This is a genomic window from Desulfovibrio desulfuricans (assembly GCF_024460775.1).
Taxonomy (GTDB): Bacteria; Desulfobacterota; Desulfovibrionia; order Desulfovibrionales; family Desulfovibrionaceae; genus Desulfovibrio; species Desulfovibrio desulfuricans_E.
In genome coordinates this window covers 115344-172038 of the sequence record NZ_JANFYZ010000005.1, presented here as the reverse complement: position 1 = coordinate 172038, position 56695 = coordinate 115344, and the positions used below count along the sequence as shown (strand labels likewise).

Genomic DNA, 56695 nt, shown 5'->3' with positions numbered 1-56695 from the left:
CGCCGCCAACGACGAGGAACGCGTGCGCGCCCAGATGGTGCTGGCCGATGTGCCCCTCAAACGCTTCCTGAACGAGGAGGTGGTGCCTTATGAACAGGACGAGATCACCCGCCTTATTTTTGACAGCCACGATGCTGCGGCCTTTGCGCCCATAAGTTCCTTTACCGTGGGGCAGTTCCGCGACTGGCTGCTGACCGATGCAGCCAATGCAGAAAGCCTTGCGGCGCTGACGGCGGGCATCACGCCGGAAATGGCCGCAGCCGCCAGCAAACTCATGCGGTTGCAGGATCTTATACTGGTGGCGTCCAAATGCAGCGTGGTAACGCGCTTTCGCAATACCATAGGATTACCGGGGCATTTTTCTGTCCGTTTGCAACCAAACCACCCCACGGACGATGCGCGGGGAATTCTGGCATCAACCATTGACGGGCTGTATTACGGCTCCGGCGATGCGGTTATCGGCATCAATCCGGCTTCCGACAGTCTGGAAAACATCGCAAGGCTCCTGTGCCTGCTGGACGAGCTCATTGCGCGCTATGAAATACCCACCCAAAGCTGCGTGCTGACCCACGTAACCAATGCCGTGGAGCTTATCCGCAGGGGGGTGCCGCTGGATCTGTGCTTTCAGTCCATAGCAGGAACAGAAAAGGCCAATGCCAGTTTTGGCATAGACCTTTCCCTGCTGGAAGAAGCGTGGCAGGCAACGCTTGAACTTGGGCGCGGCACCGTGGGTGATGATGTGATGTACTTTGAAACAGGGCAGGGCAGCGCCCTCTCTGCCAACGCCAATTTCGGGGTCGATCAGCAAACTCTGGAATGCCGCGCCTACGCCGTGGCCCGCAGGTTCCGTCCATTGCTGGTGAATACCGTGGTTGGATTTATCGGGCCGGAGTATCTGTTCAATGGCAAGCAGATTATCCGCGCCGGGCTGGAAGACCATTGCTGCGGCAAACTGCTGGGTCTGCCTATGGGGGTGGACATCTGTTACACCAACCATGCCGATGCCGATCAGGACGACATGGATGCACTGCTGACCTTGCTGGGCGCGGCTGGTTGCAATTTTATCATGGGTATTCCTGGTGCGGACGACATCATGCTCAATTATCAATCCACCTCGTTCCACGATGCGGCCTATCTGCGCAAGCTGCTGGGCAAGCGGCCTGCACCGGAGTTTGAGGCGTGGCTTGAAAGCATGGGCATTCACGATGATGCCGGTGCATTGCTGCCACCGGCCGGCGCGTTGCGCGGGCTTGAGCAGCGCGTCAGACAGGCCACATAGAGTATTTTGCGGTGCGGATTTCCCAAAAATCCGTGCAGAGCAGACTTGATCTCTCCTAAAGGATGTTGCCATGAACGTCATGAAGCAGGAGTATTTGCCAGCATCAGCGGCAACAGTTTTGGAAGACCCGTGGGCCGATCTGAAACGCTATACGGATGCCCGCATTGCCCTTGGGCGTTGTGGCGTCAGCCTGCCGCAGACGGAGTGGCTGCGGTTTCGGCTGGCGCATGCCAGAGCGCGCGATGCCGTGCTGACGCCTTTTGACAGGGCAGGCGTGCGTTCAGATATTGAAAGTGCAGGGTTGCGCTGCCTTGAGCTTGCAAGCGCTGCTGCAAGCAGGGAGGATTTTCTGGCAAGCCCCGACAAGGGGCGGCGGCTTTCGGAAGCCTCGCGCGAGCTGCTTGCAAGCCAGTACGCAGGAGCTGACAATCAGGGGGCGGACATTTGCCTTGTTATCAGCGATGGGCTTTCGGCCCGGGCTGTTCATGAAAACGCGGCCCCCTTTGCCCGGCTTTTTCTGGCCAGCGCGGCAGATGCCGGCTATAGCGCAACTCCCGTGGCTCTGGTGGCGTTTGGGCGGGTTGCCGTGGCGGACGAAGTTGCTTCGCTCATGAAGGCAAGGCTGGTGGTGATTCTTATTGGTGAACGGCCGGGGTTGAGTTCGCCCAATTCTCTGGGAGTTTACCTGACCTATGCGCCCTTTCCCGGTTGCACCGATGAAGCGCGGAACTGTATTTCAAATGTGCGGCCTGCGGGACTGAGCATTGAAGAAGGCGTGCGCAAACTGTGCTATCTGGTGCAGGGGGCCTTTGCACGGCAATTGACCGGGGTGAACCTCAAGGATGACATGCCCGCCACGTACTTGCCCTTTGGTAAGGATCCTGCTGCGATTGCATAGAATTTTTATGTTCAGTGGGTAAATTCTCCCCGTGCTCATAGCACAACAGCCGGGCTGCACAAGGCAGCCCGGCTGTTGTTATATGCCGGTATGCGAAAGCCTTCTTAGGCGTCGCGTTCTTTCTTGAAAACAATGAGAGGGCAGTTCTTGCACACGGCTGCGCCGGGGAAGGGTTCGCCAAGGCGGGTGATGGACGCGCCGCCCTTGTTGGTGACGCGGTCTTCAAGGCGCTGCACCAGAGCTTCCATGTGCTCGCCGGGGATGGATACGTTGATTTCGCCCCGTTCCGTCTTGCCGGAATTGTAGCTGCCGCTGCAAGCGAGGTACAGGTTCGCCTGCTTAGTGTTCAGCGTGTAGACGTTGCCGGAGCAGACGGCTGAGTTGACGCTCATAGAGGGATGGAAATTGTCGATGCGCTGGGTTGCCATCCAATCGCCAATGATGTGGTAGGCCTGCATGGTATCGCACACAAAGTGCACCACATCGGGCTGGGTGGTAGCTGCCGCAAGCGGGCTCACGGCTATGGCCAGCAGATTGGCCGGAACATGCGGCTTGGCTTCAAGCACCTTGCGGGCATGGTCGGCATCGGCGCAGTACTTGAGGTGGCTTTTGATTTCGGGTTCGTCCAGCTCTTTCCAGCCGAACACAAAGCTAGCATTGGTACAGCCCATCTTGTCGCGTTCCACAATGACTGTAATACCTTCCATGCGCGCGCCGACTTCGCTCTGGCAGAAGGTCAGCGGCTTCATGGGGGAGTAGTGGGGCTGAGTTTCCTTGAAGGAATCCAGCTCCTTCTGGTCGTAGAAATATTTGATTGCAACGGGTGCATGAATGAGGCGCAGCTCACGCATCAACGTTTCACTAAGCTTTTCAAATGTGTTCATATAATCCTCTGGTCTAGATGCTATTATACAAGAGTTAATTGTTGCGGCTTATTTTTTATTTCTTTATGTCGTTTATGTCAATATAATCCCACTAATTTCACAAGTGGTATAATTGCCCCTTGTTTTGTTTTATTCTTAAAATTAACCATTATAAAACAGCATGTTATCTGTGGTGCTTTTTTGAGCTACTAACTTTTTTTCATAATTAGATTGTGAAAGTTATTATTTTCATATGGTTACGTATTTATGATTTTTCTTGATTGGCGCGGGTTTTCTGTTCATTTGGGGAAGCTCGGCGGCGGCAATGTCTGCCTTGCTGTGCAAAAAATGGCGAGCAGTTTTATCATAATGGGCAGGGCTGGAATTACCGTGCAGTCGCCGCGCCATATAAAACACCAGCCCTGCTGTTTTGCGCAGCCGGGCTGGTGTTTGTGGGCATAATGTATGAGCGCCTCCCCTGTGGAGGAGTCGTTGTTTCTGGTGGGGGTCAGGCCACTGCTTCCACGCTCTGGGCAGCGGCGGTGGTCTGGCTCACGCTCTGGTAGGCGCTGTTGGCAATGGCTGACAGAAAACTGCGGGCCATGGCGGTTCGGTTTGTGCTGGTCTGGTCCGTTCCCATTGCTGCACGTTGCTTTTCAAGCGCGGTAGCAAGCTCGTCAGCAGAAACGGAGCCGTCCTGGTTCACATCCATAGAGTCGAACACTGACTGGCTGAGACCTGTCTCGTCAACGCTCAGGCCGTCACTGCCATCGCTGTCCAGGCTCGAGAAGAGTTTGGACGCCACGTGGGATGATCCGTTCTGACCAGACGAGGCAGACTGCCCCTGCGTGGGAGGCGGCGGGGGCACCTGGCCGTTCATGATGGAAGACAGCAGGGTTTTTGCGTCCATTTCGCCCGAGGAGTTCTGCTCGCTGGACTGGTTTTGCGGATTCTGGGAGTTGTTGTTCATGGCTTCGCGCTGCTTTTTCAGCGCTGCCGACAGTTCATCGGCAGAAACGGAGCCATCCTGATCGGTGTCCATGGAGTCAAACACGGACTGGCTGAGGCCCGTTTCCTTGGCGCTCAGGCCGCCGCTGCCGTCACTGTCCAGCGAGGAAAAGAGTTTGGACGCAAGGTCGTCACCCTTGCCGCCGCGCCCTGCGCCCTGCATGCCGCCAGGAACCTGCCCGCTCATAATGGCGGAAAGCAGATCCTTGGCAGTGGGCTGGGTTGACGCAGCCGTTTGCGCGGCCTGGCTCTGCCCCATCTGCATGCTGGTGAACATGGCGTTGCGTTGGGTTTCGATGGCTTTTTGCAGTTCAGTCTGCGAAACGGCTCCATCGCCATCGGTATCAAGTTTGTTGTAGAGTTCGCCGCTGAGCCCTGTTTCATCAAGACTCAGCAGGCCATTCCCGTCTGAATCCAGATCCCCGAAAAGCTTGCCTGACAGATTGTCCTGCGATTGTGCTTCGCTGGAGCCTTTCATCTGCGCAAGCATCTTCTCCCAATAGGAGGAAGAGGATGATGATAACGCACTGACGCTCATACTGTCTCCCAGTCCTTGCGGACATTGTCGGCATTGCCTGCAATCCCCTGCGGGCGATGCCGAATACTGTAAGCGCACCTCCCTGTGTCGCGTATCAGCCGGGGAAAATTTTTCCCAATCTGATTGTGCAAAAAACATTCCTTTTTGTTTGGGGGGAATTTTTGCCGCAATCCTGTTTTTTCCGCGTCAAAAGCCAGTATGCGGCGCTGGAAAAAATGAAAAACCGCCGCATCAAATGATACGGCGGTAGGGAATGCAGCGGGGGGTCGTGGGGGTCAGCGGGTTTTTACTGGTGAAGAAGCCTCAGCGGAAGTGGCCGCGGCGGGGCCGCTGTCCACATCGCTGTCCACCCGCAGGCGCAGCGGGGGAACTTCTTGCGGAACCAGGGGGGCATTACGCAGTGCTTTGTCAACCCGCTGTGAAAAGTTTTCAAGGCTGAAGCGGGCCTCCCCCACAACAGGCGGCGCTGTTACCAGAGCCGCAGTTGCCTTGTGGGTTCTGGCCGGATCGGTAAACTGGGGGATGGTCAGGCCGCTCACAGGCTGCGGCGGATCAGCAAAGGGTTCATGCAGGGCTTCCAGCGACTGGGCAAAAAAGCGCACGCGCACTTCTTTTTTACCGCCCATATCCCACAGCTCAAGCATAAGGACTGATCCTGGCGGGGTGGCGTTATCGGGGTAGCCGGGCAACTGCCAGTGTACGCCCAGCAATTCGCCCACATTGGCAAGGTTGGTGTCGTGCCCCACAAAAACAACCAGGGAAGCCGCGTTGCAGCGTTGATCCCTGTGGGTGCCGTCAAGGGCCGCAGCCATTTCTGAAAGCAGCGATGCCCCCTTGAAAAGAGCCACAACCGGAGAGCGGTTCACAGTGTTGAACACGCTTGTGTGCACGGGCAGCACTTCACGCAGAACGTGCGCGTCCACCTGGCCCCACCCGGCAGAAATTTCAGGCCACTGGGCGTATTCCAGCAAAAAAATTTCCGCCATGCTTGATGCGGTAGCCAGCGCGCCGGAAAGCCCTGCGCCCTTGCCGTCAGCATCAACGCTCACAGAATTGGGCAGGTCTGCAAGCCCGCAGGTGGGCGGCAGATTGTAGCGCGCGCACATCTCCGGGGCCACGGGAGCGCTCAGGTGCTGGATGTGGGTCAAGGCTCCTGCATTGTCCTCATGCAGCCGATCAAGATCGCCCCCGGCCGTGGCCATGATGCTTGCGGCGACCGAGGCAGGATCAAAACGCTGAAAACCCGCCTGCACGGGATGAAAAAGCGGATCGGGCGTCTGGCTTGAAACGGCATAGGTCTGCCCGCCCCCCGGACAGAGGCCATCAAGCAGGGCTTTGGCTGTTGCTCTGGTGCGTTGATCCACATCGGCGCGCACAAATACCTTGCCGGGCGGCGGACAGACGCTGTCGGGCAGCAGGCCAAGATTCAGCATTTGCCCGCGCATGTCTTCCCACATGGCGGTTACCAGCCGCGCACCGCGCGGCGTGAGGAAACCCCTCGGCACAGGCCACTGGGGCCAGTTGCGGGTGCTCCACTGCGAAAGCGTATCGGGAGCCTGCGTGGGCGAGCGCACCCCGTGGCGGGAAAGCGCTACAACTTTCATAAGGCGGGGTTGATCGTCCCCCTGCTGCGCCGCAATGCCAGATAGGGGCAAATGGCAGAGCAGTGCGCAGGCAAGGCAGACAATGATTAAGCGTGGTGCAGTGCGCATGCGTTCTCCTTGATGGGGGGTACCATAGCCAGAAAGGCCGGTGCGGGCAACGCCGATTTGCATGCGGGAGGGCTGCGGGCCCTGCGCCAGTGCAAATTTTACCCGCCTCACGGGCCGTAATTGCTTGCACAGTGTGGGCCTTGTTATTATGCTTATTCTTTGCGGCAGAGTTTGGCTCTGGCTGCTTTGTGCGTAACCTTTTTCGGCTCCTTTCCCTTCAGGGGCGGAGCGTATCCAGATATCGAGGCGTATAATGCCCATTGCCGTTCCACGCGTTGGCGTAGAAGACAAACCTCTTGTTCAGGATGTTCGCGTAGAAGACCTTTCAGCGCTGGTCATCCGTTCGGCCACGGTGCGCGACGTGCACGGCATGTCTGCGCTTATCAACCATTATGCGTCGTCCAACGTCATGCTGGCGCGCGGGCCGCAGTACCTCTATCAGCATATTCAGGACTACATGGTTGCCACGGCTCCCTCGGCCGACGACGGGCATGAGGTTGTGGTTGCCTGCGGCGCTGTGCATGTGCTGTGGGAAGACCTGGCGGAAATACGCTCGGTGGCGGTTCACCCCCTGTGCCAGGCGCAGGGCTTTGGCAAAAGGCTGGTGGCCGCGCTGGTTGACCGATGTCGCGATCTCGGCTTGCCGAGGGTTTTTGCCTTTACTCTGGCTGCGCCGTTCTTTTCCAAGTGCGGTTTCAGCGAGTTTAAACGCGATGATATGCCCGCCATTGTGTGGGTTGAATGCAGTAAATGTCCCAAGTTTTACTGCTGTGACGAAATTGGAATGATACTCGAATTATAGTTTTCAACCTGCGGCATAATCGCAGGGATTCACACTGTCTGCAAAGGGTGGGAATGCGTCATGAGCAACAGGCTGTATCACCGGGATTTTCTGAAAGAAATTGACTTCACGCCGGAAGACCTCACGTATCTGCTGGATCTGGCGGCCCAGCTCAAGCAGGCCAAAAAGGTCCGGCGCGAGCCGAAGTTTCTGCAAGACAGAAATATTGTCATCCTTTTTGAAAAGGATTCCACGCGTACCCGCTGTTCTTTTGAAGTGGCAGCCTATGATCAGGGCGCGCGCGTGACCTATCTTGGCCCCTCCGGCTCGCAGATGGGCAAAAAGGAATCCATGGCCGATACCGCCCGTGTGCTTTCCCGCTTTTATGATGGTATTGAGTATCGCGGCTATGAGCAGGCGAGGGTAGAGGCTCTGGCAGAACACGCTGGCGTGCCTGTATGGAACGGCCTCACCAACGAATGGCACCCCACGCAGTTTCTGGCCGACATGCTGACCATGCGCGAGTGCTGCGAAAAACCTTTGAATCAACAAACGCTGGCATATCTTGGGGATGCACGTTATAATATGGGCAATTCCCTGATGGTTGGTTCGGCCCTGCTTGGGCTGGATTTCCGCTCGGTTGCTCCCAGGGCTTTGTGGACATCGGACGAAGTTTTTGAACTGGCCCTCCTCATAGCCAAGAGCACTGGCGCGCATATTACGCGCACGGAAAGCGTGCCCGAGGGCGTTAAAGACTGCGATTTCCTCTCCACAGATGTCTGGGTGTCCATGGGCGAGCCTGATTCCGTATGGAAAGAGCGCATTGATCTGTTGACGCCGTATCGCGTGGACGCGGCAGCAATGGAACTGACGGGCAATCCCCAATGCAAGTTTTTGCATTGTCTGCCGAGCTTCCATAACCGTGATACCGCAGTTGGCGAAGACATTTATCAGCGCTTTGGCATTGAATGCATGGAAGTGAGCGATGAAGTCTTTGAATCGCCGCGCAACATGGCTTTTGAAGAGGCGGAAAACCGCCTGCACACCATCAAGGCCGTCATGGTCGCCACCATGGCTGAAGGCCCTCTGGTGTTCAACCCCTGATCCCATATTCCCTCCGGCACTGACCGGGGGAGAGTGTAGCTGTTTGAGTCAGCCGTTACGGCTGGCAGCAAGCGCCCTTGCAGCACAATGCCATGTTTTTCGCATGGCTGCGCCGCAGGGGCGCTTGCGTTTTTTCTGGGGGGCAGCCCACAGCTACCGCCGCTATCTATTATCCCCGCTAGTTGCTCTGAAAAGTAATCTGGTCAGGTTTTGCCTGCGTTTTCTAGAAACCGTCGTTGTGAGCAGAAAAACACAGGTGTTTTGGCGATTGGCAATTGGGCCGTAAATCAGAGCGTTAAAATATTAGTATTTTGCTATGAATTGTTCTTTGAACAATCAATGTAGGCAAATTAATCAAATATGTTGACGCAAAAAAGTACATAGATTAACTCTAATAAAAATAATATGTGCAAATAATGGAAGGAGGGGGACAGTTTTTTTATGTTGTGAGGAAGTTATCAAGAGTGAAGTTTTTCACAACTCGCAATGTAGTGGGGCAAAGAAGATGAGTACACTTGTTTTTTGTTGTGTAGCACTGCCGTTTATTATGGCGCTTGTGCTGTATTTCACGCAAAGCAGCAGCGCTCGCAAGTTGATAGTGCCTGCAGCGGTCACAGTCATGGCGGTGGCAGCCGTGATCCTGGGAGCGAACGGCGCTTTTCGGCTTGAGATAGACACCATATTGGGTCTGTCTGCCGATTCCGTGTTCAGCGTGCTGGACTTGCTGTTGCTGGTTTACATTCTTGGCATAGGTTGGAAGCTGGGCAGCCGCCTGATTATGGGCATGACCCTGCTGCAACTGATTGGTCTCTTATACCTTAAATTCGTTCTTCCCGGGCATGAAGTGCCCATCACTGCCTTTGTTGCAGACGGTCTGTCGCTTATCATGGTGATCATCATCAGCGTGGTTGGCGGGCTTATTACCATTTACGGCATGGGCTACATGGATCTGCACGAAGAGCATCTCCATCTGCGTGTTTCGCGCCAGCCCAGATTTTTTGCCATTATTTTCTGCTTCCTCGGCGCCATGAACGGCCTGGTGCTCTGCAACAACCTTTCATGGATGTTCCTGTTCTGGGAGATCACAACGCTGTGTTCCTTCATGCTCATAGGGCATGACCAGACAGACGAGGCCAAGGCCAATGCCCAGCGCGCCTTGTGGATGAACGTTCTGGGCGGGCTGGCCTTTGTTTCGGCCATGCTGTTTATTCAGAAAAGTCTTGGAACGCTTTCGACCGAGCTCGTGCTGCAAAAGATGACCTCAATGGACGTAAAGAACACGGCCATTCTTTTGCCCTTTGCTTTCTTCTGTCTGGCGGCCTTTACAAAGTCGGCGCAGGTTCCCTTCGAGAGTTGGCTGTGTGGCGCAATGGTTGCGCCAACGCCAGTTTCGGCCCTGTTGCACTCGGCTACCATGGTCAAGGCGGGCACTTACCTGCTGTTGCGCATGGCTCCAGCCTTTGCGGGAACCACCATGTCCACCATCGTGGCCCTGTTCGGCGCATTTACCTTTGTGGCCACATGTATCCTTGCGGTCAGCCAGAGTAATGCAAAAAAGGTTCTGGCGTATTCCACAATCGCCAACCTCGGGCTTATCATCGCCTGTGTGGGCATCAATACCGCCGCATCCATGATGGCGGCAACGACCATCATCATTTACCACTCAGTATCCAAGGGCCTGTTGTTCATGTGCGTCGGCGCCATTGAACAGCGCATCGGTTCGCGTGATATCGAAGACATGCGCGGCCTCTACGGCATAATGCCCCGTACGGCCATTATCACCGTGATCGGCATCTTCACCATGATGCTGCCGCCCTTTGGCATGCTCATCGGCAAGTGGATGGCCATAGAAGCCATTGCCCGCGCCACCCAGGCCATGACGCCCATCGTTTTCTTTGTGGCGCTTGGCTCGGCCTTTACCGTGCTCTTCTGGGCGCGCTGGGCCGGTGTGCTGGTGTCGTCCTCCAAGATGCACGAACATGCGGCTCACGGTAATCCCAAGCCCTCGGTCATGTTTGCGCTGCGTTCGCTGTGCGGCCTTGCCGTGGTGTTTTCGTTCATTTCGCCCCTGGTGCTGAAGACCTTTGTGGAGCCTTCGGTTTCGGGCGTTTACGCGCGCTTCAACCTGCAGATCGAAGGCTTTATCCCCGGCGCCAACCTGACCGGCGCAGAAGGCTATGTGTGGATTTACCTGCTGTTCCTTCTGCTTGGTCTGGGCGTGTGGTTTGCATGGCGTGAAGCCCGCAGAACACCAGAGTCTGCCCATGCGCAGCCGTATTTTTCGGGCCTGGCGGCTGAAAAGAACGGCGTGGTTGGCTTCAAGGGCCCCATGAATGCCTTTGAACCCGTGCGCGTGGCCAACTTCTATCTTTGCCAGTATTTCGGCGAGAGCAAGATCACGCGGGCCATCGACATGATTTCCATCGCATTCCTGGTCGTTCTGGTAGGAGGTCTGCTGTAATGCTCACCATCTTCAGCGCTATCGGCGGGTTGATCCTGTCGCCCCTGGTGGGCGGCCTGCTTACCGGTCTGGATCGCCGGATCACGGCGCGCCTTCAGTCGCGCCTTGGGCCGCCACTGCTCCAGCCCTTTTACGACATCTTGAAACTGCTGGGCAAACAGCCCCAGGTTACCAATGCATGGTTGGTGTTCAGCGCGTACATCACGCTGATTTCATCGGCGCTTGCTTTGCTGATTTTCTTCATGGGCGGGGATTTGCTGCTGCTGTTCTTCGTGCTCACAGTGGGTGCGGTGTTTCAGGTGGTTGGCGCGGTATGCGTGCCTTCGCCCTACAGCAACGTGGGCGCGCAGCGCGAGCTGTTGCTCATGCTTGCCTATGAGCCTATCCTCATCCTGGTGTTCGTTGGCTTTGCCATGTGCACGGGTTCGTTCTCCATTGCCGCAGTATTCCAGCTCGAGCAGCCCCTGCTGCTCAAGATGCCCCTGCTGTTTCTGGCGCTGGGTTACGCCCTGACAATCAAACTGCGCAAGTCGCCCTTTGATATCGCTGCCTGCCATCACGGCCACCAGGAACTGGTGCGCGGCGTACAGACCGAATACTCCGGCCCGTACCTTGCGCTGATTGAAATTGCCCACTGGTTTGACCTTGTGCTTATTCTTGGGCTGTGCGCCATGTTCTGGCACACCAGCTTTGTGGGAATGGCCGTTCTTGTGGGCGCCTCGCTGTTCACGGAAATTCTTATCGACAACATCACCGCCCGTCTGACGTGGCAGTGGATGGTGCAAAAGAAGTCTCTGCTGCTCGGCATGGGCCTGGCCCTGGTTAATCTTTTATGGCTGTACGTGGCGTAAGGAGGCCGGAATATGGGTTTCGTCGACAATATGATCAAGCGGAGCCGCCTGAAGTCTCCGTGGATAGTTCATTTTGACTGCGGTTCCTGCAACGGCTGCGACATCGAGGTGCTGGCCTGTCTGACGCCCATGTATGACGTAGAACGTTTCGGGGTGGTCAACGCGGGCAACCCCAAGCATGCCGACGTGCTGCTGGTTACAGGCACGGTGAACCACCGCAACCAGCATGTGCTCAAGCAGATATACGAACAGATGCCTTCGCCCAAGGCCGTGGTTTCCATCGGAGCCTGCAACCTTTCCGGGGGCGTGTTCAAGGATACCTATAATGTGCTGAACGGCGCGTACAATATCATCCCTGTTGATGTGTTCGTGCCCGGCTGCCCGCCCAAACCCGAGGCCATCATTGACGGCGTGGTGCAGGCCCTTGGCGTGCTCAAGGCCAAGATGGGCCTTGGCCCCGAGCCTGTGCCCACCTTTATGCCGGGCGATGAGGACGGCACTCCCGACATGACGCCGCAGGCGGAGTCCGCGCCGGAAGAAGCCCCCGACAAGCCACAGCAAAACGCGGGTTAACCCGGAAAGGATAGAGCCATGTTTTTTGAAGCCAAGGAAGTGACGCCGCAAACGCTGCTTTCAGAAGTGCAGCAGCTTGCCAACGCCAAATACCGTTTTGTGACCATGTCGCAGACCGTCATGGACGAAAACACGCTGCGGCTTTTTTATCACTTTGACGTAAACCTCACCATGTCCGATCTGCGCCACAACGCCGAGCTGTGCGTGTGGGAACCCACGGACGCCAAGGGCATGGTGCATCTGCGCATGGATGTGAACAAGAACGACGCCATCCCCAGCATTACGCCCGTGTATTTCTGCGCTGTCCTCGTCGAGAACGAAACGCAGGATCAGTTCGGGGTGCATTTTGCGGATCTGCCCCTGGATTACCAGGGGGCCATGTATCTGGAGGGCGAAGTCACCCACGCGCCGTACTTTACCATGACCACGGTCCGGCGGCCCGCCGCCAAGGCCGAGGCCGCCAAGGATGACACGGCCAAAGGAGAGAAGGCATGAGCAACCGCACAACCGTGATTCCTTTCGGGCCGCAGCATCCCGTACTGCCCGAGCCGCTGCACATCAAGTTTGTGGTGGAAGATGAAACCGTGGTCGGGGCCGTGCCCCAGCTTGGTTTTGTCCATCGCGGGCTTGAAAGCCTTGTGCGGCTCAAGGACTACAATCAGATGGTCTTTGTGGTCGAGCGCATCTGCGGCATCTGCTCGTGCATCCATGCCAACTGCTACTGCAACGCCATTGAAGACATGATGGGCATTACAGCGCCGCCGCGCGCGCAGTTTTTGCGGGTTATCTGGTCAGAACTGCACCGGATACACTCCCACATGCTGTGGCTCGGCCTGTTTGCCGACTCGTTTGGCTTTGAAAGCGTGTTCCAGCAGTTCTGGCGCATCCGCGAGCATGTCATGGACATCTGCGAAGCCACGGCGGGCAACCGCGTTATCCTTTCGGTCAACGTGGTTGGCGGTGTGCGCCGCGACCTCAGCCCCGATCAGATCCGCTGGATGCATGGCCGTCTGGATGAACTGGAAAAGGGCATGCGCGAGCTTACCCGCACCATGCTTGACGACTACACCGTGCAGGAACGCACGCGCGGCATCGGCATCCTGAGCAAGGACGATGCCCGCCTGCTGGGCGCCGCCGGTCCCACCCTTCGCGGCAGCGGCTGGGAAATCGACGAACGTATGCACGGCTACGCCGCCTACAAGGATCTCAACTTCATTCCCGTGGTTGAAAATGACGGAGACTGCTACGCCCGCTCCAAGGTACGCTTTTATGAAGTGCTGCACTCCATAGAGCTTATCCGCGAGGCCTTGAACCGCCTGCCCGAAAGCGAGCTGACCGTAAAGGTCACCGGCAACCCCGAGGGCGAATCGGTCTTTCGTGTGGAGCAGCCTCGCGGCGAGCTGTTCTATTACATCCGGGCCAACGGCACCAAGAATCTGGAGCGCATGCGCGTGCGTACGCCCACCTTTGCCAACGTGCCGCCCCTGCTGCACATGCTGCCGGGCTGCAAACTGCCCGATGTGCCGGTTATCGTGCTGAGTATCGACCCGTGCATCTCCTGCACAGAGAGGTAGCCCATGTATATGCTCCCAAACGTGCTGCGCAATCTTTCGGGCAAGCCAGCCACGCGGCTGTATCCTCTGGAAGAACGCGAACCCTTCCCCGCCTATCGCGGCGTGATCACCAACGAGGTTGAAAAGTGCATATTCTGCAATTCCTGCGCAAGAGTATGCCCAACCGATGCCATTACCGTGGATGCAAAAGCCGGAAAGTGGAATTATGATCCCTTCCTGTGCGTATACTGCTCCGCGTGTGTGGAAAAGTGCCCCACAAAATGTCTGCATCAGGAACCAGTGCACCGCAAACCTTCCATCAGCAAGTTTGTAGTGCACCGCACCGGAACCCCGCGCGTCAAGAAAGCCAAGGCCGAGGCCAAGGGCGGGGAAAATACGGAAAAATAACTGAAAAAACGAAGGGCCTGCAAAGGCCCTTCGCTTTCAACAAATCCTGGTTTCTTGTTTTTGCTCAAGTTGATCTTGCCAGCTCTCTCACCCCGTCTATTTGCCGGACGGGGCAGGCGGCGCGTTTTTCCGGTTATGGAGATCCGCGCCGCCTTTTGCGTCTGACTGATAATGAAGAACAGACTATGCTGGAACCGCTGGAAGGAGAGGCCTCTTCGGCAAGATATTCAGAAACCTGAAGTAACTTGGGAATTACGCGCCAGCCTGAGCGTCCATTTCTGCGCACCGGGGGCAGATGCCCGTCAGTTCCACGGTGTCACCCTGTAGCTGAAAGCCCTGCTGCTGCATGGTGGAAAAGATGGTCTGATAAAGAGCGGGATTGTTCACCTCGCGGCTCTTGCGGCAACCAGGGCATACCAGCATGAACACGGGTGCATGTTTTTTGTGGCAGGTCTCCGCGCAGGCTACAAAGGCATTGAGCGAGCCGACCTTGTGCACAAGACCCTGATTGAGCAGAAATTCAAGCGTCCTGTAGACGCTTGCAGGCGTGAGGGCCTTGGAGGATTTGCCGCGCAGGGCATCAAGAATGTCATAGGCCTTAACGGGTTCCTGTGCCTGTTGCAGATAGTCAAGCACCATGCGCCGCAAGGGGGTAAGCCGCAGGTTGTGCCCCATGCGCGGCTGGTCTGCCTGACAGCACGATGTTTCCGCCTGGCAACAGGCTGGTTTTGCCTGATCAGTTGTTTTCGTCTTCCACATAGGGTTCCACCGCCTCAGCCTTGATGCGGTATCCCGCATCGCCGATATCGCTTTCTGTTTTCTCGATTTCAAGCTTTCCATAAACCCATACGGTGTCCATCATCTGTATGCCGCGTGGTTTGTCCAGTGTGACGTATATGATCTGGTTGGCCGGGGGCGGCGGCACGTGGATGCACGCGCCGAAATAGGGAACCAGCAAGAATTCTGCCAGTTCATCGCCGCCCAGAAAATCAAGCGGAGCCACAAATCCGGCTATGCGCACCAGCTTGCCGCCCAGGGCCTTGTTGGCTGGCGCGTTGCTCCACAGGGCCTGAAATTCTTTCAGGGCCTTGTCGGCTCTGGGGTCGTCATCGCTGAACTTGTCAAAATTGAACTTGTCAAAAACTTTTGCGGGATTCCATGATGGCGGAATCAGCTTGTCCCATGTGATTTCGGTGTATTTCCCGCTCTTTTTTGCGGCTGCGGCAGTGTCCGCATCCTCGCGCGAGGGCTGCCAGTGTTCGATTTTTTGCCGCTCGTAATCGTCAGTCAGGGCAAGGGCGGTTGCGCTGTGCCAGCCGCACAGCAATGCTGCCAGCATGCAGAGGATGCGCCCTGTGGTCGAGGCTGTTTTCATGGCAGGTTCCTTTATTATACAGAGGCGTTGAGGCCGTCTGCCAGACTCATGCGGTAGGCCCGCCATGCCGGGATAAGCCCGGCGGCAAAACCCGCGGCCACAATCCCGCCAAGCAAGCGCCATTCGGCGGCTGTGGGCAGAGTGAGCGTAAGGTTCAGTCCATAGCCCGAAGCCAGCACAGGGCCAAACACGGCCAGCAGAGCGGCCAGGGCGGCAGTTCCAGCCAGAGCGCCTGCAACGACCAGCAGCGTGCTTTCAAACGCCAGAAGGGCCACAATATCCAGAGGGCTTGCCCCTGCCGCACGCAGCACGGCCAGCTCGCGGCGCCGTTCACCCAGCCCTGCCAGAATGGCGGCCACAAGACCAGCCAGCCCAGCCACGGTTACCAGCCAGGAGAGGACGCGCAAGGCATTTTCGCCCGAGCGCAGCAGGCTCCATAGCTGATCCAGCGCCACCCCGGGCATAACAGCCATGAGGGCTTCCTGCTGGTCGGCGTTGATTTCCCTTTGGGCGGCAAAAACACGGGCGCGGTTTTTCAGACCAACCAGCACCGCTGTAATACTCTTGGGCGCGAGGCTGAACTTGGTTACCTGATCTGGCCGCACATGAAAACCCGGCACAGGCGCGCCGCCCTGCCAGTCGATATGGATGGCCTCCATAGCGGCAAGGCTGATGTACAAAGCCCTGTCCACAGGGGTACCTGTGGGTGCAAGAATGCCGCACACAGTAAAGGGCTTGTCCGTATGCTGGGCAAGGTGGGCGCTGCCTGAGCCGTGGCTGAGCACCAGCCGGTCGCCCAGCCTGTAGTGTTCTTTGCTGGCAACCTCCGCCCCCAGCACAACATCAAAGATGCCGTCAAAAGGCGCGCCCTGCGCCAGTTGCAGATGCATGCGCCTGCTGTATTGGTACTGGGTAAAAAAATCGCCCGTAGTGCCCACTACGGCAAATCCTTTATGCGAATCGCCGAGCGACAGGGGGATCGTCCAGGCCACGTCCTTGCGCTGGGCAATGCGCTGGGCGCTGTCCCACCCCATGTTGTTGGTGGCCTTGCCCATGTGGAACACGGCATAGAGCAGCAGTTGCAATTCGCTGCCGCGCGCGCCCACCACCATATCCGTGCCGGAAACTGCCTGAACAAAATTATCGCGCACCTGAGTGCGCACACGTTCCATACCGAGCAGCAATGTGGTGGAGAGCGCGATGGAAAATACCACAAGGCTCAGGGTTCCCCGGCGGTTCCAGGCGCTCGACCAGGCAAGCCCCAACAAAAAACGCCAACGGCTCATGCGGTTTCCCCCTGCGGGATTGTCCCTTTGTCAGCCCTGCTGGCATCGGCCAAGTTAATCTCTGCCAGTCGGACCCGGCGTTCAAAAAAATCTGCCAGAGACAGGTCATGGCTGACAAACAACAGGCTTGATCCGGCCTCGGCGCTTTCGCGCAGCAACAGGGGCAGAAAATCTGCCCGGCGTTCCGCATCCAGCGCGGAGGTGGGTTCGTCAGCCATGACCAGCGGGGGTGAACCCACAAGGGCGCGGGCGGCGGCAACGCGTTGCTGTTGCCCAACGGAAAGGCGGGTTACGCTTTTGCGCCACAGTTCCGGCCCAAGGCCAAGACGCTCAAGCAGGCGTTGCGCGGATTGCTCCGGGCTTCCATCCTTTTCCGTTGCCCGTGTGGCGCGTTTGGGCGAAAAGCGGCAGGGCAGCAGCACATTATCCAGCATGGAGAGATGCAGAACAAGATTGAACTGCTGAAATATCAGGCCGATGGTGTCACCGCGAAAGGAATCTCTGGCGAATCTGGGCAGGGTGTCCACACGAATTCCGTTGACGCGCACACTGCCGGAAGCTGGTTGCAGTATCCCTGCAATGAGGCTGAGCAGGGTGCTTTTGCCCCCGCCGCTGGGGCCGGAAAGAAAGACCGTCTCCCCTTTGCCCACGCTGAACGTGGGGATGCGCAGGGTTTCTTCCTTTTGGCCGGGCCAGCAAAAGGTGCAGTTTTCAAGCAGGACTGCCTGCTCGCCCGCATTCATGCTGCAAGGCGCTTGCGGTGGTGTTGGCGTAACGGAATTCATGGGACTTACCACTTGAGGGTGTGGGCCTGTTCGTTCAGTTCGGCGGCATGCTGCCCAGTGGGGCTGACTATCTGCACGCGCAGTTCATGCAGGGCTGGCCATGCGGAGAAAAGACGCACGTCCATGCCGCGCAGGGCTTCAGGCTGGGCGCATTCAAAAGTAAAGGACGCGTCCAGATCCGCATGACCGCCGTGTTCATCGTGCCCGGCATGTTCGTCATGGTCTGCATGCGCCTTGGGTTCAACCGCAGGGGCGGCAGACGCGTTCTGCTTTGATGCTTGCGCCTGTTCCGGCTGCGCGGCTGTCTTTGCTGCCAGCAGGGCCTCGGGCAGGGCTTCGGATTCCAGTGTTACCTTTTTGATGCGGCACTGGGCCTCGGCAGGAAAAACAAAAATATTTTCCGCCTTATGCAAGGTTGCCGCCATGTTCTGCACGGCCTGCCGCTGGGCTGCATCCCGTGGGGCGTGTTCAAAGGGCAGGGCGTTGGCAAGGGGGCTTTCAAGGCTGATTTCTACAATATTGCCTTCCACAGCCACGTCCAGGCGGGCCGCGCCGTGTTCATGCGGGCCATGTGCAAGCGCGGGGGCGGCTGCGAGCAGAACCGTGCAGGCCGTCACAAGAATCAGGTTTTTCATTATTTCTCCCATGTTTCTGGTTCAGAATATTAACGTTTTTTGAACCAGAAACTGAAATGATATATTATTGCATTTTTGTCAAAAGCGGCACTTCCGTCCGCCATCGCATGGCTGCTGTTGACCGAACTCTTGCACCGGCTGTTGCAGCGTCTGGAGTTTAAGCTATGTGGCGGCCTTGCCGCCGCCAGTGGGCAACGCGCAGCTTGTCGGCCACCATGGAAAGGCCGCACAGGCCGATGGAAATAGCCGTGGCCACAAAAACACCCCGGTAGCCGAAGCCCTCGTACATGACCAGCCCGCCGATTATGGGGGCAAAGATGCCGCTGGAATCGAAGGTGGCCATCATCACATTGGAGTTGATGGAACGGGTGGTGGGTGTGGAGCGGTCATAGACCATGGCCGCCAGCAGGGGGTAGAGCAGCCCCAGGCCCAACCCGTACAGGAAGGTTAGGGGAATGAAGGCCCACAGCGGCCCCCAGGCCAGCCCCAGCATGCAGCAGACCAATAGAACGCTGCACAAAATGGTAATTCTGTGGCGCGGCAGCGTATCAAGCCTGTTGCTGCCCACCAGACGCACAAGAATGATGGTGAGCGTATAGGTGCTGAAAAACCACGCCGGGTGCGCGCCGGTGATGGAGCACAACCCTTTCATGAAAAAGATGGCCAGTACGGTCATGATGCTGAATGTCATGCAGGCCATATACACAAAGAACAGGCCGGAATGGCTCACCGCATGCCACAGTTCCCGACCAGACATGCCGCCTTCTGCTTCCTGGGCCATTTCTGGCTTGCGCAGGCGTGGCGCCAGCGGCACCAGCATGAGCAGGGAAGGAATACCCAGCAGGGCCGTGAAGGCAAAGAGGTGCGGTTCGCCCCCAAGCAGGGCAAGTATCTGTTCCCCCACTGCCGGAATGATGGAGTAGGGCAGCAGCAGGGTGAGCGAAAAAATGGCAAAGCCGCGCGCGCTTTGGCCCTTGGGTATGCAGCTCACCAGCACGGACACCGTGCAGCAGGAGAACACGGCAAGGGCAATGCCCTGCACCACGCGCAACAGCAGAATCAGCTCAATGATATGGGGGCCGCCCACATAAGGGTAGGCCAGCATGACGCCGCTTGAAATGATGATGGCAATGCCCATGGGCAGGAGTTTGCCACGGCGCAACAGAACCACGCTTGCCACCTGCCTGAAAATCAGAACCATGACAAACATGGAAGAGAGCAGCACTCCCCGCCAGTTGGGGCTGACAGAGAGGCCTTCGAGCCATTGCTCAAAGCAGTAAAAAACGGCCACAAAGCTGTTGCAGCACATGGTCATGCAGAACAGCAGAACAAAATCACGGCTTAATAACGTCTGCGGCGGGTCAGGGAAGGCAGCGCCTTCCGGAGTTTGCGCAGGCGATGCGGCTAGGGGCGGCATGGGGCCTCAATCGTGTTGCGCCGCGTTGGCCCAGGCCGCCGTGCGGGGCCGGGTCCACCCCCGCAAAGGGTGTGCGGCTAATGATATTCGCCATTCAGGAACTTGGTGGCGTAGGATTGCACTGCTGCATCGTCCACCATGAGCATGTCCATCTGGCGGGTCATTATCAGGAGTCGTCCCAGTTGATCCAGGCGCGCGCACAGCTCATGCCTGGGGTATTTCTGGTAACGTGCCCGCAGTCTATCACCCGTTATCTCAACGGTAAAGCCCAGCTCTTTGAGGATCAGGCCTATGCACTGCACACGCCTTACGCGCTGGGCGTTGGCGGCAGCGCCCCCGGCAAATTCAAAGCGGATGTAGTTCTTGCTCAGGGTTTCGCCGCACCAGCAGTCAAGAATGGCATAGTGGTAGCCCACGCGGGACGAAAAATTGAGATAGCGGTCGGAAACTATGGCATAGCTGCGCTGGCCAAAGCGTGAACAGCCCTCCTCATTGCAGCCAATGGCGGTTTGCCCCATGACCGAAAGAAAACCGCGCATGTTTACAGGCCGTGGCCCACGTGCCTGCACCGCCGGATTGAGCATGCCGTCCAGCACGCACTTGAAAGGCACGCTCAGCACATCGTTGGGCGTTGTCTGGCGGGATTCCGGGTTACGCAGCCCGCCGCCCAGATCAATCACATGCAGATCAAGCGGCACCGTGCAGACCAGCTTGCTGGCAACGCCTGCGCAGTGATCTGTAACCCTGTCGGATATCTGGAACATCTGGGAATAGCTCAATTCGTGCACATAGCGCATGATGTCGTGCAATGATGTGCAGTGGCGGGGCGTGAATGTATCCGCGCGCGGATCCACCAGATGCAGCGGCAGAATGTAGGGTGCGATGCGCCGTAACAGCACCAGAGCCGGGCTGCTGGGGCGGGCCTGGGGCTTCACCAGCCGCAGGGCCAGCAGCTCCTGCACTTCGCCGTCAAAAATTCTGCCGGTGAGCGCATCCACGGTGACGATCTGCTCCTCGGCCAGAATACTGTTGGCGCCCGGCAGGTTCATAATGGTCGGCACGCCAAATTCGCGGCAAATGGAAGCCATGTGGCCGGTAAGACTGCCTGTTTCTGCAATGATGGCCGAGGCGCGGCGCATGGCCGCCATGGCGTTGGGCGAGGAGTGGGCAAGCAGCATGACGGCCCCTTCGGGAAAGTGCGTCATGTCTTCCCCTTCGCCCACATGAATAACAGGGCCGCACCCCACGCCCCGCGCGGCGATATCGCCGCCCGAGAGCAGGGGGCGCAGGTGCCGCAGGGCCGGGGCCGAATGCTCCTCAGAGGCGCTGTCCAGCCCCATGGGGCGGGTTTGCAGCAAAATAATCTGGTCGTCTTCGTCCACGGCCCATTCCATATCCTGCGGATACTGGTAGTGCCGCTCCAGCTCCATGACCATTTCAGCCAGTTTGCGCACCTGATCATCGCTGAGGCAGGGAACATCGCGCAGGGGATCGGGAACGGATTCGAGCGTGCTTTCCACAAGGCCGGTTTTGGTGCGTACAAGGCGCAGCCGCACTGTTTTATGGGCAATGGTGGCCATGGTGATCTTTTTTGTGGCGCGGGAAACAAGCCACTGGTCGGGTGTTCCCGAGCCATCCACGACCATTTCGCCCAGACCCCACAGGCCGTTGATGACAGTGGCGTTGGAGCGCAGGTCTACCGGATGGCGCGAAAAAGCCACGCCAGCGGCCTTGGCCCGCACCATTTCAACGCAGCAAAGGCCCATGCCCGTAGCGTCCAGATCATAGCCGTGCTCGGCGCGGTAGGTCAGGGCGCGGGGCGAAAACAGGCTGGCAACCACCTTCTTGAAGGCGGACAGCAGATCCTGGCGGGTAACGCCGAGGATACTGCGGTACTGACCGGCAAAGGATTGCACGCCGTCCTCGGCAATGGCGCTTGAGCGCAGGGCCACAACCACATCCGCGTTCTTGCCGAAAGCCGTGTCCCATTCTGCAAACAGGGCTTGCTCAACCTCTGCCGGGATGGGGGCTTCCTGCACGAGCTGCTCAATATTCTGGGAAATTTCTGCAATCCGCGCGGGCTTTTCCGGGTCAACGGATTTCAGCAGCTGGAAGAGGTTTTTGAACAGGCCCGGCGTGCGCAGCAAGAAATAGCTGCAAGCGCGGATAGTGATGGAAAATCCGCGCGGCACCGGCATATCAAGCATGTTGCGCAATTCGCCGAGGTTGGCGTTTTTGCCGCCAACGCTGTAAGCCATGCTGGCGTCAACCTCAGAGAGGGGCAGGGTAAACTGCGGCACATCGCCGCGCGTGTGCTGATCCAGCTCGTGCTCAATGCGCGCCGCAATGGAATGTACGGCGCTGCCCAGTGATATGTCGCACTGGCCCGACATTTCGCTGAGGGTCGAGGCCATGCGCTCGCAGTGAAATATGGCCCGTCGGGCCTGCTTGCGCACTTCGCTGGTTTCCATGTGCTTGTCGCCGCGCAGGGTAGCGTCCAGCCCGGCCATTACCCCGGCCAGATCTGCATTGGCCTGGAGCAGTTCCTTGAACGAAACATAGCGCTTGTTGAAGGCGTCCATGGCCGCCTCGCGGCCAACCCGGGGGGCAATGCCAAACAGTTTTTTCAGCAGAGAGGCCATACGGATATCCTTGATCGCAGATTTTCGTCATGCCCTGAAACTGATGATGCTGAATGTCTGATGCGTAAATGTCGCTCGTTAGCGTCCCTGCCCGATTACAATATATCTCTGCGCAGGGCCGCGTCCGTCCTTGCGCACAAGCCCCAACTGCACAAGCAGTTGCAGATCGTACTGGGCCGTGCGCATGGAAATGTTTTTTCCGGCAAGCGCTTGATATTCCTGCCTGCTGATGCTGCCCGAGGCCGCGATGGTCGGCCAGACCTCCATGACGCGCCGGTTGAGCTTGTCCGCAGAGTCCTTGCCGCGCAGCAGGGTATCCAGTTGTGCGGGGGCCTCGCTTTGCGGCTGAGGGGCAGGCTCGCCCACAGGGGCCTGCACGGGAATATCCGCGGCCACAGGGCTGACAAGCCTGGCGGGCAAGCCTTCTGCCGGTGCAGGATCTTCGGCAGTGGGCGTTGCGCAGAATCCCTGATCGCAAGGATCCTCCTGCGGTTTGCGCGATTCCTGCGCCGGAGCTGCCGCAGTTTCGCTCTGGCCTGCCGGAATGGCGTCGCTTTGCGCCTGGGTAGCCGCGCCAAGCTGAATATCTTCTGCAAGTAGAATGCCACCTTCGCAGAATGTCAGGGCCCGCGTGAGGGTGTTTTTCAATTCGCGCACATTGCCGGGCCAGTCGTAGTCCATCAGTTTGGCCATGGCTCCTTTGCTGACCTGCGGCATGGCGGCGGTCATTGCAGCCAGCCCGCCAGCGGGCTGTGCTCCGCCCTCGGCTTTCAGCCTTGCCTTGGCCTTGAGAGCTTCCGAAAGAAAATAGACAGCCAGCGAGGGAATGTCCGTCTTGCGATCCCGCAGCGGCGGCGTGTTGATGGTGATGACGGCCAGCCGGTAGTACAGGTCCTCGCGGAAAGTGCCTTTTTGCGAATCATCTATAAGTGATGCATTGGTCGCCGCAATGATGCGCGTGTCAAAAGGCACATCTTCATCGCTGCCAAGCGGCCTGATCCGTCTTGTGGAGAGCGCCCGCAGCAGGGCCTGCTGCACCTTGGGGGCCGCATTGCCCACTTCGTCCAGCATGAGGGTGCCGCCCTGCGCCGTCAGAAAAGCCCCTTTACGTGGCGCGCGCGCCTCGGTGAAGGCGCCTTTCACATGCCCGAAAAGCGTATCCATAAGCAGGTTTTCATCCAGCGCCCCGCAATTGATGGTAATGAAAGGCCCCGCAGCCCGCGCACTGAGCCTGTGGATGGCCTCGGAAACCAGCTCCTTGCCTGTACCGGTTTCACCCACAACCAGCACATCTGCCATCACCTGCGAGGCCTTGCGGACATTGTCGCACAAGGCAAGCATGGTGGGTGATGTGCCAATAAGGCTGTTGACGGGCAGGTCTTCGGGATGCGGCAGATCTTCCACTGGCTCGCGCTGTTGCTGGGCATCATCCTCTGCAGCTCGCAGGCGGCGGGCCTCCGCGGCAAAGCGCAAGCGTTCAAGCAGGGTGTTTATGCCAGCCTTGAGCCGTTCCAGTTCGCGCGGCAGTTGGGGCATATCTATATTCTTGTCGTCCCCTTCGGCGTTGCAGCGCTCAAGTTCCGCCGTTACGGCATTGAGCGATCTGCCCGTCTGCCGGGCCAGCCACCAAAGGCTAAGACCCAAAAGCAGCATGCCGCCAACAAAGGCCCCCACATAGATGCCCATGAGCTGCACGCCCGTGCGTGTGGTGGTAAAACTGGTGTCCAGTACCGCCAGACCGCCCAGTACGATTGTTGCCTGCGAAACCGGGCTGAAGGTCACCGGCACGTAGCTTACCCTCTCCACCCGCATCTGGCTGCTGCTCCACAGGGAGCTGTTTTCAGAGAGGGGAAGCTGGCCTGACTTGCCCTCCTGCACATCTGATACCATGTTCCAGTAATTGATGTGCTCAGGGCCGGGCCGGAATGCGGTGTTAAATCCCGGCCTGCCAAAATCGCCGATAAAGCCAGCGCGCACGGCATCCGTGCCCAGGCTGCGCTGGGCCAGGCCAGCATCCGGCACCTCGGACTGAAAGAGCATCCAGCCATCGCGGTCAAAAAAAAGTGTACGCACGCGCCCCTCATCGCCTGATGCGGCAATGGGGGCATTGGGGCCGGAGTAGGTGGACAGGATGTCCCGCAGCTCCCGCAGATCCAGCGAAAGCATCAGGTAGCCGGCAAACGTGCCTTCCGCATCATGAACCGGGGTGGAAAAACGCAGCACGTGCAGGTTGATATTCTGGTTGCTGCCCTTAACCGGCACCATGGAATAGGTCACTTCCACGGGCTGGGCAACGCTGACGTGCCCGGTGCGGTGTTCAGAAGCAATGGAGTGGAAGGGGCCGGTGGGGCTGGCAAGGGCCTGCCGCATGGGAACATTGATGATATCTCCGCCCGTGTTGACAAGCAGATAGCGGTTGTCAGGGGCCAAACCCTCAAAAGCCAGTTCCCTGTAGCGCAAGCCGCCAGCCTTGGCGCGGAATTTGAGCCGGTTGGCCATGTCTTTTTGATCCATGGAGCCAGCAGCGAGAATAAGAAGCTGATTGCGCGTTTCTTCCAGGGCCTGTTCCAGCGCAAGGCTCATTGCCTGTGACTGAAGCTGTGCGTTGCGCGCAATTGCGCGATCAAGAATGGCCTCGATACTGCTGCCCGTGGCAGTAAAAATAATCAGCAGTACGAGCGCCAGCAGGGGCAAACCCAGCATCAGCATGCGGCTTGCAAGGCTGCGATTCATAAAGAATGCCGTGAACTCCAGCGAGCTGCCCTGGGGAAGTGTTCTGTGTAAGCGCATGGTGCTCCCCTATTTTGTGCAAAAAAGCGCAATCTTTGAGCTGAGTATAAAAAACATTGCCCTTCGTGACAAGATTTTTCGCGCAAAAATAGAAAAAAAGGCGCAATTACAGGCAATAATTATGCAATGGCACAGCCTTTGCTAATACTTTCACATTCGAGGCAACGAGGCGGTGCCTACCCCCGACGGGAGTCATCGCAAAATGGGTAAGTGGTTGAAGTGGAGATGTCACATTTTGATGTGGAGGAAGTTATGAAAAGAATGCAGAGGCTCTGGACATGGCTTACAGGTTGCGCGCTGCTGGTTGCGGCACTGCCCGGCGCGGCCCTGGCTGCTGGCGGCGGCAAGGTTGCCAACGTTGTGGTGGTCGCCGATACGCGCAAACTTGACGGTATATTGTACTGGTGGGCTGAAATGTATAATGAAAGCCACTTCTTTTTTGCCATTCTGACTATGGCCATCATCCCGGTTACAGGTTGCATCCTGGGTTGGCTGGCGGATGTCGTCATGACGCACATCGGCATTGACCTCAAGCACCGCGAATTGTCCGAAAAGTAGTCGGAAGGAGGCAAGTTATGGAATGGTTGTATATTTTGATGCCCATTTCCGGCGTGTACATTTTCTGGCCGGGCCTTGTCATTCTTGGTTTGGGCGTTGGTATTATCGGCGGCTTCTTCGGCATGGGCGGTGCCTGGATGGTTACCCCCGGTCTTAACATCCTTGGTTTCCCCATGGCCTTTGCCATTGGTACCGACGTGGCGCAGATGGCGGGTAAATCGCTCATCTCCACCATGCGGCACGGCAAGTTCGGCAACGTAGACTACGGCTTGGGCCTGACCATGCTGGTTGGTACCATCGTGGGCGTGGAAGTTGGCGCGCAGATGGTCATGTGGCTGGAACGCCTGGGTTCTGTCGACAAGGTTGTGCGCTGGTTGTACGTTGTCCTGCTTGTGCTGCTGGCATGGCTTGTATTTCACGATATCGCCGCCCGCCGCAAGAAGGAACGCGAAGCCAAGGCCCAGAACAAGGAACTTGATCACGCGGCCACCGGCGTTGACTGGGCCACCCGCCTGCACGCCATCAAGATTCCTCCGGTGTTCCACTTCAAGCAGGCCAACATCACCTGCTCCGCATGGCTGCCCATCTTCGTCAGCTTCTTCACCGGCTGGCTGGCTGGTATCCTCGGCATCGGCGGCGGTCTTATCCGCATGCCCGCCCTGGTGTATCTTGTCGGCTGCCCCACCCATCTGGCGGTGGGTACGGACCTCTTTGAAGTCGCCATCTCCGGTCTCTACGGCACGGCTTCGTACGCATACAAGGGCCGCGTGGAACTGCTTGCCGCTCTCATCATGCTGTGCGGTGCGGCCATCGGCGCGCAGATCGGCGTTGTCGCCACCAAGTATGTAAAGGGTTACGGCATCCGCTTCGTGTTCGGCCTGGCCGTTATCGGCTGCCTCATCTCGGTTGTGTGCAAGCTGGTTGAAGCTGAATTCCCGGCATGGGGCTGGCTGCTTGGCCCGGCTGCTACGATCGACGTGCTCGGCTTCGTGTCGGCTATCTCCCTTTACATAACCGTCAAGATGGTACAGGGCGCCAAGGCGGAAATTGCCGCCAAGAAGAACCAGCCCGCGGCCAACTAGAAGGAGACCCGCCATGAAAATTCGTAACCTGATGCTTATGCTGGCGATGGCCTTCTCTGTTGCACTGCTCACCGGCTGCAACTTCGACGGAGGCGTGGAACAGGGACGTTGCGTGGCCTTTGATGCCACAGCCAAAACCCTCACCATCGTGGTGGACGTGACACACGATCAGTTTAACCCGCACTACAGCGGCGGCACGCATACCTTCAAGCTGCCTGTGGAATCCAAGGACATGGGCCCGACCCCCAGCGTGGGCGGCCGCCTGATGATCGACCTGGCCAAGAACACCGTGCTTATCTATGACCAGAAGACCAACAGCGTGCGCGAACTGGCCGTGCAGTTCACCGATGTGGAAAAGAACGTCGGCTCCGACCATCCCAAGGTCAAGGGCAAGACCTTCCCCATTATCGACAAGGATCAGCAGACCGTCACCGTGTACTCTGGCCGTCAGAAGTCTTTGATTACCTTCAAGATTCCTGCTGAAGCCCAGGATTACCCGGCCTATGTGTGGACCGCAGGCGACGAAATGCGGATTGCCTACCGCAATGCCGACAAGGCCCAGGCCATGCGTATCATGAACGTGTCCAAGACCAACATCTTCAAGAAGTAAACCCCCAGGGTGCCTACCCCCACCCTGCGCGCCGGAGCGGTTCGCCCCGCTCCGGTGCACCTCCGGTGGACAAACACACTCAGGAGAGCATCAATGAACAGTTACCGTCAGACCCTCTATTCCAGCATAATCCGGGTTGCGGCCAACGCAGTCATGGTTGGCGCGATTTTTGTGGGCATGTATCAGTCGGCCCACAGTTCTGGGGCCTCGGAACTGGTTTTCTGCGCATGGTTTTTTGGCATCACGGTGCCTACGTGGGCAGGGGCCTTCTGGCTCACCAAAAAGGTGCGCCAGGTATATCCCGCCGAGTTTCAGAGCCTTGTGGAACTGCCGCGCCTCGGGCAGCGGCTCGTAAGCTGGCACGTGGCCGAAACGTCCATGTGTCCTGTCATTGATCGCCGATAAATGGGAGCAGCAGCATGTCGTGTGTCATGACCATACCACAGGCGGGCAGGAAGGAACCTATGGGGGAATTCATCAAGAGTCAGGGTTGGCAAAACTGCCTCCAGACCCGTGCCCGGCAGCGCTATTGGGGCGCCCTGTGCGCCCTGTTGCTGGGTTTTGCCCTGCTGGGGATGCTTGACGGCCTGCAAGGCCTTACAAGGTCTGGCGCGGATGTGATCGAATTGCTGCCCGGCGGCAGCGTGTCCATATCCGGGCCGCTGACCATCAAAAATCCCGTCAACAGCGACCTCAAGGCGCAATTTACCCCGGAAAATCCGGCCCTTTTTTATGATCTGGAAGGATTCTTTGCGGGCTACTGGTTTGGCAACGGCATGTGGCGAGGCAGTGTGCGCGCCGATGCCGTGGCGGAACCCGGCAGTTACGGCCTGAAGGTTTCCTTCAGGGGTGCGGCTGCCAGCACCACGCAGCACTATACTGTTGTCGTGCATGCCGATGAAACCGCCATGCGGGCTGCGTCCACCTCGTATTTGCGCCGCATTACCGGCTATAACCCCTTTGTGCTGGCTGCGGGATGCTGCGGTCTGGCCCTGCTGGGCGGGGTTGTGGTGTTCAGGCTTGGCAGCAAGTACATACGCCAGTTGACAACCCTTGGCTGCGGAGAAATCGTGCGCGTGGAACAGAATGCTGACACTGCCGCGCAAGCGCAATCCGGCCACATCTGGTGCCTGCTGTATGGTCTGCGCGCGCCCGCAAAGGGAACGCCCTGCGCCGTTTATGATGCGCAAGGCATGCCCCTTGGCACCGCCCGCGCCCAAGAAGCAAAGAACGGTACGCTTGAACTGAATTTCGACTCAATCACAAGCCCGGCGGCAGAAGCCGGCGCGCCCAATACCGCCGTTCGTCCTGGCTGTCTTGTCCAATTGCGGCCCCCAAGGCCGCTCTCTCCTCCGGTCACAGACAGATAAGGTCGTTCGGTCTCCTGCGGCATGCACTTGGCGCGTCACCTGTGCATGCCGCTTTTTTTTTGCCCGCCGCATTCATCCCGCCTTGCCGCTCTTGCCGCCTGCTTTGCCATAAGCTATGCTTATTGTGTTGCATATGCCCCCTGAGGGCTTAAACCAAGGCGGAATTTTCATGTCTCAACTTTGCCCCTGCGGCAGCGGCCAGTCTCTGGACCAATGCTGCGGCCCCCATATTGAAGGCGCGTCCTGGCCCCAGAACGCAGAAAGCCTCATGCGTTCGCGGTATTCGGCCTATGTGCTTGGCCGCCATCAGTGGCTTGTGGAAACCACGCATCCCGACTACCGGGAAAATGTGGACGCCGACAAGCTGGCCGAGCAGACCAGGGATATAACCTGGCTGCGTCTTGATATTGCCGCGACCGAAAATGATGTTCCCGCCGGAGAACACGGCGAACTTTTTGATGTTGTTGAATTTTATGCCTATTATGAACTGGAGGGCATCCCCCGCCAGTTGGGCGAGCGCAGCTTTTTTCAGCGCAAGGACGACAAGATTTATTATGTGGACGGCGTGGCCCTGCGGCCTGACGCCTACCGCAGGCAGGAACCCAAGGTGGGGCGTAATGATCCCTGCCCATGCGGCAGCGGCAAAAAATACAAGAAATGCTGCGGGGCTTCCAAATCCTGATGATCACGGACGCAGAACGCGCAAAAAATTCCGGCAGGGGCAAGAATGGTTCTCTGACAGCCATCCGGCAGTTTTGTCTGGAGTGCCAGGGTGCGTCTGCCAAGGCGGTTCGCGCCTGCGCGGATGAAGAGTGTCCCCTTTGGGCCTGGCGGCTTGCCACACTGGCGGGCGAGGAATGCCCCGCCCCGGCGGAAGAAGCCGCGCGTCAGGCCTTGCGGGCCATTCGCAGGCAGTGCATGGGCTGTGCTGGCGACAGGGTAGAGGTGCGCGCCTGTGCGGCGCGTGATGCCTGCGCCCTGTGGCACTGCCGGTTTGGTGTGCGTCCGCAGACATACAAGGCCGTGCGGCGGCGTTTTTTTGCTCCCAAACCCTTGCGACTTTTGTAATGCGCCGCCAGGAACGCGGCGCAACACCACAGGAGGTATCCATGCCTCATTTGCTCGAATGGTCGAGAGCGTATGCTCATCGCCTTGACGCTGATTCTGCTGCGGCCCTGAAGGCGCGCGCGCCGGAAGTGGCCCAGAGGCTTCAGCGCGAGCTGGCATCCGGCGAGCTGCCCTTTATTTCCATGCCCTTCCGCGCCAAGCTGGAAGTGGAAATGGCCCCGCTGATTCCCCGCATCAAGGCCTACAAGCATATGCTGGTGCTGGGCATCGGCGGCTCTGCCCTTGGGGCGCGGGCCATGCAGCAGGCCTTTGCGCCGGGGCAGGACGGCCCAGCTCACCGCGGCCCGTGGCTGTGGATTGCGGACAATGTCTGTGCGGAGCGCTTTGAAGCCCTGCTCGGCAAGCTCAATCCCACGGAAACCGTGGTGGTGTGCATCAGCAAGTCTGGCGGCACCATTGAGACCATCTCCCAGTATTTTCTTGTGCGCGACTGGCTTAAGGCCAGCGTGGGAGAGGGCTGGCAGGATCAGATGATCGTTGTCACCGACGAACGCAAGGGCTACCTGCGCGAAGAAGCCAACCGCTATGGGCTGACCGCCCTTGAAGTGCCGGATTATCTTGGCGGCCGCTATTCGGCCCTTTCTGCTGTGGGGCTTTTGCCCGCGGCCTTTCTGGGCATAGACTGGCAGGCCCTGCTGGACGGCGCAGCCGATGTTGCCCGCCCCCTGCTGCAAAATCCAGAGCAGGTGGCCGAACATCCTTCGTTCGCCCTGGCCTGTTGGGCCAAGGCTCTGGAAGACAAGGGCTACAGCCAGTTGATATTTTTCAGCTACATCCCGCAATGGGCCGCCTACGGCGACTGGTTTGCCCAGCTTTGGGCCGAAAGCCTAGGCAAGGACGGGCAGGGCAGCCAGCCTGTGCCAGCCACCGGGGTGACGGATCAGCATTCCATCAACCAGATGTTTTTGAGCGGCCCACGCAACAAGGGGTGCATTTTCCTGACCAGCCGCGATCAGGCGCAGGGGCCCAATTTCGGCATGGATGTGCCGGATCAGTGGGCCTGGCTGCGGGCCAAGCCCTTTGGCAGCCTGCTTGAAGCCGAGGCCCTTGGAACCCGCATGGCCCTGTGCCAGAGCGGCGTGCCCCTGCTGCATGTGGAAATGCACAACAACGGCCCCCGCGCCGCCGGTTCGCTCATGCTGCTGCTTGAGGCGGCCACCCTGTTTACGGGCTGGCTCATGGGCATCAATCCGCTGGATCAACCCGCAGTGGAGCTGGGCAAACGCCTTGCCAACGCGCGGCTTGGGGCTGGCGGCTATGCGCAGGAAGAAGCCGATCTGGCCGAATACCTTGCCGTACCCAGAATGGAACAGAAGTTTTAAGCAAGTGAACGGCGCGGGGCCGTTGCCAAAGGCAAAAAAACGGTATCCCGCGCTGGTTGCAACCCTTTGCCTGTGTGCCGAAATGTGCTTCAGGAATGGCGGTGGCCGTCAGGCGACGGCTTTCGGATATGCCTGGGGTTTTTATAACCTGTCGCGTAGCGGCGGCTTTGCGGCGGGGCGCAGCGGTCGTTTTCCCTGCGCCCCGGCGGTGGTGGCAGAAGTGCCGCGCCGCCCGGAGCCGCCGCGCGCGCAAAGGCATTGTCATGTTCAGAAAAAAGCAGCGTAACGAAGCCTGCATCCGCCAGTGCGAGGATGCCTGCGCCCAGGCTGTAGACACGGATAGCGCGCTGCCAAGTTACGCCCGCACATTATCCTGGCTCTCGCTGGTGGTCATTTTGCTGACCAGCCTGGGGCTTTCTTTCTTTATTTCCAACTCTGCGCGAGAGACTCTGCTTACGCGGCAGGAGAACTTTGCCCAGCAGCTTGTGGAAAACCTCAATAGCCAGATATTCCGCCGATTCGCCTTGCCCACCTTGCTGGGCTACGGGCGTATCGCCCTGCGTCAGCCAGAACAATATGACAGGCTGGATCAGGTGGTGAAGTCCGTCATCCACGGCTTGCCGGTCGAGCGGCTGCGCATTTATGATTTTTCGCGTCTGGTGGCGTATTCCACCAAGAAGGAAGATCTGGGCCGCGCCGGGTTATCCCCGCCATATCTGGACGACATTCTGGGAGGCGGAGCGCCGAGGTCGGAAATCATCTCGACCATGCCGGGCTGGCAGGCTCCTTTCCGAGTGCCGTTGCAGGAAGGCTCGTTTGTGCTGCGCATTCTCTACCCCCTGCGCGGCGAACCCCTGCACCCAGGGGAGGAAGCGCCCATCATGGGCGCGCTGGAGCTCACGCAGGACATTACGGGCGACTATGAGCAGGTGCTCACGTTTCAGGGCATCATTGTTGTCATGTGCCTGCTTTCGTCGGTGATCATGTTTGGCCTGCTGCTCATGCTGATCCACAGGTCGGAGCGGGTGCTGGCGGCGCGCATGTACAAGAACAGGCTTCTTGAAAACCAGTTGCACAGTAACGAACGGCTGGTGAGCATGGGCAGAGTGGTGGCCAGTATCGCGCACGAAATTCGCAATCCGCTGGGTATCATCCGTTCCAGCGCCGAGTTGCTGCAACGCCGTACAGACAAGGCCGACGCCAGCACCCGCCGCATTCTTGGGGCGATTTATGACGAGGCTGTTCGCCTTTCGCAGACAGTCAACGACTTTCTGGACTACGCCCGTCCCCGCCAGCCCAAGCAGGACGTTGTGGACGTGAATGTGGTGCTGGATCAGGTTCTGGCCTTTCTTGAAGGCGAGATGGGGCGCTGCGGCGTGGCGCTTGAGCGGCAGTGCGAGAGTGGGCTTTTTACACCCGGCGACAAGGATTTGCTGTACCGGGCTTTTTACAATATCCTTGTAAACGGCCAGCAGGCGATGGATGGGCCGGGCGTTGTGCGCATAAATGGGCGCATTGACGACAACGGCCACGTTTGCATTGAATTTCTTGATTCTGGCCCCGGTTTTGACCCCGCTACGCTACCCAACCTGCTGGATCCATTTTTTACTACCAAGGACGGCGGCACAGGGCTTGGTTTGCCCATTGTGCAGTCGATCATCTCAAGCCACGGCGGTGTCATCAAGCTTGAAAACGGCCCCGAGGGCGGGGCGCTGGTAAGGGTTCTGTTGCCCAGAGCCCAAACTGGCGCATAGGATACATAATGAGCGAAAAAGCGCATCTTCTCATCATCGACGACGAAAAAAACTATCTGCTGGTGTTGCAAACCCTGCTTGAAGACGAGGGCTATGCCGTCACGGCCATCAGCGACCCCGAAACCGCTCTGGCATTTCTGGACGAAAGCGAAGTGGACGTTATTGTGACCGACATGAAAATGCCCAAGGTCACAGGGCGAGAAGTGCTTGAGCGGGTTAAAAAAAACTGGCCGTACATTCCGGTGCTTATCATGACGGCCTTCGGCTCCATTGAAAGCGCTGTTGAGGTCATGCGCTACGGCGCATTTGACTACATCACCAAACCTTTTTCCAACGACGAACTGCTGCTTTCCATCCACAATGCCGTGGAACTTTCACGGGCGCACCGCCAGTACCGGTTGTTGCAGGAAGTTATGGAAGACCGCTACGGCGTCCACAAGATTGTGGGCCGCAGCAGGGCCATACGGGACGTTTTGCTGATGGTTGAGCGCGCTGCGCCCAGCCGCTCCACGGTGCTCATTACCGGTGAATCCGGTACGGGCAAGGAGCTGGTGGCCCGCGCCATCCACTATACCAGCCCCCGCAAAGACAAGCCCTTTGTGTCGGTGAACTGCATGGCCCTGAACCCCGGCGTGCTTGAGAGCGAACTTTTCGGGCATGAGAAGGGATCATTTACCGGTGCTGTCGCCATGCGGCGCGGGCGCTTTGAGCAGGCGGACAGCGGAACGCTGTTTCTGGATGAAATTGCGGAACTCACGCCTGACCTTCAGGTCAAACTGTTGCGCGTCCTGCAGGAGCGGCGTTTTGAACGCGTGGGCGGCGGCGAGGAAATTGAGGTGGATATTCGCGTGGTGGCGGCCACCAACAAGGATCTTGCCGCGCTGGTGGAGAAGGGGGCATTCCGCGATGACCTCTACTACCGCCTTAACGTTGTGCAGGTTCCCCTGCCGCCCCTGCGCGAGCGCAGGGAAGACATCCCCCTGCTTGTGGCGCACTTTGTGGAAAAGGTCTGCACAGACAATTCCATGCCGCCCAAGACCTTCAGCACGGAAGCGCTGAACTACCTCACGGGCTACGAGTGGCCGGGCAACATCCGCCAGCTTGAAAACGTGGTGGAAAGCTGCCTTGTGCTGGTGCCGGGCAATGTCATTGACGTGGACAATCTGCCCGCCGAGATCCGCGATGAAGAATCGCAGTTCAAAAGCGCGGTGGACCTGCTGCCCGTACAACTTGATCTGGCTGATACGCTTGAAAAGATTGAAGCCGCGCTTATCCGCCGTGCCCTGGTGAGGGCGGAGCTTGTGCAGGTCAAGGCAGCAGAATATCTTGGAATTTCAAAAAGCCTGCTGCAATACAAGCTCAAAAAATATGGCATCACCGGCCATTAATTAGTTTTTGGGGCAGGGCAGGGGGCAAGCATTTTTGCCTGCATTGCTTTGGGAATTACAGCCAACACACAATTTTCGCAGACATGCTGTCTGTGTTTCAGCCCCTCCATAGATATGGAAAACAGGGCGTCCTGGCTTCGGCTGAGGGCGCCTTTTTTATTTTTTTTCATGTCTTGCTGAGTAAAAAAACTATTTAAATACCGCGATGGTATGTTGGGCAAAACAGGGCGAATATGCCAGACCAGTTGCAAATTTGCGTCAGGGGTCTTTACAGAAATGATATTTTTTTATAGGTTGAGCAACCAGTCAATAGACTGAACGGTTTTGACATGCAAAGGCTCACAGCAGGTAATTGCCCACAGGCATATTGCGTGGTATCACTTCTTAAAATGCTGTATTATCGACAGAACGAGTGATCAAACAGGCGGTATTATTTCTGAGTGTTTTGTTGGCTAAGGTTGAAATCTGACCGTGGTTAATATTTGCGTGACGCTGGATTTTGATCCCGTTACATCTGGCAGAAAAAAGGGCCGCGCTGCATGCGCGACCCCCGAATAGTGATGACCAAAAAGCCAGCGACCAGAAGTTTTACCCCCGGCGCTTGGCGAGACGCTTTCTGAGGTTTTCTGCCACATCGGCAGGATTCATGTGGACGCGGGCAATGCCGCTTTCCATGGCGGCCTTGGCTGTGGCGGCTGCTACCAGAGGAGCCACGTCCGGGTTCAGGGTCGAAGGAATGATCATGCCGGGGCTGAGCTCTTCAGGTTTGACGAGTTCGGCAAGGGCCTTGGCGGCGGCGATCTTCATGGCATCGTTGATGTCGGTGGCGCGCACGTCAATGGCGCCCCGGAAGATGCCGGGGAAGGCCAGCACGTTGTTGATCTGGTTGGGGCAGTCGGAGCGGCCCGTTGCCACCACTTTTGCGCCGCCGTCAAAGGCGCGCTGCAGGGGCCATATTTCGGGGATGGGGTTTGCCTGGGCAAAAACAATGGGATCCTTGGCCATGCTGCGGATCATGTCTTCGTTCAGGGAATTGGGCGCGGAAACGCCAATAAAGACATCAGCGCCCTTAATGGCCTCGGCCAGGCCGCCCTTGATCTTGTTGGGATTGGTGTGCTTGGCGATTTCATCCTTGTAGGGATTCATGCCTTCGGGGCGGCCCTGCCAGATAGCGCCCTTGGAATCGCACATGATGACGTTTTTGAGTCCCACGGCCATGAGCAGCTTGATGATGGCAATACCCGCAGCGCCAGCGCCGCTGGTGACAACGGTCACTTCATCAAGTTTTTTGCCAACAATTTTCAGAGCGTTGATAAGACCGGCTAGAGTAACAACAGCGGTGCCGTGCTGGTCGTCATGGAAAATGGGGCCTTTGAAGATGCCGTTCTTTTTCAGGGTGTCTTCAATAACAAAGCATTCAGGGGCCTTGATGTCTTCAAGGTTCACGCCGCCAAAGGTCGGGGCCATCAGTTCAACCAGCTCCACGATCTTGCCGGTGTCCTTGGTGTCTACGCAGATGGGGAAGGCGTCCACATCGCCAAAGGTTTTGAACAGCAGGGATTTGCCTTCCATAACGGGCATGGCTGCGGCAGCGCCGATGCTTCCAAGGCCCAGCACGGCAGTGCCGTTGGAAACAACGCAGACAAAGTTGGAGTGGTTTGTATAAACATCAAGCATTGCGGAATCTTTATGAATTTCCATGCAAGGCTCGGCAACGCCGGGCGAGTAGGCCAGGGTGAGGTCGTCGTTATCGCGCACAGGGGCTTTGACCCGAACCTCTATTTTCCCCTGATATTCCTTGTGCATGGCCAGGGCTTCTTCCCGCAGGTTCTTGATACGTGACATCACTTGCTCCTTCATCTGTTTGTCTGCCGTGACAGTGTAAAAAGTGCGCCTGTCGGCGCGGGGCAGCCTCAGTTGAACATGCTCGCAAAAAAGTTTTTGGGCCAGCAACAATGTGGCATTGCGGGCAATCGCCGGAAGTAACCGGCCAGCCGCAGCATTTTGTGTCGGCCTTCTTGTATAAGTATACAGAAATTCATGGGGTAAGGAAATATCTTATGAAAATTTTGTAAAGGTTTATGGGATTACTGCTTTTTTGATGCATACAACTTCTTGTTTTTTCAAAAAGATGCGATGTACCGCAGACCTCAAGGAGAAACGAATTTCGCCATGAATACCGAAAATTCGAAAAATATGGATGCCGAGGCACAGGCCGGAAGAAAGCGCAGTATCCAGCGGCCCAGAGTGCACACCGAGGTGCTGAGCTGCCTGCTGGATGACATTCAGAGTGGCGTTTATCAGGTTGGGCAAAAGCTGCCCTCAGAGCGCGAATTGATGGACGAGTTCGGCGTGGGCCGACCTGCTGTGCGCGAGGCGCTTTCCGGTCTGGCGCGCATGGGCCTCATTGAGGTATCACCCGGCATGCGCGCCCGCGTGTGCCGCCTGACGCTCAAGCCCCTGCTGCGCGAAATGAGGGCTACACTGGAGATTTACTCCAGTTCGCCTGACGGCTGGCGTCAACTGCACGATCTGCGGCTCTTTTTTGAAACCGCCGTGGTGCGCCGCATGGCCCTTGAAATAACTGATGAACAGTTGACCCACCTGGATGAGCTGCTGCAAAACCAGCGCAGATTGCTGGATGCATCGGAAATACGCGCTTTTGCCGAAGCGGATATTGATTTTCACCGCTATCTTGTGGAGTGCATGGGCAACAACTTTCTCGGTCTGTTGGCCGAAGGCTTTGCCGGATGGCTGATCACGCCTCTATACGCCTCCTTGCAGGTACGCAAGCAGAGCGAACGGTCATACCGCGCTCACGTAGGCGTGTACGAAGCGCTTAAAAAGCGTGATCCTGACCTGGCGGAAAAGGCCATGCGCACCCACCTGGACGAAATGCGCGGTATTTATCAGGTGGATGTGATGGTTGATGAGGACGAGCCAGCGAAAGATCAGAACTAGTACGGCTTCTGCCCGTATATTGCAGCAGAACCGGAACTGCCGCTGTGCTCTCTGGGTGCGGCGGCAATTCCATTTTGCGGGGCCGGTGGCTGGCGTGAGTTCGCAAGGACGCAAAAAACCGCAACGGGCTACCGTTGCGGTTTTTTGTGGGCCGGACACCCGGCAACGTCTGTTGCCGCTGCTTCCTTTCGGACCTGACGGGGTTGGCAGTGCTGCCGCCGTCCGGCTTGGCAAGACACTTACCCGCAAAGAGGGTCGGCTGTCAATGGCTGTGCTGGCTTTTCGCCTGCGTAGCACTGTCGCCCAGCAGGGACGTGGCGTTGCTCATGATGGTTTCCATCTCCGCATCCGTGAGGCTGGCAAGGCGTTGCAGGCGTTGGCGCTCTTCCACTGGGTCGTACAGCGGCCAATCTGTGCCAAAGAGAATACGTTCTCGCGGAAATGCCCCAAGAAGTTTTTTGGCAAGCAGCGGGGTAGCAAAGGGCGTTGTGCTTGAGGTGTCAAACCAAAGGTTTTCAAACCTGTTGCCAGCAAGTGCATCAAGCGCATGCGCCCACATGCGGTAGCCGCCAAAATGCGCCGCAATCACCCGCATGCCGGGGAACTGGCGCAAAATGGCCGCCAGTTTGTAGGGGCAGGAGGGGTTTTGGGCGGGCGTTGTTTTGTCGCCAATGTGAATTTCAAACACAAAGTCTTTTTGCGCCGCTTCAAAAATGGGCAGAAGGCGAGGGTCGTCCAGCCAGAAGCTCTGAAAATCCGGGTGCAGCTTGATGCCCCGAATGCCGGCGGCCTTGATGCGCTTAAGCTCGGACTCCCAGTCTTCATAGCCCGGATGCACCGTACCAAAGGCGATGACCCTGTCCTCGTGCTCTTTTTGCAAGGTGATGGCATAGTTGTTTGCAGGAATAACCTGGGCCGGTGCTGTGGCAGCGCACAAAACCACGCACTTTTCCATTTCGGCCTTACGTTCGCGCTCCAGCAGGTGGGCGATGGTGCCATCGCCCGCGCAGTTGACGCTATAAAAATCATTCAGGTGATCCACTGCCTTGTGCGCTATCTTGGGATGAAAGGCGTGGGTGTGTATGTCGATGTACATGATTGACGCTTATTTTACCCCATTCACCACATTGACGGGGGTTCCTGCATGCCAGCGCCGGATGTTCTCCGCCATGAGGTCAATGATGTTTTGCCGCGCACGTGTGGTAGCCCAGGCAATGTGCGGCGTAATCAGCGTATTGGGCGCTGAAAATAGGGGGTTGTCGTCCTGCGGAGGTTCCTGCGCAAGCACGTCAGTGCCAAGGCCCCGCAGATGCCCGGATTTCAGGGCTTCGGCAGCAGCGGCTTCATCCACCAGCGGCCCACGCGAGGTATTCAGCAGAATAGCCCCCTTGCGCATGGACGATAACGTTTTGGCATTGATGATATTGCGTGTTTCCTTGGTCAAAGGGCAGTGCAGGGAAACCACGTCTGATGCGCAAAGCAGGTGCTCAAGCGTGGCAAAGGCAAAGGGGCCGTAGGACGGCGGATCCTTGGGGGTGCGGCAGTAGGCGAGTACGCTCATGCCAAAAGCGTGGGCCAGTTCACCCATGCGGCGGCCTATGGAGCCAAAGCCAATGAGGCCCATGGTCAGACCTTCGAGGCACAGAGGCGGGATCTTCCAGTAGCACCAGCTTTTTGACTTGAGCCAGTCGCCGTTTTTGACGCTCTCGGAATGCAGGCTTGTATGGCGGCACAGCTCAAGCAAGAGCGCCATTGCATGCTGTGCCACATCGCTCACGCCGTAAGCAACAACGTTGCACACAGGAACATTGCGGGCGGCCAGCGCATCAACGTCTACAATATTATAGCCGGTGGCGAGAACGCCAACCATGCGGACATTGCTGTCCAGTTGCTCAAGATTTGCGCCAGTCAACGGAGTTTTGTTGACAAGCACCACGTCTGCCCCCTTGGTGCGCTCTGCAACCGCTTCGGTGGGCGTGGTTTCATAAATGGACACATCGCCAAGGGATGCGATCGGACCCCAATCCACATCGCCGGGATTGAGCACCGCACCGTCAAGAATGGCTATTTTCATGCAGGTAACCTCTGTTGCCTGCACTGTATCCTGTGATGCCGCTGCCCGCAAGTTCCCGGCGCAAAGTCATATATCCGTAACATTTGGGTGCATTTCTTGCTGCGGTAACAGTTCGTTGCGACGGTAAATTTGCACTGGCGTGTTCATCAAAGGGCAATGGTTTGCGCGATATCCCTGCACAGTGTGAAACAAGGGGGAAAAGGATACACAGGCAGTACCCCCACCAGGTGCTGGTGCAGATGTGGCGCGCAAGGTTATGTCCAAGAAAAATTTGCAGGTCGTACGCAGAGCAAAAAAAGAGCCGCCCCGAGGGACGGCTCTTTCAGTACTGGTCTTAAAAAAGACTAGTGGGCGATCACGCGGAAGTCGTCGCGGCGGTTCTTGGACCACGAAGCTTCGTTGTTACCCTGCACGGCGGGGTTTTCCTTGCCGTAGCTGATCATTTCCAGCTGGCTGGGATTCACGCCAAGCGTAACCAGGTATTCGTAGGAAGCGCGGGCGCGGCGTTCGCCGAGGGCGAGGTTGTATTCCTGGGTGCCGCGTTCGTCGCAGTTGCCTTCGATGCGCACGCGGATAGAGGAGTACTTCTTCAGCAGATCGGCCTTGGTCTTCAGCATTTCTTTGTATTCGGGCTTGATGTCGAATTTGTCGAAAGCGAAGTAGACGCGGGCGTCAGTGATCTGCTGGATGGCCGCACGCATTTCGGGGGTCAGGCCATCGTCATAGCCGGGTTCGCTGGTGGTTTTCTTTGCGCAACCGAAGCCGGCGGCAAGGGCCATAACCAGAGCGAGAATAAGAGCATAGCGTTTCATTGTGTGTCCTCCTGAACAGCTCATTCTCCAAAAAAATTGATACCTTTCCTTTCTGCACACGCGAGGCCGTTTCGTCCTCGCATAACAGATGGTATCTGGCCCGCAATTTTTGTCAAGGCGTGGAAGGGGGTTTCGACGCACTTTCGTAAAATATTTTTTACCCATTTCGTCCCGTGAGGGCCGTAAAATCGAGTAAAAATGCGGGTAAGAGGCCTATCTGTTAATTTCTAGCTATTTTTGCTGACCGGGCATGCCCCAGCGCGGGAAGTAGACGGAACCACCACCGGTGGGCACCTGCTTCGCATCACCGCCGTGACGGGTGGTCAGGTAGATACCGTGACCGCTGCGCGTGGACGAGAACGCAATAAAGTAACTGTCGGCGCAGAAAGCGGGCTGTTCATCGCTGCCGGGGCCGAAAGTGACCTGACGTTCCATGCCGGTAAGCATATCTTGCACAAAAATACGGTGACCATAGTCGGTCATGCGGCTGTATACCACCAGAGTTCCGTCAGGCGACAGATTAGCCTCGGTGTTGTACGTGCCGTTTTTGCTCACGCGTGTGACCGATCCGCTGCTCAGATCCTTGAGGAAAATCTGCGGGCCGCCCAGGCGCGAAGAGGTAAATGCCATCTTGGTGCCCGTGCTGTCAAATGTGGGCGAAACATTGATGGAGTCGTTCTGCTCAAGCACGCGTTCTTTCTGGAAAACGTGGTTCAGCTGGAAGATAACAGGGTACTTGCCGTTGGAAAGCGCCACGGCAACCTTGTTGTCTGGCATAAAGGCAGGGCCGATAACCACGTTGCCGGGAAAGCGGATGCGCTGCACTTTGCCGCTGGAGCGATCCCACACGCCGAGGGCATGGGATTTTTCGTCAATGTGGGTAAAGACCACAAAGCGGCCATCAGGCGACCATGCGGGCGACATGGACTCGCCGGGCATGTTGGTGATCTGCCGCAGGTCGCGCCCGGTGGGCTTGACCAGCCACACGTTGGCGCTCATCTTGCCCGTCTTTTTTACAAAGGCAAGCGTGGAGCGGAAGAAGGCGCCATTGCCCGTAAGGGCTTCAAGCAGGTCGGCGCAGAATCGGTCGGCCACTTCGGGCAGGTCTTTGGAAGTAACCTTGGGGTACTCCTTGCCGAAAAGCCGCCCGCCAGTGTTGGTTTCAAAAGCGCGGATCTGCACGGGGCGGGTGCCGCTGTCGCCCTCGGGCCAGTAGGTCGTTACCACAATGTCCGACCCGGCAAGCTGGAAGCGCTTGAAATCGAGGGACGGCGGCTCATACCCGGGCAGAACAACGCCGCCAAGCACTGCTCTGGGATCGGTAAGGCGCATAAAGGGCAAAAAACTCAGGTTTTCCTGCACGATTTTTTGCAGGTCGGTGCCCATGCTGTTCGCTTCAACAGAGGGGCCCTTGATGGGGGCCGCCAGGGCAAGGTTAACAATGTTTTGCCCCGGACCGTAAATGTCCACGCGCATGGCGGCCTGCGCCCCGCTTCCGAGAGCCAGCCAGAACCCCAGGGTCAGGAGAAGAAGCTGTTTTTTCATGGCGTCAGTATTCCTTGTTCAAGCAGCACGCCTCAGCGGCGCACCAGTGTAAGGGTGATGTCCAGCGTTCCCCCAAGTTCGGCGGGCGGAGGGGGCAAGCTGCCTGCTCGGCGTATGCCTCGCTGCACATATTTGTCAAGAAGCTTGTCGCCCGTGGGCGATATTACCTTGAAATCAGTGATTTCTCCCTGAGGGGAAATCGTAAGCCTCAGGCGTGTCTGGTATTCACCCGGCTCTGTATCGGCAGGGATCAGGATGGCGTCGCGTATCTGCCGCGCCGCATCACGCCGATATTTTACACGATCAACGCCAGATGCGCCAGATGTAGTTGGGCCTGGTGCAGTCGCGCCAGATGCAGTCACGGCAGGCGCTGGAGTTCCCGAGGCTGCTACCGCCGCGCGACCAGAGGACGTGGCTGCCGAATCAGTTTTTGCCGGAGGCTGTGCTTTAGCCTGCACCTGAGCCTGCGCCGACGCTGCCGCTGATGCCGCCTCCATGTCCGGGTCGCCATAGGTGGGCAGATTGTCCGCCTGTCGGGCCGGCTTTTCTTTTGCCGCAGGGGCGGCCGGTTCTGCAGCGGTGGGGCTGCTCCTGCCAATAAGCTGCGTTGCCGGTGCATTGTCGGCCTGAGTCATGGCCGGGCCCTTTGCGCCTTTCTTTTTGCTTTCAGCGCCCGCCTTGGGGGCTGGCGCCGGGGCCACTGGCGCGGGCCTTACTTCCGGCGCGTCCTTGCCGCTGGCCTTGGCAATAGCTTCGGCCCTTTCACGTGCGCGGGCTTCTGCGGCTTCGGCTCTTGTGTCGCCAAGCGCGGCTTCAGCCTTGTTTCTGGCCTTGACCTCGGCCCGCAGCGCTTCTTCCGAACTCAGGGGTTCCGCCTTGGGTTTGCCCTTGGGGGTGCCGTTCCAGAATGTCAGGTGCACGTCCATGGGTGCGCCGTAAGGCGGTGTTCCAAAAGAACCAATTTGCCGCACTGCGCCGCATACCGAACTGTCAAAAGCTTCCAATCCCGAGGATTTGACGGGCTTGCAGTCTTCAACCTGCCCACGCCCGTTAACCGTGACCTTGAGGCGCACCTTGAAATCGCTCTTAAGCGCCGGGGGCGGAGCCCATATTTCAATAATCTTGTCCAGCATGTTTCCGGCATAGGTGCTTTGATCAGCACTGGCGGCAGAAGCGGCAAAAGCCCCGACCGCCGTGACGTAAAAGAACGTCACGGCGATGAGGCTTGAGCATATGCAAAGACTGCTGAGGTGCGTGCGCGGTTGGGAAGGCATATATCCTCCTGAATGCGCGCGTTACCAATTGCGCGTTTAGGTGGCCGCCTTAGCGGCCCATGAGTTCATCAAGCGTAAACACCAGGTCAAGGTCACCGTAATCCGCAGAAGGCGGGGGCGGGAACTGGCCGCTGTTGGCAGTGCGCACAATGGCGCTCGCTGCGGAAGCGTCAAACTGCGCATTGCCCGAACTGTGCGTTACTACGGGATTCTGCAACAGCTTGCCCTGGGCGTCTACCTTGACGTTGATGATGCAGCGCAGGTTCAGGCGGCTGGCCGAGGTAAAGCCCCAGTTGGGCCGTACAGCAAGCATGACCTGCCCCATGTACACATCTCCAAGGCCACCGCCGCCAGGGCCGGTGCCTTCGCCGCCACCGCCGCCCCTGTTGCCGCCTGCGCGGCGCTGGGCCTGGGCGAGAGCCTGCTCCACGGCATTGCCCCTGTCGCCGGAATCAGCCCGCGAGGTGGCTTTGCGCGCCTGTTGCAAGGCCGCTGCCACAGGGTCAACATTGGACTTGGCGTCCTTGGATTCCTTGGCGTCCTTCTTGGCGTCCGCCTTGGGAGGCTCCGGCTTTTTCTGATCCTTGGGAGCTTCTTTCTGCGGTTCTTCCTTGGGCTTGGGCTTGTCTTCTTTTTTCTGCGCGATAGGTTTCGCTTCTTCCTTGGGTTCCGGCTTGGGCTGCGGCTTTGGCTCGGGCTTGGGCTCGGGCTTTTTCACCGCCGCTGCATCCTGCTTGGGCTGGGGCGGAACAGGTTTGGGCTCTTTAACCTCAACGCGCTCGGGCGCGGCCACTTCCGCCTTGGGGGCGGGCGGCGTAGGCGCAAGGGGGCCATCGCCGGGCTGCCCCATATGCCCGAGTATGGGCGAGGGGGTACGGTTGCCGCCTGTGGCGCCCTCAACCAGGCTGATCATGACCGGAGGCGTGTCCAGCTTGATGGGCGGGCTGCTGGGCCAGAACCATATCAGCAAAAATATGGCCGCGTGCAGGCAGAATGAAAGAACGTATGAGGCCAGGCGCATAGAGCAATCCTATTTTCGGGCGCGTGCGGGCTTGCCGCCCTTGGGCGAGGCATCATCGGGCTGTTCGGCTATAACGCCGAGCTTTTCGATGCCCACGGCCTTGATGTGACCCATGACTTCCACAACGGTGCCGTAAGGCACTGCCTTGTCGGCCTGCAGAAAGAGCGTCTTGTTCTTTTCCTTGACCAGACGCTGCAAGTACCCCTCAAGGTCTTCCATGGTGTCCACGGGGTACTCGTCAAGGTACATCTTGCCGTCATTGCGCACGGTCAACACCATGTGGTCGGCCTCGGTAGAAAGCACTTCCACCTGCTTGGTCTGCGGCAGATCCACGTCCAGCCCCTGACTCATCATGGGGGTCGCCACCATGAAGATGATCAGCAGCACCAACATGACGTCCACAAAGGGCGTGACGTTGATGTCCGAAACAAACTTGTTGCCGCCGCCAACACTAGCGCCCATGCTACATCTCCGTTGCGCCCGTGCGCTGCACGGGGCGGTGGGCGTTGATTTCGCGCTGGACGCGGTTGAGGAACACGCCGGCAAAGTTCACCAGCAGCGTATCAACCTGCGAAAGCTTGCCCATGAAGATATTGAAGCCGATGGTGGCCGGAACAGCCACTGCCAGGCCGATGGCCGTAGCAACCAGAGCTTCCGAAATACCGGGGGCAACGGTAGCCAGGGAGGCCGACTTGAGCATGCCGATGGAGTGGAAGGAGCTCATGATGCCCCAGACCGTGCCAAACAGGCCGATAAAGGGGGCCGTGTTGGCGCAGGTGGCCAGAATAGACAGCGAGCTTTGCAGCCGGGCCAGTTCCGTGCCCACACCCTGACGCAGCGCGCGGCGAACGTTGTCGACCACCACTTCACTGCTGTTGCCAAGTTCTTTGGAACGGTTGAATTCAAGAACGCCCTGATGGGCGATGTAGTACAGCGGGGAAGTTGGGTCGGAACCCAAAGACTGCACGGCTTCGCGCAGATTGGCCGCCTTCTCGAACCTTTCCGTGCCGCTGAGAGCCTTTTTGTTAGCTGCGCTCAGGCCGATGAATTTCTGGATCATCAGCCCCCAGCTCCCAATGGACATCATGACCAGAAACGCCAGCACCGCCTTGGCCACCAGGCTTGCCTGGGCGATCATCGAAAAAAAACTGAATTCCATGAGGTTCTCCATATCTGCGCAACAACTGTGGTCTGTTTCAGTGCGCCGCAAAAAATGCCAGCACGGCAGACGCAAAGATGCGCCAACCGTCACGGCGGAGCTGCGGAATCCCGCAAGGACTCTGCTGCGCAGCATGCTACGACTGGGGTAAACTTTCAAGAAATTTTTTAGAATCCTCTTGCGGCTCCTTACGGGCATGGAATTTCGGGTTTCACTGCAAGCCTGTTGGGCGGGGTTTGAAACAGATGCTGCAATTTATGAAAAATTCAATTTTACACGTAAGTCTGTTTGTTGTTGAAATTGGCCATATTTTATGTATATTAGGGCACAAGAGTTACGCTTTATGGTTCTTTATTCAATAAACAGTACATGTGAAAATGGTTGTTGTTCAGCGCGCACTGTATAATAATACCTTTTAAAGAATGTCTGTTTTGCCATTTTGCGTAAAATTATCTTTTTCCATGAAGTGTTGCCAATGCCGTCTTCTGCGGTGTATGTAATCCGGGTCGAAGTAATTTTTAAAAGGTAGCGGAGCCATTCCGTCTGTAAATATATGAAACGCATTCCTGAACTGGGCCTCGTGTTTCTTGTTGTTGGTGTGCTTGCCGGGCCTGTGGGCGGCAATGCAGCGCTTGCCGATTCTTCTGTTGCCGCGCGCCCTTCTGGCAGCGCCGCCGTGCCGGTTTTTAGCGGAAGAACCTTGCCTTCAGGCAAGGACAATGCTTTGCCTACCGGGGCAGTTTCCATGCCCGAGGCTGTGGATCGCGCTTTGCGTCATAATCCGAGCCTGGGTTCGCAAGAGGCGCAGGGGCAGTCTTCTGAAGAAGCGCGCAAATCTGCGCGCGGGGCTTTTGGCCCCAAGCTTGGCACGACGTATTCCGCCTCCAAGCAGGAGAGAAAAACATCGCCCGCCTTGCCCAGCAGTAGCAGACCGGCGGAAAACGGCACCTATACCTGGGCCGTGGAAATTTCTCAGCCAGTGTTTCAGGGGTTTCAGCTTCTGGCCAATTATCAGAAGGCAGCCCTTCAGGCCGACAGCGATAAAGCCTCAGTGCGCAATGCCGAACTCTCCATGACAGAAAATGTTCAGACCCAGTTTCTGAACTATCTGCGCTATGAAGAAAGCGTGCGCAGCCAGCGTGACGCTCTGGCCCGGTTACAGGATCAGCTGCGCATCACCACGGCCTTTTTTGGCGTAGGTCTTCGCCCCCGGCTGGATGTGCTCCAGGCAGAAGTGGACGTGCGCCAGGCCGAGAATACCTTGATTCAGGTCGAAAACAGCCGCGACACCAGCCTTGCCAAGCTGAATACCTTGCTGGGGCTGCCCGCCACGGCCAAGATCAAGTTTACCGGCAAGCTTGCCCATGTGCCCTTTACCCGGTCGCTGGAGCAGTGCCTTGAAGCGGCCTACCGCCAGCGGCCCGATCTTTACATGGCGGCGCGCTCGGTGGAAATCGCGGGCAAATCGCAGCAGGCCGTGCAGAGCGGCTATTATCCGCAGGTGGAAGCCTATTACAATGTTTCGCAGAGCGGCAATTCGCTTGATCTGCAGGAAAAGGGCGACCGGGGTTCACGCAGCTCCGTATGGGAAGTGGGCGCCCGGGCCACCTGGGACGTTTTTCAGTGGGGAACCACGTACTATGCCGACAAAGAGGCAGGCTGGCTGGTCACAAAGATGCGCTATGCCGAAGAAGACCTGAAACTCAGCGTTGGCTACGACATCAAGTCGAAACTGCTTGCCGTGCAGGAAGCCGCCAAACGGATAACCGTGGCGGAAAAGGGCGTGGAGCAGTCTACTGAGGCATACAATGTGGCATTGGCCCGTTATCAGGAGCAGGTGGGCACCAACTTTGACGTGCTGGACGCTTCGTCCAAGCTCACCACCGCTCAGGCGACGTTAACAGGAGCAAAAGCCGATTATCTGACCGCTCTGGCGCAATTATATGTGGCCATGGGCGAATTTCACCCTGATCTTATGCGGCGTTGAGCGACGGCACGACCTTAGCCGCGCCGCCAAAAGCGATTACGAATGAATGAACCTTATTTGAACATTACCCCCCTCGGGGGGCTGGGAGAGATCGGCCTCAACTGTCAGCTGTGGGAAACCTCCGGCGGCGTGGTGATGGTTGATTGCGGCCTCATGTTTCCTGACGACGCCCACCTTGGCGTGGACGTTGTTATCCCGCACTTTGGCGCTGTCAGCGGCATCAAGGACAAGCTGCTCGGCATTGTGCTGACGCACGGGCATGAGGATCACATTGGCGCACTGCCCTGGATTGTGCCTGAAATCAAGGGTACCCGCATCTATGGCTCGCGCTTTACCCTGGCGCTTGTGGAACACAAGCTCAGGGAGCGGGAGATTCTGGATTGGGTGGAGCTGTGCCCTGTCGATATCAACACCGTGTTGCCTCTGGGCGACCTGACCTTTCATTTTTTCCCCGTCTGTCACTCCATTCCCGAAGGCTTTGGTCTGGGCGTAGAAACGCCCGTGGGCCGTGTGGTGCACAGCGGCGATTTCAAGATTGACCCGCACCCTCTCGACGCCACAGGCACCGACCTGAATCTTTTCCGCAATTTTGCCGGGCCGGACGGCGCACGGTTGTTGCTTTCGGATTCCACCAACATCGTGCGCGAGGGGCGTTCCCTTACGGAGCGCGAGGTCAAGGATTCGCTGGACAAGATATTCGCCAAGGCCGAAGGGCGCATCGTCATCACGCTGTTTTCCAGCCATATTCAGCGTATTCAGGAAGTTTTTGACCTTGCCCGCGAGCATGGGCGCACGGTGGTCATCAGCGGCAAGTCGCTGGCGAACAATATCGAAATGGCGCGAGATCTTGGCATTGCCAAGCTGCCGCCTTCGTTTTTCAACGCGCACAACGGCGTACCCGACCTGCCGGACGACCAGATCGTGCTGGTGGTGACAGGCGCGCAGGGCGAACCGCTCTCCGCCTTGTCGCGCATGGTGCTTGGCGGCCACAGACAGCTGGAGATCCGCAAGGGCGATACCGTGGTCATGAGTTCGCGTATGATCCCCGGCAATGCCAAGGCCATCTCCCGGCTGATCAACGAAATGTACCGCATCGGCGCAGAAGTGCTTTATGAAAGTGTTCACGCCATCCATGCCTCGGGGCACGGCCAGCGCGAAGAACTGCGCGATATGCTTGAGGCTGTGCGCCCCACGCTGTTTGTGCCTGTGCACGGCGAATACCAGCATCTGGTCAAGCATGGCCGCCTTGCTGTTGAATGCGGCGTGGAGCAGGACAACGTCATCCTGCTGGAAGACGGGCTGCCCCTTACCCTGCTCAAAGACTCTTTCCGCCTGGAACAGCGCGTTCCGGTCGAGTGTACGCTCGTGGACGGCAAGGGCGTGGGCGATGTGGGCTACGCCGTGCTCAAGGAGCGCCGCATTCTGGGTGATGAAGGCATGGTCATTGTGGTGCTGGTGGTTGATTCAGAAACCGGCAGCATACTGCACGGGCCGGAAATGATCTCCAAAGGTTTTGTGTTCGAGCAGCACTACAGCCACTTGCTGGAAGACGCCAAGTGCCTGGTGCTGGATGAGATTGAAGCGGCCCGCCCCGGTCAGCTTGGACGCTTGCAGGAAGGCATTCGTTCTTCGCTGCGGCGTTTCTTCCGCCGTGTGCTGGAGCGTGACCCCGTGGTCGTGCCCGTCATCAGCGAAGTCTAGGGCAAAGCTACAGATAACTATCCAGATTATTGCGGGGCTGAGGGGTAATCCTTCTTCCCTAATAGCTTCAGTACCGCTCAAAAGCCGCTGCCGACTGCCTGTCGGTGGCGGCTTTGCTTTTGAGGGAAAGATGGGCAGGCGGAGTAGGCACGTGTCCTGTGCTGCGGCTCGGGAATACACGCGGCAGAAGCATGCACGCTTCAGTTTGGCTCCGCACATAAAACGCGGTGCGTTTGCCAGGCAAACGCACCGCGTTACTATCGATTGCAGCAAGGGTACTGGTTTCGCGCCGCTATGGGGACAGCGGTCTACATGCCCAGATAGGCTGTGCGCACTTCTTCGCTGGTGAGCAGGTTGGCGGCTGTGTCGTGCATGACTATGCGGCCATTTTCCATAACATAGCCGTGGTTGGCGATGCGCAGGGCCTGGTTGGCGTTCTGCTCCACCAGAAAGACCGTGGTGCCGTTGGAATTGACCTTCTGGATGATGGAAAAAATCTGCTGAATGATGATGGGGGCGAGGCCAAGGGATGGTTCGTCCAGCAGCAGAAGCTTGGGACGGCCCATGAGAGCCCGGCTGATGGCAAGCATCTGCTGCTCGCCGCCGGAAAGGGTGCCGCCAGCCTGCTTGCGGCGCTCGGACAAAATGGGAAAAAGGCTGAACACATAGTCCAGATCGTCCTTCACGCCTGCCGGATCACGACGCAAAAATGCGCCGAGGTCGAGATTTTCGCTGACGCTCAGATCGGGGAAAATCAGGCGGCCTTCCGGTACCTGCGAAATGCCCAGAGTCACGATTTCGTGCGGGGGCAACTGGTGAATGGGCTTGCCGTACCAGAGTATCTCGCCTTTTCTGGGGCGGTTGATGCCGCAGATAGTCATAAGCGTGGTGGATTTGCCCGCGCCGTTGGCCCCGATCAGGGTGACAATTTCGCCTTCTTCAATATTCAGCGAAATATCGCGCAGGGCCTGAATGTTGCCGTAATAGGTGTCTACGTTACGCAGCTCAAGCATCGCTTTCTCCCAGATAGGCCTTGATGACGCGGGGGTTGGTGCGGATTTCAGCGGGGGTGCCTGTGGCGATGCAGGAGCCGTATTCCATGACGTAGATGCGGTCGGAAAGCGACATGACCATGCCCATATCGTGCTCGATAAGCAGGATGGAGAGCTGCTGGTTGTCGCGGATGGAGCAGACCAGCTCCTTGAGTTCGTTGGTTTCCTGGGGGTTCATGCCCGCTGCGGGTTCGTCCAGCAGCAGCATGCGCGGCTCGGTCGCCATTGCGCGGGCGATTTCAAGCCGCCGCTGTGCGCCGTAGGGCAGGTTGTTGGCCGTTTCGTTCCAGAAATCCTGAAGCTTCACCAGTTCCAGAAGTTCATAGCTGCGGTCGATGCAGTCCTGCTCTTCACGGCGGGTGCGGCCATCGCGCACGATCGCGCCAAAAATGCCCGCCTTGGTGCGGCAGTGGCGGCCAATCATCACGTTTTCAAGCACGGTCATTTCGCTGAAAAGGCGGATGTTCTGGAACGTGCGGGCCATGCCCATCGCCGTGATGAGGTGGGGCTTTTTGCCGTTGAGCAACTGCTTGTCGCCCGAGGCGTCGTGCAGAAACATCTGCCCCTCTGTGGGGGTGTAGATGCCGGTCACGCAGTTGAAAAACGTGGTCTTGCCTGCGCCATTGGGGCCGATAAGGGCAACGATCTCGCCGCTGTTCACGGTGAGCGAAAGCTCGTTAAGCGCGCGGAGACCGCCAAAATCCTGAGAAAGATCCTTTACTTCCAGTACCGGTTTCATCAGCGGCCTCCTTCAGCACCGTGCAGGTTGCTGATGCGGTAGCGGCGTCGTTCGCCGCTGATGAGGCCCTGTGGCCGGAAGAGCATCATAATCACCATGATCGCTCCGAAAAGCAGCATGCGGTAGTCAGAGAAAGCCCGCAGATATTCCGGGGCAAGAATGAGAATCAGCGCTGCAATGACCACGCCCGCAATGGAACCCATGCCGCCCAGCACCACCATTGAAAGAATCATGGCTGATTCCATGAAGGTAAAGCTGGAGGGATTAATATAGGTGGTCTTGGCGGCAAAGATTACCCCGGCAAAGCCAGCCCAGCAGGAGCCGAGCGCAAAGGCCGAAAGTTTTACCCGCGTGATGTCCACGCCCATGGCCTCGCAGGCTATTTCGTCTTCCCGCAGGGCTTGCAGGGCCAGCCCCACACGTGAATTCTTGAGCCGGGTGATAACCACAATGGTAACCACAACTGCGGCCAGCACCAGATAGTAGATGTAGGTGGTGGACGCGGTGATGTCCATGCTCATACCAAAAAAACCGGGGCGCGGAATGTCGCTGACGCCGCGTGGGCCGCCGGTGACGGTGTTCCAGTTTTGCAGGGTGAGGCGCACAATTTCGCCAAAGCCCAGGGTCACAATGGCGAGGTAGTCGCCACGCAGCCGCAGCACGGGAAAGCCCAGGCCAAGGCCGAAAAGCACGGTGAGGAAACCGCCGATGGGCAGGCAGGTCCAGAAGCCGAGGCCGAAATACTGGTTCAGCAGGCCGTATGTATACGCGCCAATGGCGTAAAAAGCCACGTAGCCAAGCACAAGCTGGCCCGCCAGACCCACAACGATGTTCAGGCCCAGCGCCAGCATGACGTACAGCAGGGCGGAGATCATGATGTTGGTCTGGTAGAAGGAGCTGACCAGAGGCATGCCGATGAGCACAACGGCAAGCACGGCAAGCCCGCCAAGGCGGAGGCCAGCGCTGTTTCTGAATGATTCAATAATCTCTGCCAGATTGAAGCACTTGGGCAGGGTGATGATCTTGGCGCCAGCAGCTTTACGGCTGAAGCACCAGTCCCAGATAAGTGCAAGCACAAAAATGCCTGCGCCAAGAGCCAATATGCGGTCAAAACGCCAAACAACGGTTTTTGCCGCCACGTTCAGCTTGATACCCAGCACCGGCAGGGTGAGCAACATGAACCACAGGGCGGCGATGGCGGCTTTAAGTATGCGCTGCATGGCTACACCTTCTGCACTGTGGCTTTGCCCAAGATTCCGTCGGGCCTGAAAATGAGAATGAGGATAAGAATGCCGAAGGCCAGCATGTCTTCGTAGTTGCCGGAAAAATAGCCCGTGGTGAAGCTTTCGGCCAGGCCAAGCACAAGCCCGCCCACCATTGCGCCGGGGATGGAGCCGATGCCGCCGAGCACTGCGGCGGTAAAGGCCTTAAGCCCAGCCAGAAAACCGATGCCAAAGTTGACCTGCCCCATGTGCGAGGCGATAAGCACGCCGCCAAGGGCCGCCAGGGCGGAACCGATGATGAACGTGAGGGAGATGATGCGGTCGGCATTGATGCCGAGCAAAAGGGCCATCTTGCGGTTTTGGGCCGTGGCGCGCATGGCTTTGCCCATGCGGGTGTAGTGGATGAAAAGCGAGAGCGAAACCATGGCAAAGGTGCTGACCATCAGGATGAGAAAGTCGCTGGCACCCATGACGTAGTCGATGTGCTCAAGAAAATCCATTTCCGGCAGCAGGTTGGGAAAAGGCACAAAGTCGGATGTCTGCGCAAGCAGCACATAGTTTTGCAAAAAGATGGACATACCGATGGCAGAGATAAGCGGCGACAGGCGCGGTGCGCCCCGCAGGGGCTTGTAGGCGACCTTTTCCAGCGTATAGCCGTAGGCGGAACACCAGACTATGGCCGCAAGAGCCGCCACAATAAGAATGCCGCCAGCAGGGAAGCCATAGACGCCAAGCGCGCCAGCTATTAGCAGGGCCGTGAATGAGCCCAGCATATACACTTCGCCATGGGCAAAATTGATGAGCCCGATAATGCCGTAAACCAGCGTATAGCCGAGGGCGATCAGCGCATAAATGCTGCCCCGGGTTAAACCGCCGAAAAAGAGCTCTATAAAAAATTGAATGTCCATGCAAACTCGCGCGCGGTACGGGGGGTGTCCCTGTTCGTTCCGCCTGTCCCGTTAATGCCGTCAGCTTCCGGCGATGCGTGAAAAGCCGGGGCGCGGCCATGGCCGCGCCCCGGTAGACGTTTAGTCCAGGGTAATGCTGTGATTAAGCTCTACAAACTTGCCATCTTTGATCTGGTAGATGGAAAGGCCCATACCGGCGGCATCGCCGGTCTTGCTGAAGGTCAGCTTGCCCAGCGGGGTTTCCACCGGGGTGGTGCGCAGTGCTTCCACAATCTTGGCGGCATCGGTGGAGCCAGCCTTGGCAATGGCGTTCACCAGAGCCTGGGTGGCGGCGTAGCCGTTGTAGTAGAAGGAACCGGGATCGCTGCCGAACATCTTCACATGGCCTTCGTGGGCATGCTTGTAAGCGGGCAGGTTACTGGTGTCCTTGGGATAGGAGGCATACACGCCTTCGGCGTCCTTGCCAGCCATCTTGATGAAGGCGTCGTCCTTGAGGCCGTCGGGGCCGATCATGGCGGTGGTCACGCGGTCGCGGCGCATCTGCTGCAGCAGCTTGGAAGCAGTGGGCTGGTAGCCGCCGAACACGAGGATGTCGGGCTGGGCGCGGCGCAGCTTGCGCACAACGGCGGAGAAGTCCACAGCGTCAGGGGTAACGGCTTCGTACAGAACGGTTTCCACGCCAGCCTTTTCAAGGGTTTCGCGGTTGTTGTCCACAAAGCCCTTGCCGTAGTCGCCATTGTCGTGCAGGTAGGCGACCTTCTTGGCCTTGAGGCCGTTCAGGATGAAGTCGCTGGTCAACTTGGCCTGGGCCTTGTCGTTGGCGATGGTGCGGAAGAAATAGGGGTTGGTGCCGCTTTCAGTAAGGCTGGGGGTCGTGGCAGAAGGCGACATGGAGACGATCTTGGCCTCGGTGTACAGCGGCAGGGTAGCCTTGGTAGCGCCGGAGCAGATGTGGCCCATGACCACGTTCACCTTTTCGGAAATAAGCTTGGTGGCCGCGTTGGTGGCCAGCTCGGGCTTGCACTGGTCATCCTGGGCGATCAGTTCAATCTGACGGCCAAGCACGCCGCCGTTGGCGTTCACTTCGGCAATCACAACCTTGGCGGCGTTCAGGCTGGGAACGCCGTAGGAGGCCAGGTCGCCGGAGTGCGCGCCGGCAACGCCGATTTTAATGGGATCCGCAGCCATTGCGGGCGCGGCAATTGCCACGCAGAATGCCATTGCAGCAAGCCAAGTCATACCTTTTTTCATCTCCGCCCTCCGCGAGAAAAGATGTGCGCACAAATGATGCGCCGCTTGTGGATGAAGGCTTTTCTATTGCCTCATTGCGGGCATCCTGTCAATGCGCGCACGGCGCGGCGATTGAAAGGCCGCAGGGCGGCAAACCGCCGAATGCCTTGCAAAAAAAGATATTCCATTAAAACTGTCTGCTCATTGCGCAAGGGCCTCTTTCAGGGCCTGCACCCCACGCTCCATGGACTGCTCCGACAGGTGAGCATAGCCCAGTATCAGTTCGTGCGCGTGCGCGCCGTTGCGGCACAGCGAATGGTGCTCCACCGGCACGGCCCGAACGCCCTGCGCGCGCATGGCCGCGAGCACTTTGTCTGAAAAATGGATTCCGGGAAATCCCGCCACCAGATGCAGCCCGGCAGCCTGTCCGCTGGCGGTGAAGCTGTCGCCAAAGTGCCGCCGCAGACATTCCAGCAGGTAGAGCCTTTTGCCTTTATACAGCTTGCACATTCTCCAGATATGCCGCTCAAGCCCCCCGCTGGAGATAAAGGCGGCCAGCGTGCGCTGCGAAAGCGCATCGGTGTGCACATCCGTGTACTGCTTTTCTTCGGCCCAGGGGCGCACCATGTCCGGTGGTATCACGGCAAAGCCCAGGCGCAGGGCTGGAGCCAGAATCTTACTGAACGAACCAATATATATGCCCCTGTCGGGCGCAAGCTCGCGCAGGGCGCTGACGGGCGTTCCCTCAAAACGGAATTCGCCATCATAGTCGTCCTCCACCACCATGCAGTCGCGCTGTCGGGCAAAGTCCACCAGCGCCTGTCGCCGCTGCGCGGAAAGGATGCCCCCGGTAGGATACTGGTGCGAAGGAGTCACATAGACAAAGGCGCATCGTTGGGTGGTCTGCTCCGAGAGATTTTGCAGGCGGCTGACGTCCATGCCTTGCGCGTCTGCAGTTATGCCTTCAATGGCGTACCCGGCGCGCGATATCACCTCCACCAGCCCCCGGTGCACGGGATCTTCCACAATTGCCAGGGCATTCGGGCGGTTGAGCAGGCGCGCCACAAGCCTGAGCCCCTGGGTTGCGCCTGTTGTGATCATTACCTGCTCCGGTGCGGCGCGCAGGCCCCGCATGCGCAGCAGCCATCCGGCAATGGCCTCCTGCAATTCGGCAACCCCTTGAGGCCTGCAATAGCGCAGAGCCGAGGCGGGTAAAGTATCGCACACCTGCCGATACAGCCGGCCCCATTCCGCCGCAGGAAAGTGCTCCAGCGCCGGGATGCCGGACTGAAAGTTCACAAGTCCCGGCGGGTCGGCGCGGGAATCATCGTGCGCATGCTCATCTGTCGTAGATTTTTGTCCGCACACTTGCGGCTGGGGCCGGATACCTTGCGCCACATGCGTTCCCGAGCCGCGCTGCGATTCAAGATAGCCTTCGGCCAGCAACTGGTCGTAGGCTTCAATAACAGTGCTGCGGGCCACATGCAGTTCTTTGCCCAGTTGCCGGGTGGAGGGCAGACGGTCGCCTGCTGCCAGATGACCGCGTAAAATCAGTTCCCTGATCTGCGCGCTGATCTGGCGGTTCAGCGAAAGCGGGCTGTCTGCATCAAGACTGATCCACATGGCGCACCTATAATTGGTATGATAAAAAATGCCAAAAAGTGGCACTTATCAAAACCACTTTAGCTACGCTAGCCTTTCAAACGTCAGATGGCAATACGTGCCGGAAGACGTTCAGCATGCCGAGGCATTGTGCGGGCATCACAAGGAGAGGAAGTAATGAGCGTGTGTGAAAACAGTGCGCAAGGTGCTGCGGTTGAGAAAGCTGCCGGGGGAGCGCAACCACTGGTGCAACCGGGGCAAGCGCGCCCCTGGGGAGCCTGGATCAGCCTGACCCTTGCCATGAGCATCGCTGGCAGCGCCGTGGTGGCGGGAAAACTGCTGGTGGGTAGCCTGCCTGTGTTTCTTGCGGCGGGGCTGGGCCTTGGAGCAGGGCTGCTGGTGATGCTGCCCCAGTTGTGGCTGCGGCGTGAAAGGGGAACGCTTGATGGGCGCACCCACGCGACATTGGCGCTTCAGGCATTGTGCGGCATAGCTCTGTACCGGATTTGCACCTTTGAGGGGCTTCGCTTTACCAGCGCGGCTTCTGCGGGCTTGATGAGCAGCGCAGCGCCAGCGGTCATTGGCTTGCTGGCATGGGGCATGCTGCGGGAGAGGCCGCCGCTGCGGCGTATTGCGGGCATAGCCTGCGTGAGTCTGGGCCTGCTCGCCATTAATCTTACGCCCTTTCTGGCAGCGCCGGGAGGCGCTGGTGTGGAAGCCACGCCAGCAAGCGGAGGCGAGGCCTGGCGCACATTGCTGGGCAACGGCCTTGTGCTGGTGGCCGTATTGTGCGAGGCGGCATTTTCCGTGCTCAGCAAAGCGCGCTGCTGCCCCATGTCGCCCTTGCGGCGCACGACAATTGTGTCATTTTATGCATTTGTCATGCTGTTGCCCATGGCCCTGTTTGAGGCCCGAGATTATGATTTTACCTCATTGTCTGCCTCAGCCATATGGGGGCTTGCCTATTATGGCGCTGCGGTTTCTTACCTGTCGTATGTGCTGTGGTTTCGTGGGATTGCTCAGGTGCAGGCCAGCGCAGCCGCGGCATTTACAGGCTTGGTGCCTTTGAGCGGCGTAGCGCTTTCGTGGCTGGTGCTTGGTGAGCAGATTCTGTGGACGCATCTTGCGGGTCTGGCCTGCGTGACGGCGGGCATATGGCTTTCGTGCGCAGCAACCAATGCGCCGGATGGCAAGTAGGGCGCGGGCAAGCCGCGACCTGCTCCTGATTTCTGGCCG

At 58.1% G+C, this 56695-nt stretch carries 51 protein-coding genes and 1 other RNA gene (1 of these 52 running past the window's edge); 25 read left to right on the top strand and 27 right to left on the bottom strand.

Going from position 1 to position 56695, the window contains the following annotated elements; genetic code table 11:
• On the top strand, positions 1-1279 hold the 3' portion of the coding sequence (locus NE637_RS08115; protein ID WP_227118224.1) for an ethanolamine ammonia-lyase subunit EutB. It extends 80 nt beyond the left edge of the window; only the last 1279 of its 1359 coding nucleotides appear in the window; its start codon lies off the left edge, out of view; it ends in the stop codon at positions 1277-1279.
• Positions 1280-1349: 70 nt separating this feature from the next.
• The gene (gene eutC, locus NE637_RS08110; RefSeq protein ID WP_227118223.1) at positions 1350-2177 is read left to right on the top strand and encodes an ethanolamine ammonia-lyase subunit EutC; all 828 of its coding nucleotides are present in this window, start codon (positions 1350-1352) and stop codon (positions 2175-2177) included.
• A 104-nt stretch (positions 2178-2281) separates the two neighbouring features.
• Here eutC and NE637_RS08105 read toward each other — a convergent pair whose 3' ends face one another.
• The 3 genes from NE637_RS08105 to NE637_RS08095 form a co-directional block, all read right to left on the bottom strand.
• On the bottom strand, positions 2282-3061 hold the full coding sequence (locus tag NE637_RS08105; RefSeq protein WP_227118222.1) for a DUF169 domain-containing protein: 780 nt from the start codon (positions 3059-3061) through the stop codon (positions 2282-2284).
• Positions 3062-3548: 487 nt separating this feature from the next.
• The gene (locus NE637_RS08100; RefSeq protein WP_227118221.1) at positions 3549-4586 is read right to left on the bottom strand and encodes an EF-hand domain-containing protein; all 1038 of its coding nucleotides are present in this window, start codon (positions 4584-4586) and stop codon (positions 3549-3551) included.
• 275 nt (positions 4587-4861) lie between these two features.
• Positions 4862-6298, bottom strand: coding sequence for a histidine-type phosphatase (locus NE637_RS08095; RefSeq protein WP_227118220.1), 1437 nt, complete (start codon positions 6296-6298; stop codon positions 4862-4864).
• Between the two features lie 253 nt (positions 6299-6551).
• Here NE637_RS08095 and NE637_RS08090 point away from each other — a divergent pair, with 253 nt between their 5' ends.
• The 8 genes from NE637_RS08090 to NE637_RS08055 all read left to right on the top strand — a co-directional run bounded on the left by NE637_RS08090 (position 6552) and on the right by NE637_RS08055 (position 14029).
• Complete coding sequence (locus tag NE637_RS08090) at positions 6552-7100, top strand: N-acetyltransferase (protein WP_192112839.1); 549 nt, start codon at positions 6552-6554, stop codon at positions 7098-7100.
• 60 nt (positions 7101-7160) lie between these two features.
• A complete protein-coding gene (gene argF / locus NE637_RS08085) occupies positions 7161-8183 on the top strand; it encodes an ornithine carbamoyltransferase (protein WP_227118219.1) in 1023 nt (340 codons plus the stop codon).
• Positions 8184-8688: 505 nt separating this feature from the next.
• On the top strand, positions 8689-10644 hold the full coding sequence (locus tag NE637_RS08080) for an NADH-quinone oxidoreductase subunit 5 family protein (RefSeq protein ID WP_192112841.1): 1956 nt from the start codon (positions 8689-8691) through the stop codon (positions 10642-10644).
• Complete coding sequence (locus NE637_RS08075; RefSeq protein WP_192112842.1) at positions 10644-11495, top strand: respiratory chain complex I subunit 1 family protein; 852 nt, start codon at positions 10644-10646, stop codon at positions 11493-11495. Before NE637_RS08080 ends, NE637_RS08075 begins: the two co-directional genes overlap by 1 nt.
• Positions 11496-11507: 12 nt before the next feature.
• On the top strand, positions 11508-12068 hold the full coding sequence (locus tag NE637_RS08070) for an NADH-quinone oxidoreductase subunit B family protein (RefSeq protein ID WP_022658252.1): 561 nt from the start codon (positions 11508-11510) through the stop codon (positions 12066-12068).
• Positions 12069-12086: 18 nt separating this feature from the next.
• The gene (locus tag NE637_RS08065; RefSeq protein WP_022658253.1) at positions 12087-12563 is read left to right on the top strand and encodes an NADH-quinone oxidoreductase subunit C; all 477 of its coding nucleotides are present in this window, start codon (positions 12087-12089) and stop codon (positions 12561-12563) included.
• Positions 12560-13642 (top strand): hydrogenase large subunit, encoded by a 1083-nt coding sequence (locus NE637_RS08060; protein WP_192112844.1) that lies wholly within the window; start codon positions 12560-12562, stop codon positions 13640-13642. Before NE637_RS08065 ends, NE637_RS08060 begins: the two co-directional genes overlap by 4 nt.
• 3 nt (positions 13643-13645) lie before the next feature.
• Positions 13646-14029: a 4Fe-4S binding protein gene (locus NE637_RS08055; protein WP_192112845.1), complete on the top strand. Its 384-nt coding sequence runs from the start codon at positions 13646-13648 to the stop codon at positions 14027-14029.
• A 252-nt stretch (positions 14030-14281) separates the two neighbouring features.
• Here NE637_RS08055 and NE637_RS08050 read toward each other — a convergent pair whose 3' ends face one another.
• From NE637_RS08050 to NE637_RS08015, 8 genes are all read right to left on the bottom strand, one after another.
• A complete protein-coding gene (locus NE637_RS08050) occupies positions 14282-14788 on the bottom strand; it encodes a Fur family transcriptional regulator (protein ID WP_192112846.1) in 507 nt (168 codons plus the stop codon).
• Positions 14766-15404 carry a DUF3299 domain-containing protein gene (locus NE637_RS08045; RefSeq protein ID WP_192112847.1) on the bottom strand — a complete coding sequence of 213 codons (639 nt, stop codon included), beginning with the start codon at positions 15402-15404 and terminating at the stop codon, positions 14766-14768. Before NE637_RS08045 ends, NE637_RS08050 begins: the two co-directional genes overlap by 23 nt.
• 14 nt (positions 15405-15418) lie before the next feature.
• Positions 15419-16690 carry an ABC transporter permease gene (locus NE637_RS08040; protein WP_227118218.1) on the bottom strand — a complete coding sequence of 424 codons (1272 nt, stop codon included), beginning with the start codon at positions 16688-16690 and terminating at the stop codon, positions 15419-15421.
• Entirely contained in the window at positions 16687-17475 is a 789-nt protein-coding gene (locus NE637_RS08035) for an ABC transporter ATP-binding protein (protein ID WP_227118217.1), read from the bottom strand. Before NE637_RS08035 ends, NE637_RS08040 begins: the two co-directional genes overlap by 4 nt.
• A 5-nt stretch (positions 17476-17480) precedes the next feature.
• Positions 17481-18110: a DUF2796 domain-containing protein gene (locus NE637_RS08030; protein ID WP_215647832.1), complete on the bottom strand. Its 630-nt coding sequence runs from the start codon at positions 18108-18110 to the stop codon at positions 17481-17483.
• A gap of 157 nt (positions 18111-18267) precedes the next feature.
• Positions 18268-19527, bottom strand: a complete 1260-nt coding sequence (locus NE637_RS08025) for an MFS transporter (protein WP_215647831.1) — start codon at positions 19525-19527, stop codon at positions 18268-18270.
• A 77-nt stretch (positions 19528-19604) separates the two neighbouring features.
• The gene (locus NE637_RS08020; RefSeq protein ID WP_215647830.1) at positions 19605-22169 is read right to left on the bottom strand and encodes a PEP/pyruvate-binding domain-containing protein; all 2565 of its coding nucleotides are present in this window, start codon (positions 22167-22169) and stop codon (positions 19605-19607) included.
• Positions 22170-22247: 78 nt separating this feature from the next.
• Complete coding sequence (locus tag NE637_RS08015; protein ID WP_227118216.1) at positions 22248-24959, bottom strand: sigma 54-interacting transcriptional regulator; 2712 nt, start codon at positions 24957-24959, stop codon at positions 22248-22250.
• A 252-nt stretch (positions 24960-25211) separates the two neighbouring features.
• Here NE637_RS08015 and NE637_RS08010 point away from each other — a divergent pair, with 252 nt between their 5' ends.
• From NE637_RS08010 to NE637_RS07960, 11 genes are all read left to right on the top strand, one after another.
• Entirely contained in the window at positions 25212-25517 is a 306-nt protein-coding gene (locus NE637_RS08010) for a DVU0150 family protein (RefSeq protein WP_192112853.1), read from the top strand.
• A gap of 17 nt (positions 25518-25534) precedes the next feature.
• Positions 25535-26599, top strand: a complete 1065-nt coding sequence (locus tag NE637_RS08005) for a sulfite exporter TauE/SafE family protein (protein WP_227118215.1) — start codon at positions 25535-25537, stop codon at positions 26597-26599.
• A 13-nt stretch (positions 26600-26612) separates the two neighbouring features.
• Complete coding sequence (locus NE637_RS08000; protein WP_227118214.1) at positions 26613-27209, top strand: DUF4881 domain-containing protein; 597 nt, start codon at positions 26613-26615, stop codon at positions 27207-27209.
• Positions 27210-27302: 93 nt separating this feature from the next.
• Positions 27303-27614 (top strand): hypothetical protein, encoded by a 312-nt coding sequence (locus NE637_RS07995; RefSeq protein WP_192112856.1) that lies wholly within the window; start codon positions 27303-27305, stop codon positions 27612-27614.
• 59 nt (positions 27615-27673) lie between these two features.
• Positions 27674-28579 (top strand): hypothetical protein, encoded by a 906-nt coding sequence (locus tag NE637_RS07990; RefSeq protein ID WP_215647826.1) that lies wholly within the window; start codon positions 27674-27676, stop codon positions 28577-28579.
• A gap of 169 nt (positions 28580-28748) precedes the next feature.
• Positions 28749-29261, top strand: a complete 513-nt coding sequence (locus tag NE637_RS07985) for a YchJ family protein (protein ID WP_022658268.1) — start codon at positions 28749-28751, stop codon at positions 29259-29261.
• Complete coding sequence (locus NE637_RS07980; protein WP_192112858.1) at positions 29261-29647, top strand: hypothetical protein; 387 nt, start codon at positions 29261-29263, stop codon at positions 29645-29647. Before NE637_RS07985 ends, NE637_RS07980 begins: the two co-directional genes overlap by 1 nt.
• A gap of 41 nt (positions 29648-29688) precedes the next feature.
• The gene (locus tag NE637_RS07975; protein ID WP_227118213.1) at positions 29689-31029 is read left to right on the top strand and encodes a phosphoglucose isomerase-related protein; all 1341 of its coding nucleotides are present in this window, start codon (positions 29689-29691) and stop codon (positions 31027-31029) included.
• Positions 30965-31315: a hypothetical protein gene (locus NE637_RS07970; RefSeq protein ID WP_215647845.1), complete on the top strand. Its 351-nt coding sequence runs from the start codon at positions 30965-30967 to the stop codon at positions 31313-31315. Before NE637_RS07975 ends, NE637_RS07970 begins: the two co-directional genes overlap by 65 nt.
• A complete protein-coding gene (locus NE637_RS07965; protein WP_215647824.1) occupies positions 31293-32783 on the top strand; it encodes a sensor histidine kinase in 1491 nt (496 codons plus the stop codon). The genes NE637_RS07970 and NE637_RS07965 overlap by 23 nt, the downstream gene beginning before the upstream one ends.
• Positions 32784-32791: 8 nt before the next feature.
• On the top strand, positions 32792-34171 hold the full coding sequence (locus NE637_RS07960) for a sigma-54-dependent transcriptional regulator (protein ID WP_192112861.1): 1380 nt from the start codon (positions 32792-32794) through the stop codon (positions 34169-34171).
• 588 nt (positions 34172-34759) lie between these two features.
• Here the strand turns inward: NE637_RS07960 and NE637_RS07955 are convergent.
• The gene (locus tag NE637_RS07955) at positions 34760-36016 is read right to left on the bottom strand and encodes an NAD(P)-dependent malic enzyme (RefSeq protein ID WP_192112862.1); all 1257 of its coding nucleotides are present in this window, start codon (positions 36014-36016) and stop codon (positions 34760-34762) included.
• 327 nt (positions 36017-36343) lie between these two features.
• On the opposite strand from NE637_RS07955, the gene NE637_RS07950 reads away from it, so the two are divergent.
• On the top strand, positions 36344-37132 hold the full coding sequence (locus NE637_RS07950) for an FCD domain-containing protein (RefSeq protein ID WP_225529982.1): 789 nt from the start codon (positions 36344-36346) through the stop codon (positions 37130-37132).
• Positions 37133-37276: 144 nt separating this feature from the next.
• Here NE637_RS07950 and ffs read toward each other — a convergent pair.
• The 9 genes from ffs to tolQ all read right to left on the bottom strand — a co-directional run bounded on the left by ffs (position 37277) and on the right by tolQ (position 45017).
• An RNA gene (gene ffs / locus NE637_RS07945) (signal recognition particle sRNA small type) lies at positions 37277-37362 on the bottom strand.
• 32 nt (positions 37363-37394) lie between these two features.
• Complete coding sequence (locus NE637_RS07940) at positions 37395-38228, bottom strand: amidohydrolase family protein (RefSeq protein WP_192112863.1); 834 nt, start codon at positions 38226-38228, stop codon at positions 37395-37397.
• 9 nt (positions 38229-38237) lie between these two features.
• On the bottom strand, positions 38238-39206 hold the full coding sequence (locus tag NE637_RS07935; RefSeq protein ID WP_192112864.1) for a D-2-hydroxyacid dehydrogenase: 969 nt from the start codon (positions 39204-39206) through the stop codon (positions 38238-38240).
• A 344-nt stretch (positions 39207-39550) separates the two neighbouring features.
• A complete protein-coding gene (pal, locus tag NE637_RS07930; RefSeq protein WP_192112865.1) occupies positions 39551-40018 on the bottom strand; it encodes a peptidoglycan-associated lipoprotein Pal in 468 nt (155 codons plus the stop codon).
• A 231-nt stretch (positions 40019-40249) separates the two neighbouring features.
• Positions 40250-41563 carry a beta-propeller domain-containing protein gene (locus NE637_RS07925; protein ID WP_192112866.1) on the bottom strand — a complete coding sequence of 438 codons (1314 nt, stop codon included), beginning with the start codon at positions 41561-41563 and terminating at the stop codon, positions 40250-40252.
• Between the two features lie 32 nt (positions 41564-41595).
• Entirely contained in the window at positions 41596-42837 is a 1242-nt protein-coding gene (locus NE637_RS07920; protein ID WP_227118212.1) for a TonB family protein, read from the bottom strand.
• Positions 42838-42886: 49 nt separating this feature from the next.
• Complete coding sequence (tolA, locus tag NE637_RS07915) at positions 42887-43858, bottom strand: cell envelope integrity protein TolA (protein WP_192112868.1); 972 nt, start codon at positions 43856-43858, stop codon at positions 42887-42889.
• A 9-nt stretch (positions 43859-43867) separates the two neighbouring features.
• Complete coding sequence (locus tag NE637_RS07910; protein WP_022658281.1) at positions 43868-44320, bottom strand: ExbD/TolR family protein; 453 nt, start codon at positions 44318-44320, stop codon at positions 43868-43870.
• A 1-nt stretch (position 44321) separates the two neighbouring features.
• Entirely contained in the window at positions 44322-45017 is a 696-nt protein-coding gene (gene tolQ / locus NE637_RS07905) for a protein TolQ (protein ID WP_192112869.1), read from the bottom strand.
• A 553-nt stretch (positions 45018-45570) separates the two neighbouring features.
• Here tolQ and NE637_RS07900 point away from each other — a divergent pair.
• Both NE637_RS07900 and NE637_RS07895 read left to right on the top strand, forming a co-directional pair.
• Positions 45571-47004 carry a TolC family protein gene (locus tag NE637_RS07900; protein WP_209818964.1) on the top strand — a complete coding sequence of 478 codons (1434 nt, stop codon included), beginning with the start codon at positions 45571-45573 and terminating at the stop codon, positions 47002-47004.
• Positions 47005-47046: 42 nt separating this feature from the next.
• Complete coding sequence (locus NE637_RS07895; RefSeq protein ID WP_209818966.1) at positions 47047-48705, top strand: ribonuclease J; 1659 nt, start codon at positions 47047-47049, stop codon at positions 48703-48705.
• Between the two features lie 308 nt (positions 48706-49013).
• On the opposite strand, the gene NE637_RS07890 is transcribed toward NE637_RS07895, so the two are convergent.
• The 6 genes from NE637_RS07890 to pdxR all read right to left on the bottom strand — a co-directional run bounded on the left by NE637_RS07890 (position 49014) and on the right by pdxR (position 55480).
• A complete protein-coding gene (locus NE637_RS07890) occupies positions 49014-49718 on the bottom strand; it encodes an ABC transporter ATP-binding protein (RefSeq protein WP_022658285.1) in 705 nt (234 codons plus the stop codon).
• Positions 49711-50496 (bottom strand): ABC transporter ATP-binding protein, encoded by a 786-nt coding sequence (locus tag NE637_RS07885; RefSeq protein ID WP_022658286.1) that lies wholly within the window; start codon positions 50494-50496, stop codon positions 49711-49713. The genes NE637_RS07890 and NE637_RS07885 overlap by 8 nt, the downstream gene beginning before the upstream one ends.
• The gene (locus NE637_RS07880; protein ID WP_022658287.1) at positions 50496-51716 is read right to left on the bottom strand and encodes an ABC transporter permease subunit; all 1221 of its coding nucleotides are present in this window, start codon (positions 51714-51716) and stop codon (positions 50496-50498) included. The genes NE637_RS07885 and NE637_RS07880 overlap by 1 nt, the downstream gene beginning before the upstream one ends.
• A 2-nt stretch (positions 51717-51718) precedes the next feature.
• The gene (locus NE637_RS07875) at positions 51719-52627 is read right to left on the bottom strand and encodes an ABC transporter permease subunit (protein WP_227118211.1); all 909 of its coding nucleotides are present in this window, start codon (positions 52625-52627) and stop codon (positions 51719-51721) included.
• Positions 52628-52747: 120 nt separating this feature from the next.
• Positions 52748-53878 (bottom strand): branched-chain amino acid ABC transporter substrate-binding protein, encoded by a 1131-nt coding sequence (locus NE637_RS07870; RefSeq protein ID WP_022658289.1) that lies wholly within the window; start codon positions 53876-53878, stop codon positions 52748-52750.
• 180 nt (positions 53879-54058) lie between these two features.
• On the bottom strand, positions 54059-55480 hold the full coding sequence (gene pdxR / locus NE637_RS07865; protein ID WP_227118210.1) for a MocR-like pyridoxine biosynthesis transcription factor PdxR: 1422 nt from the start codon (positions 55478-55480) through the stop codon (positions 54059-54061).
• A gap of 156 nt (positions 55481-55636) precedes the next feature.
• On the opposite strand from pdxR, the gene NE637_RS07860 reads away from it, so the two are divergent.
• Positions 55637-56656: a DMT family transporter gene (locus tag NE637_RS07860; RefSeq protein WP_227118209.1), complete on the top strand. Its 1020-nt coding sequence runs from the start codon at positions 55637-55639 to the stop codon at positions 56654-56656.
• Positions 56657-56695: the final 39 nt, after the last annotated feature.

What these genes read in the sequence shown, in the direction of transcription:
- eutC (WP_227118223.1), top strand. Translation starts at nt 1,350, where the DNA reads ATGAACGTCATGAAGCAGGAGTATTTGCCAGCATCAGCGGCAACAGTT.
- NE637_RS08105 (WP_227118222.1), bottom strand. Translation starts at nt 3,061, where the DNA reads ATGAACACATTTGAAAAGCTTAGTGAAACGTTGATGCGTGAGCTGCGC.
- NE637_RS08100 (WP_227118221.1), bottom strand. Translation starts at nt 4,586, where the DNA reads ATGAGCGTCAGTGCGTTATCATCATCCTCTTCCTCCTATTGGGAGAAG.
- NE637_RS08095 (WP_227118220.1), bottom strand. Translation starts at nt 6,298, where the DNA reads ATGCGCACTGCACCACGCTTAATCATTGTCTGCCTTGCCTGCGCACTG.
- NE637_RS08090 (WP_192112839.1), top strand. Translation starts at nt 6,552, where the DNA reads ATGCCCATTGCCGTTCCACGCGTTGGCGTAGAAGACAAACCTCTTGTT.
- argF (WP_227118219.1), top strand. Translation starts at nt 7,161, where the DNA reads ATGAGCAACAGGCTGTATCACCGGGATTTTCTGAAAGAAATTGACTTC.
- NE637_RS08080 (WP_192112841.1), top strand. Translation starts at nt 8,689, where the DNA reads ATGAGTACACTTGTTTTTTGTTGTGTAGCACTGCCGTTTATTATGGCG.
- NE637_RS08075 (WP_192112842.1), top strand. Translation starts at nt 10,644, where the DNA reads ATGCTCACCATCTTCAGCGCTATCGGCGGGTTGATCCTGTCGCCCCTG.
- NE637_RS08070 (WP_022658252.1), top strand. Translation starts at nt 11,508, where the DNA reads ATGGGTTTCGTCGACAATATGATCAAGCGGAGCCGCCTGAAGTCTCCG.
- NE637_RS08065 (WP_022658253.1), top strand. Translation starts at nt 12,087, where the DNA reads ATGTTTTTTGAAGCCAAGGAAGTGACGCCGCAAACGCTGCTTTCAGAA.
- NE637_RS08060 (WP_192112844.1), top strand. Translation starts at nt 12,560, where the DNA reads ATGAGCAACCGCACAACCGTGATTCCTTTCGGGCCGCAGCATCCCGTA.
- NE637_RS08055 (WP_192112845.1), top strand. Translation starts at nt 13,646, where the DNA reads ATGTATATGCTCCCAAACGTGCTGCGCAATCTTTCGGGCAAGCCAGCC.
- NE637_RS08050 (WP_192112846.1), bottom strand. Translation starts at nt 14,788, where the DNA reads ATGTGGAAGACGAAAACAACTGATCAGGCAAAACCAGCCTGTTGCCAG.
- NE637_RS08045 (WP_192112847.1), bottom strand. Translation starts at nt 15,404, where the DNA reads ATGAAAACAGCCTCGACCACAGGGCGCATCCTCTGCATGCTGGCAGCA.
- NE637_RS08040 (WP_227118218.1), bottom strand. Translation starts at nt 16,690, where the DNA reads ATGAGCCGTTGGCGTTTTTTGTTGGGGCTTGCCTGGTCGAGCGCCTGG.
- NE637_RS08035 (WP_227118217.1), bottom strand. Translation starts at nt 17,475, where the DNA reads ATGAATTCCGTTACGCCAACACCACCGCAAGCGCCTTGCAGCATGAAT.
- NE637_RS08030 (WP_215647832.1), bottom strand. Translation starts at nt 18,110, where the DNA reads ATGAAAAACCTGATTCTTGTGACGGCCTGCACGGTTCTGCTCGCAGCC.
- NE637_RS08025 (WP_215647831.1), bottom strand. Translation starts at nt 19,527, where the DNA reads ATGCCGCCCCTAGCCGCATCGCCTGCGCAAACTCCGGAAGGCGCTGCC.
- NE637_RS08020 (WP_215647830.1), bottom strand. Translation starts at nt 22,169, where the DNA reads ATGGCCTCTCTGCTGAAAAAACTGTTTGGCATTGCCCCCCGGGTTGGC.
- NE637_RS08015 (WP_227118216.1), bottom strand. Translation starts at nt 24,959, where the DNA reads ATGCGCTTACACAGAACACTTCCCCAGGGCAGCTCGCTGGAGTTCACG.
- NE637_RS08010 (WP_192112853.1), top strand. Translation starts at nt 25,212, where the DNA reads ATGAAAAGAATGCAGAGGCTCTGGACATGGCTTACAGGTTGCGCGCTG.
- NE637_RS08005 (WP_227118215.1), top strand. Translation starts at nt 25,535, where the DNA reads ATGGAATGGTTGTATATTTTGATGCCCATTTCCGGCGTGTACATTTTC.
- NE637_RS08000 (WP_227118214.1), top strand. Translation starts at nt 26,613, where the DNA reads ATGAAAATTCGTAACCTGATGCTTATGCTGGCGATGGCCTTCTCTGTT.
- NE637_RS07995 (WP_192112856.1), top strand. Translation starts at nt 27,303, where the DNA reads ATGAACAGTTACCGTCAGACCCTCTATTCCAGCATAATCCGGGTTGCG.
- NE637_RS07990 (WP_215647826.1), top strand. Translation starts at nt 27,674, where the DNA reads ATGGGGGAATTCATCAAGAGTCAGGGTTGGCAAAACTGCCTCCAGACC.
- NE637_RS07985 (WP_022658268.1), top strand. Translation starts at nt 28,749, where the DNA reads ATGTCTCAACTTTGCCCCTGCGGCAGCGGCCAGTCTCTGGACCAATGC.
- NE637_RS07980 (WP_192112858.1), top strand. Translation starts at nt 29,261, where the DNA reads ATGATCACGGACGCAGAACGCGCAAAAAATTCCGGCAGGGGCAAGAAT.
- NE637_RS07975 (WP_227118213.1), top strand. Translation starts at nt 29,689, where the DNA reads ATGCCTCATTTGCTCGAATGGTCGAGAGCGTATGCTCATCGCCTTGAC.
- NE637_RS07970 (WP_215647845.1), top strand. Translation starts at nt 30,965, where the DNA reads ATGCGCAGGAAGAAGCCGATCTGGCCGAATACCTTGCCGTACCCAGAA.
- NE637_RS07965 (WP_215647824.1), top strand. Translation starts at nt 31,293, where the DNA reads ATGTTCAGAAAAAAGCAGCGTAACGAAGCCTGCATCCGCCAGTGCGAG.
- NE637_RS07960 (WP_192112861.1), top strand. Translation starts at nt 32,792, where the DNA reads ATGAGCGAAAAAGCGCATCTTCTCATCATCGACGACGAAAAAAACTAT.
- NE637_RS07955 (WP_192112862.1), bottom strand. Translation starts at nt 36,016, where the DNA reads ATGTCACGTATCAAGAACCTGCGGGAAGAAGCCCTGGCCATGCACAAG.
- NE637_RS07950 (WP_225529982.1), top strand. Translation starts at nt 36,344, where the DNA reads ATGAATACCGAAAATTCGAAAAATATGGATGCCGAGGCACAGGCCGGA.
- NE637_RS07940 (WP_192112863.1), bottom strand. Translation starts at nt 38,228, where the DNA reads ATGTACATCGACATACACACCCACGCCTTTCATCCCAAGATAGCGCAC.
- NE637_RS07935 (WP_192112864.1), bottom strand. Translation starts at nt 39,206, where the DNA reads ATGAAAATAGCCATTCTTGACGGTGCGGTGCTCAATCCCGGCGATGTG.
- pal (WP_192112865.1), bottom strand. Translation starts at nt 40,018, where the DNA reads ATGAAACGCTATGCTCTTATTCTCGCTCTGGTTATGGCCCTTGCCGCC.
- NE637_RS07925 (WP_192112866.1), bottom strand. Translation starts at nt 41,563, where the DNA reads ATGAAAAAACAGCTTCTTCTCCTGACCCTGGGGTTCTGGCTGGCTCTC.
- NE637_RS07920 (WP_227118212.1), bottom strand. Translation starts at nt 42,837, where the DNA reads ATGCCTTCCCAACCGCGCACGCACCTCAGCAGTCTTTGCATATGCTCA.
- tolA (WP_192112868.1), bottom strand. Translation starts at nt 43,858, where the DNA reads ATGCGCCTGGCCTCATACGTTCTTTCATTCTGCCTGCACGCGGCCATA.
- NE637_RS07910 (WP_022658281.1), bottom strand. Translation starts at nt 44,320, where the DNA reads ATGGGCGCTAGTGTTGGCGGCGGCAACAAGTTTGTTTCGGACATCAAC.
- tolQ (WP_192112869.1), bottom strand. Translation starts at nt 45,017, where the DNA reads ATGGAATTCAGTTTTTTTTCGATGATCGCCCAGGCAAGCCTGGTGGCC.
- NE637_RS07900 (WP_209818964.1), top strand. Translation starts at nt 45,571, where the DNA reads ATGAAACGCATTCCTGAACTGGGCCTCGTGTTTCTTGTTGTTGGTGTG.
- NE637_RS07895 (WP_209818966.1), top strand. Translation starts at nt 47,047, where the DNA reads ATGAATGAACCTTATTTGAACATTACCCCCCTCGGGGGGCTGGGAGAG.
- NE637_RS07890 (WP_022658285.1), bottom strand. Translation starts at nt 49,718, where the DNA reads ATGCTTGAGCTGCGTAACGTAGACACCTATTACGGCAACATTCAGGCC.
- NE637_RS07885 (WP_022658286.1), bottom strand. Translation starts at nt 50,496, where the DNA reads ATGAAACCGGTACTGGAAGTAAAGGATCTTTCTCAGGATTTTGGCGGT.
- NE637_RS07880 (WP_022658287.1), bottom strand. Translation starts at nt 51,716, where the DNA reads ATGCAGCGCATACTTAAAGCCGCCATCGCCGCCCTGTGGTTCATGTTG.
- NE637_RS07875 (WP_227118211.1), bottom strand. Translation starts at nt 52,627, where the DNA reads ATGGACATTCAATTTTTTATAGAGCTCTTTTTCGGCGGTTTAACCCGG.
- NE637_RS07870 (WP_022658289.1), bottom strand. Translation starts at nt 53,878, where the DNA reads ATGAAAAAAGGTATGACTTGGCTTGCTGCAATGGCATTCTGCGTGGCA.
- pdxR (WP_227118210.1), bottom strand. Translation starts at nt 55,480, where the DNA reads ATGTGGATCAGTCTTGATGCAGACAGCCCGCTTTCGCTGAACCGCCAG.
- NE637_RS07860 (WP_227118209.1), top strand. Translation starts at nt 55,637, where the DNA reads ATGAGCGTGTGTGAAAACAGTGCGCAAGGTGCTGCGGTTGAGAAAGCT.